We start from the raw sequence: 57,671 nt of genomic DNA, 5'->3' as shown, positions 1-57,671 counted from the left end.
CGCCTTACATACAAATAATTCCGCGTAAAATGGGAATCAATGGAAAAACGCGCATACTCTAAACCCTTGGGTCCGATTTTTTCTATTACCACACCCATGAGTTTTGCCGCCCACATGGGTAGTGTTACCCCTTTGTCGTAGGCGGGAATACTTTGTTGTACTGCTTCTTTGCGGTTCCCTTGGGATGTGACTGGCTGGGTGTTTAATTGGTCTTGCACTAAGTCAAGCATTTGTTTACCTGTATCATTTCTAACGACAATCCACTGCCAGCCAAAGGGTGCGCCCATGTAACCTACCACTAGGTCTGCTAGGGAGTTAACGTAGTCAAAGCAGGTCATGCAGGAGGGGGCAAAGACATCTTTGAGTTGATTGGTTTTTAAGCCAAAAAATGGTACTTTCTCGATGGAACCGTCTTCATGTTTGAAGTGAATGCGGAAGTCTTGCATGAATTCATAATGTACCACTGTCTCTGGTGAACGGCTGGTAGTTTCTAGGAATTTTTGTAGTCCGGCGCGGGTAACGTTATCTACGCAGGGTGTACCTAAAACATACAGTTTTTCTAACCCTAGTTGTTTTTCTACGGCTCTGAGGGCTTGAATTTGGCAACCTACACCAATTACTAATAACTTTTTCAGCCCCGATTTTTCTATTTGTTCTAAAACCGAAAGGTTGGGGGATAATGTGGGTTTATTTACCCTGGCTGCCAGTATTTCTTCTGGGGTACGGGCGATGATGGGCATGGGTTGAAAGCGGTCTTCTTTGGTGTTTTGCACACAGATAACGCCCTCTACTAAGCCGCGATTGAGCATTTCAATGGCAATGCTACTCACAATACCCGTCCATTGTGCGCCTTCTATGGGCTGCTGTTTTTGCGCTGCGATCATGTCTTGATGAACGCCAAAGTAGAGTTCGGTTTCGTTATCTAGGTCGCGCGATCGCTTATGGGTTTGTTCTTCGAGTCCCTCTATCTGTTGATTAATAAAAGCGCAGGCTTCCTTGACATAATGAATATAATATGTATCACATAGTCCGCACTCGCTACACAATTCTTTGGCGGGGCGGCGGCTGGTCGGTTTCAGGGCTTTGGCCTTTTTATGGGGAGAAACTGAGGTCATATAAATTTTTTTTGTTTTATCCAGGAATCGCTTTTATTACCATACCTCTACCAGCTAGAAACTTGTAGATGTCTGTGGAAGAGGAACCCAAACAGAGAACTGGTATTGTTTGACTATTGTTTGACCCCACCCTCACCCTCCCCTTGTCAGGGGAGGGGACTGGATTTGATTGTTTTTTGTGTGTTCCCTGTTCGGTGTGTTCCCTGTTCCCTAAGATAAAAATTACCTGTTTAATACTTTCCAAACATCCTCTTAGACCTTACTCGCAAAATTTCCCTATATTATTGGTAATTTAGGTAAAATATACACATCCCTAAAAGTATTGACATCTAAAGTTGTTTAACTTTTATATTGCATATTGTGAAAAAACATTATAAATTATGAGGTTGTAGGGGAATAATCTAATTTACTGCCTCAAAGCCCAATCTTGATTAAGTAAATATACCGTAAATATTTCAAAGCCACTTTGAATAGTAGCTAAAATTTTTTGTTGTTTGGTAAACCCAGGTTTGAGATTGACACACAGAACACAGAACAAGCTGGGACTATGTATTTTATGGCGCTTCTTAGGATTCATGACGTTGCTTGAGGTAAAAAATACCTGGCTGCGCTTCACCTAAAAGATAATGAAAGAAAAGCTAATTGTGGCTTAATTTCTAGCTCAATCAGTAGCTTAAGTAACGATTTCTAACTTATTTGCTCAAAGCAGGTTGCTATTCAAAATATGGTTTTTGTTATGCTAAAGATAATAGCATAAATAATCCATCACGGTGCATCTAGTAAACAATTACCCCCTCAATGGAGTTACTCTAGTGATGCCAATAAATGAATTAGTAACAGATGAAAATATAGAAGAACAAGCATGGCGAGCGCTAGAGAAGTCAATTCTCTATTATCAAGGTCGTCCTGTGGGAACTGTAGCGGCCTATGATGCTTCTGTGGAAGCACTTAATTATGATCAGTGTTTTATCCGCGATTTTGTCTCTTCGGCGTTAATTTTTTTGATTAAAGGTAGAACAGATATTGTTCGTAATTTCCTGGAAGAAACATTAAAGTTACAGCCTAAAGAAAGAGAACTAGATGCTTATAAGCCTGGGCGCGGTTTAATTCCAGCTAGCTTTAAAGTTGTATGCGACAATGGAGAGGAATATTTAGAAGCTGATTTTGGTGAACACGCGATCGCTAGAGTCACTCCAGTAGATTCTTGTCTATGGTGGATTATTTTATTGCGTGCTTATGTAGTGGCTACAAAGGATTATTCCATCGCCTATCAACCTGATTTCCAAAATGGTATTAGGTTAATTATGGAAATCTGCTTGGCCAATCGCTTTGATATGTACCCCACCCTGTTGGTTCCCGATGGTGCTTGTATGATTGACCGTCGCATGGGGATTTATGGTCATCCTCTGGAAATTCAGGTGTTATTTTATGGGGCTTTACGTGGAGCTCGTGAGCTGTTGATTTGTCAGGGTAATCAAGATATAATCTCAGCCATTGATAACCGCCTCCCACTGTTGTGCGCTCATATTCGCCAGCATTATTGGATAGATATTAATCGCCTCAATGCAATTTATCGTTTTAAGAGTGAAGAGTATGGCAAAGGGGCTGTGAATCTATTTAATATCTATGTAGACTCTCTTCCCTATTACGAATTAGACAAGTGGTTACCCCGTAAAGGTGGTTATTTAGCTGGTAATGTCGGTCCATCTCAGTTAGATACCCGTTTTTTTGCCCTGGGTAACTTGATGGCGATTATTTCTGACTTAGCTACAGAAGAACAGTCACAAGCTATTATGAGTTTGATTGAGGAAAGATGGGATGATTTAGTAGGAGATATGCCTATGAAAATCTGTTTCCCAGCCTTAGAGGATGAAGAATACAGAATTGTCACCGGGTGTGATCCGAAAAATATCCCTTGGTCATATCATAATGCTGGTAGTTGGCCGGTATTAATGTGGATGTTTGCCGCAGCAGCTGTCAAAACCAACAAAACTGGTTTAGCCAGAAAGACTATTGAAATTGCCAAGACTAGGTTGATTGAAGATGAATGGCCGGAATATTATGATGGTAAAAAAGGACGACTAATTGGTAAGCAAGCTAGGAAATATCAAACTTGGAGTATTGCAGGTTTTTTATTGGCAAAAGAACTGATGGATAATCCCAATTATTTACCATTGGTGAGTTTTGATGAATTACCACCTGAAGCTGTTTCTCGGGCTTGTGAGTTTGAAATTGGGAGTGTAGAACCTTATATGCCTGGATAGTCAATCTCACGAGGTTAATCAGGTGTACTTGTCCAATATAAACATAAGGTTTAAAGCCCGATGTAACTACTTTGTAGTTACATTTTGCTTTTGCTCTTCTCTAAATTGCTCTGAGTGATCATTTGGGAAATTGCGGCTATGGGACAATAAATTAAATCAGAAACCTTGGTGATCTTGGCTTAGGCTTGAATATCGCCCTAGATATCTTGTGGATCGACAAAAACCAGTTGTCTATATAGCAATGCTAAATGATTCATGAACAATTTCTGTTCGGTGTGTTCGGTGTGTTCGGTGTGTTCCCTTTCCTCACTCAATTAACAAGTATTCTAACTATAGCAGAGAATAAGCAGATTTTATCTGGTGCTAAAATACCATCTAAATGGAGTATTTCTCGGAATGGAAACAGAGAAATTAGTAATAGTTGATGATTTAGAAAAACAGGCATGGGAAATTTTAGATAAGTCGATTATTTACTACCAGGGTCGTCCTGTGGGTACTCGGACAAGCTGTGAGCAGATAAAACAAGGTTTAGAGCATGACCATTGTTTTATTAGGGATTTCGTCCCCTCCGCTTTACTTTTTTTAATTAAAGGTAAATATGATATTGTTCGTAATTTCTTAGAAGAAACTTTAAAGTTACAGCCTAAAAAGAACCAATTGGATGCTTATATACCCGGACAAGGTTTGATACCAGCCAGCTTTAAGGTTGTATCAGACAATGGTCAAGAATATTTGGAAGCGGATTTTGGGGAACATGCGATCGCTAGAGTTACACCTGTTGATTCTTGTCTGTGGTGGATAGTTATATTACACGCCTATGTCAAGGCTACCAAAGATATTAGTTTTGCCTTGCAGCCTCAATTCCAGCAAGGAATTATGCTGATTATGGAAATTTGCTTGGCGACCAGATTTGATATGTACCCCACCCTGTTGGTTCCCGATGGCGCTTGTATGATTTACCGGCGTATGGGTATCTACGGTTATCCCTTGGAAATTCAAGCCCTATTTTATGCAGCCTTACGGTGTGCGCGGAAGTTGCTGATTTGTGCTGGAGATAATAAAATTGTCATCGGTATTGATAATCGCTTACCTCTATTAAGAGATCATATTCGTCGTCACTATTGGATTGATATAAAGCGATTAAATGCGATTTACCGCTTTAAGGGTGAAGAATACGGACAGTCAGCAGTGAATCAATTTAATATTTATCCTGATTCTATTCGCTATGCTAATTTGGCTATTTGGTTACCAAAACATGGTGGTTACTTAGCGGGTAATGTCGGACCATCTCAATTAGATACGCGATTTTTTGCACTGGGAAACATGATGGCGATTCTTGCTTCTCTTACCAGTGAACAGCAATCTCAAGCAATTATGAATCTGATTGAGGAACAGTGGGATGATTTAGTCGGAGAAATGCCGATGAAAATCTGTTTCCCAGCAGTGGAAAAAGAGGAATACAGAATTTTTACCGGGTGTGACCCCAGAAATATACCCTGGTCATATCATAATGGTGGTAGTTGGCCTGTGTTATTGTGGTTTTTGATTGCTGCGGCTCAAAAAACAGGTAGGACTGATGTGAGTCAACGGGCTTGGGACATTGCTCAAGAACGTCTGAGTCAAAATCAATGGCCAGAATATTATGATGGTATTCGGGGGCTTTTAGTGGGTAAGAAAGCCAGAAGATATCAAATTTGGACAATTTCTGGTTTTCTCTTGGCTAAGGAGTTGATACGCAACCCGTCCCATTTAGCTTTAATCAGTTTTGCACAGTTGGATTTAGAGAATGCTTCCCAGTCTTGCGAGTTATGAGTTTTGCTTGGGCGTTGGTTGTGGTGCCGCAGTACAATAAAATAATTGTCAGAATATACTTAATTACCTCGAATTTCCATGACTCGGCGGGGTAGATAAATTATACAGTTAAAATTAGTTCATGATAAATGCCCGCCAAATAGCTTTTAATGCCTTGCGAGATGTTCATAAGGGGGCTTATGCTGATGTAGCTTTAAATAGGGTGCTGCAAAAGGTGAGCTTGCCTAGTCACGATCGCGGTTTGCTGACGGAATTAGTCTATGGTAGTGTGAGGAGACAACGGACTCTTGATACCCTCATTGACCAACTGGCTACTAAAAAATCTCATCAACAACCCCAAGACCTGCGCACTATCATACATCTGGGTTTATACCAATTGCGTTATCAAGAGCGTATCCCGGCTTCGGCGGCTGTGAATACTACTGTACAGTTGGCTAAGGAAAATGGTTTTTCTGGTCTGACGGGTTTTGTGAATGGTCTGTTGCGCCAGTATATTCGTCTAGGGGAGAGGTTACCGGAGCCTTTGAAGTTACCTGAAAATCCTGTGGAACGTTTGGGTATTTTATACAGCTTTCCCGATTGGATTATTCAGGTTTGGTTAGATGAATTGGGTTTGGCGCAAACAGAACAACTTTGTGACTGGATGAACCAAACACCGACAATTGATTTACGGGTTAATCCCCTACGGGCTGCTATTGAGGAAGTTGAGGGGGCTTTGGCTTCAGTTGGGATTTTAACTCGCCGGGTGCGGGATTTACCGCAGGCTTTACGATTAGTTGGGAGTACTGGCGCTATCCAAAATCTGCCGGGTTTTAGTGAGGGTTGGTGGTCTGTGCAAGATGCTAGCGCTCAACTTGTGGGTTATGTTCTCAACCCTCAAGCAGGTGAGGTGGTGATTGATGCTTGTGCCGCACCGGGGGGGAAAACAACCCATATTGCTGAATTAATGGGGGATGATGGGGAAGTTTGGGGGTGCGATCGCACTGCTTCCCGTCTGCGTAAACTCAGGGAAAATGCCCAACGGTTACATTTACAATCTATCCGTATTTGTACTGGTGATAGTCGTCATTTACCCCAGTTTAATTCTCGGGGCGATCGCGTCTTACTAGATGCACCCTGTTCTGGTTTGGGAACCCTACACCGCCACGCCGATGCACGTTGGCGACAAACACCTGAATCTGTCCAGGAACTATCGAGGTTGCAAACAGAACTCATAGCACAGACATCTAAATTTGTCAAGCCTGGGGGTGTACTAGTTTATGCCACTTGTACACTGCATCCGGCGGAAAATGAAGGGGTGATTTCTAGGTTTTTAACTGACCATCCCGATTGGGAAATTCAGCCCCCCGGGGTTGACTCGTATGAGGCTAGGTATTCCACACCCCAAGGTTGGCTGAAGGTTTGGCCTCACCGACAAAACATGGATGGCTTTTTCATGGTGCGATTAAGAAAAACCAACAATTACCAATGAATACAGTTTGGGATTGTACTATTTTCTTGAAAGCTACCAACCTAGCGGAGGAAGCAGCAATGGTTACTGATTCCCATGTCAAAAAGTTAGTGAAAATCCTAATTGCTGCGGCTTGGATTGATGGTAAAATAGAACCCGAAGAACGGCAATATCTGCGCGAGATAGCTCAAGTAAAAGGGTTAGCAGGTGATCCGGAAATTAAACCTTGGCTGTATAAGTTAGTTCCTGTGCAACCGCAAGAATATTCTAGGTGGTTGCGAGAATATTTAGGCGATCGCCCTAGCCCAAAAGGTTACCAAAATCTGATTTCGGCTATTAGTGAATTAATTTATAGTGATGATGAAGTAGGTGTAGAAGAAGTATGGCTGCTGACAAAAAACGAGTCAAGAAAGCTAAATCAATGCACTGAAGCAGACTATAGAGAGTTGCTCAAACAAATTCAAAAGCTTTATCGTCGCTGGGTGGAGGTGCAGAACTAAAGCTTTGAGTTGAGCAGACGCGATTCTTCGCGTCTAGCCATCCCCATGCAGAAGTAATACTTAAGACTTCGGTTTACCCGAACCTGGAGTTTCTTCTGGTTCTACTTTAGGTACAAAGTCGGGGCGATCTTTGCTTTCCCAACCCGGCGGACGTTTGGAGTTATACCAAGCTATAGAACCAATAGTGACAGCAGCAATAAAACCAACCACATACACTAAGGTAAAGGCTAAGGGAAAATGAGACCCCCCGGCTACTGCTTCCGCAGCCGTTTGCATGAATAAATTCATATAAATACCTGATATAGGTAAACTCAGTCACCAAAGGCGCTGAGAGGAAACTAATTATTGAAAGCATTTTAACATCAAAGGCACCTCAAGGTACACTCACCTTTGCTTAAAATAAAATCAACAGTCAATATAGTATCAAGATGCCGCACTACCAAAAACTACTCAGAATTTCTACCACAGGGAAAAACTTTCAGAACATCACCGCCAAAATTGCGGCTATAGTTACAGAATCAGGGGTGGAAACTGGACTTTGTACCTTGTTTTTGCGTCACACTTCCGCTAGTTTAGTGATACAAGAAAATGCCGACCCGGATGTTTTGCTAGATTTAGCCAACTTTATGGCTAAACTTGTGCCTGAGTCGGGTAAGTATATTCACGATGCTGAAGGTGCGGACGATATGCCAGCACATATCCGCACTGCACTGACCCATACTTGTGAACAGATTCCCATCAATGGCGGTCATTTAGTCCTGGGAACTTGGCAAGGTATTTATATTTGGGAGCATCGTCAGCGTAGTCATACCAGAGAATTAGTTGTCCACATTTCCAGCTAGGGACTGGACCTAGTAACTCTGTCCCCATCTCCCCTTGTGTCTTTATGAACCATGACCTGAAGGGAAATCACCCTTTTCAATGCCTAGATGACATTTTAGCCCAACAGTCTGTTAATCCATTAACTCTCAACCCCGACAAAACTTTCATTACTAGTTTTGTAGAACTGGGAAACTTAATTACTACCATGACCACAGATGAGGAATTTATTCTAGCCCTGGGGGATACCTTAAAATTGATAGTTTATGCTCAGTTGCAAAACTTCCCAGAAAATATCTTCTGGGATTTTGATTTTATGGTTAGTAGTATGGTCAGACAGGCTTTAGTAGCCGATGGGGGTTTTATGTCTTTTTTAGAATCCTTTGGGGATAAAATGGTCTTGCTCATTGAGCTATTCGGCATCAATAAAGAAATTCGCTTCCGCTACGTTCACGATTTTATTTATGGGTTTGATTGGGCAAGATGGGTACAAAGAGAACCACAAACGCGCTCAAATTCTGAGCCTTTTAGTTTGGTTTTTTTAGAGGAGTTATTGAGCAAGGGTGAAAAACTGATCAAACACATTAATTATGGTCAGTTGACATCTTATAATCTTTCTCATACAGGATACCGTAACCCCTTCGATTTTTCCCGGGAACCGGAAGATGAACACCTGCTACTAACTTCTTTAGCTAAAGCAAACCTCATCCCTGTGGCTACATGGGATTGGGATACCTCTCCTGTATGGGATAAACCCTTTCAAGAAATGCGCCAGCAGTTAGCATTAAAGTTAAATATTCAACCCCAGAAACACTGATGAAAGCATTTGTAGCCGGAGCAACAGGCGAAACAGGTCGCCGCATTGTCCAAGAACTTATAGCGCGCAATATCCCCGTGCGGGCTTTGGTGAGGGATATAGAGAAAGCTAGAGCGATTTTACCCAGTGAGGCACAGTTAGTTGAGGGTGATGTGTTACAACCACAAAGCCTCAATGCTGCTTTAGGAGATAGTACGGTTTTGCTGTGCGCTACGGGTGCTAAACCCAGTTTTGACCCCACTGGCCCCTATAGAGTGGATTTTGAGGGTACTAAAAATCTGGTCGCTGCGGCTAAGTCTCACGGAATTGAGCATTTTGTTTTAGTGTCTTCTTTGTGTGTTTCTCAGTTGTTTCATCCTTTAAATTTGTTCTGGCTGATTTTGGTATGGAAAAAACAGGCTGAGGAATATATTCAAAAAAGTGGTTTGACTTATACTATTGTCCGCCCTGGTGGTTTGAAAAATGAAGATAATTCTGATGGTGTGGTAATGCAAGGTGCTGATACATTGTTTGATGGTAGTATTCCCCGTCAGAAGGTGGCCCGGGTGGCGGTTGAGGCTTTGTTTGAGCCTGCTTCCCGGAATAAAATTGTTGAGGTGGTGGCTAAATCAGAGGCTCCCCAAAAAAGTTGGGGGGAGTTGTTTGCTAATGTTTAGTTAATTTCACTAAGTTTCTAGGATTGTGACACTCAAAGGTTTTAAACTCAAGGGCGTTGAGCATCTGATTGGCCCCATGGCGGCACTGCTGGGGTTTGTATATTTGTTACAGTGGTATATACATGGCTCGGTGCGATCGCCAAGGGATCTGGTATTTATGGTACCACAGCCACCTTTAGTCATGAGTGGGGGTGATCCTTACATCCGTGCTTTGATGCGCACCATCTCCGCTAGTGAAGCTAGTGGTAACCGTCCCTATTCTCTGTTATATGGTGGTCAGCAGGTCAATGACCTCAGTCGCCATCCAGAAATATGCGTTAGAATCGTCAGCGGACCGAATAAAAATAACTGCTCTACTGCGGCGGGTAGGTATCAAATTATCAATAAGACTTGGTTTGAAATCGCCCCTCGCTATCATCCCCAACCTCCCGGAGCCATGTTTTGGTCTACTTATAGTTTTGCACCGGAGTATCAAGATATAGTGGTTTACCGTTGGTTGAAGGATTCCAGAGTTTGGAGAACTGATATTCCTCAACTGTTACGACAAGGAAAAATTCACGATGTTTTGCGGCGACTATCTCCCACCTGGACAAGTTTGGGATATGGTATAGAAACTAATTCAATTAGTAGGTCTTTGCCCCAAATTTATCAAAAAATGTTACAGGAAGAATTAAGGGCCGCTAATCAACCAGCATTTATAACTACCAGTCCCCTGCGGTGATTTTGTTTGAGGATTTTATAGGTTTAATTATATAGGACTCCTATTTGATTTCTGAACAATTTCTGTTCCCTGTTCCCTGTTCCCTGTTCCCTTTCCTCACTGATAATTTCTCAACTCAAATAGGATGACTATATAAAGTTGCGGATAGTTTTGACAAATTCTGGAGTATTTTCTAAGTGAGTATTATGGCCAGCATCAGCAATAACTCTTACCTGGGCTGAACATTTTTGCGCCATTTGTGTATGAATATCTCTAAATTTATGGTCATATTCCCCGGTTAATAACAGTAAAGGTATGGTGTTTTCTGGGAGTTTATGCCATAATGAGGGTTGCTTTCCAGTTCCCATAAATTGCAATGACTTGGCTAGTTCCACTGGCTGATTTTGCAACCGACTTTCTACCATGGTGGTAAATTGTGGATGCTCTTTGAGTCTTCCAAAGATGGGTTGACTATACCAATGGAGTAAGAAGTTAGTAAACTCTTGTTTGGTAGTAGTTCTAACTAACTTTCTGGCGATTTGACCATCGGTTTTAACTCTGGTTAATTGTTCTGTTGCTGTTGCTAACCCAGGGGATGCAGATTCTAAGATGACTTTAGTAAAACGGTGGGGAAAATGTAGCGTTAGATATAAGGCTAATCTTCCACCCATAGAGTAACCGACCAAGTAGCACTGTTGAATGTTTAACTGGTCTAGTAAGTTAATCACCCCCTGGGCGACATTCTCCATTGTATAGTATTCATCCCCTCCCCATACTTGAGTTTTGCCATGTCCAGGTAAGTCAAGTGTTAAATAGGAAAATTCCTCACCCAGTAATCTAATCACTGGATCAAATTCATCAAGATTGCCAATAAAGCCATGCAAAAATAGCATAACTGGTGTGTGGGGGTGATTAATTAAATGATAGTGAATATTGTATTTTGGCAGAGTCATAAACCTATCAAAACATACTGGGAGCGTTGTTACCTTGAGTAAGATGCAAATCTCAAATATGCCAAATCAATGATGTAAACGTTCAGTTAAAAATATCTTAGTCCGGTGCGTTTTTGATATCGCAGAATCATGTCTACATTATGTTGTTCTATAGGTGTAAGCAAACGGGATGGAAATTGATTAGGCTGGTAACGTGGCTTATACCAAGGTTGACTATTGAAGTAATTTTGTAAAGTGGGATTCACAAATCGGCGACCATGAACAGCAAAAATCGCATTACGCAATAAATCCAGAGACAATGCACTGTAACCTTCTAAATCTGCTTCTTTTTTGATTTTCTTTTGAGAAAGCCAGCTATAGTCATAGAAATAGCCGGGGTAATCATAAGTAATTATGCCATTTTCATCAACTCGTGGCTCGACAGCTTTTGGTTGTCTAGCTAAGGCTGTCATCGAGATTGGTATAATTGATAAATAGACAATATAACAAGATAAATAATTGGAATTTACCCAACCTGTTAAACCATTAACCCTAGGGTTGGGAACTTGCATAACCTGAACATAAACCCAAGGACTATGATGGTCTTTCAACAACTTAACAACATTCCCATTATTCAAACCAGCACGGGCTTCACCACCAGGTGTAAAACGCAAAGCAAGTTGTCCTGTTTTAATGTTGATTACATCACAAAACACCTGTGGAGTTTGGGCTATTAGAGTATTTTTGATGCTAAGAGATGGATTAGTAGCAACGGAGAGATCTGCAACAGTTGCTAGTATTGGCATCGGACTAAAGATAGTTAATCCAACTATGCACTTCAACAGAGATATCTTTTTAAAGATATTTATTCTTATGATACTCATTATTCTAGTTCAACTATAAATAATCGTGGTTTGATCAACTTGTTTACCTGTTTTCTGGAAAGTCATCTTTTCAACTTGATAATTTTTTAAGTTGGGATTTACAACCTCCTCATTTAGTCGGTAAGGGTCGATGGTTTCATACTACCGTGCCCATCTTTCCAGTGCGGTAGTGCCTGGGGTAAGTTTAAAAGGTTAAATAAATCATATTGTAAACGTTGCGTAGCATGGGTTGGGCCTGCGTAGCAACATCAGTTTAAAATCCCCTGTGATTCCATCCAGGGGAGAAGTCAAGTAAATACCTGGTAATTCAGGGTTGAGGTTAATAACAATAAAGGATTCTACTCAGAAATTCCAGCACGCAACCAATGGCGAATTGTTTTAATTTCCGTTGTGGTGGAGCTTAAATACTGTTGCTGTAATTCCGTGGGTAAATTAGGGTGATTAAGTAAATATTCTATGCGACTTTGCACATTAGAAATCAAGGTATCTAAGTTTTCGTAAGGAATGATGTTTTCTTTCGTGTTGCTGTGGTCAGATGGGGGTAGAGGTACTGGTGTGTAATTAGTTTGGGTTTGGTGGGTGAGATATTGGGCTTTTTCTGCTTCTAGTTGGGATACTGTTTGTTGCAGTGTTTCTATGACTCCATGCATCTCTAGGGGGTCAAATATACGTAATAAGCTGGTTTGAGTAACTATACCTAACTTTGCGCCCCAATCCCAGGATACAACTAATCGCTGTACTCGCCGGCGTTGCATTTCTTGATGGGCAGACCACAGGGAATCTTCGGGACTGAGTAAGAATAAGGGTGTACTCATGACTGTTTTTGCGGAAATTTTCGCCAAATTTAATCCTAATGCCTGAAATTGCACGATATCCCTTTCTGTGACAATACCCACGGGTTGAAAGGTGTAGAGAATATCATTCCAGGAATCGGTGTTAGTGATGACAATGCAACTAACTTGATGTTGCGCCATCATCTGCGCTAGGGTGAGTACTGAGCTTGTGGGTGGTGCATGAATCACCTGGGTGGTCATGACTTCTGATACCCGCCGCATTTTCAGCAAGTTGGTGGGACGTAAGACCTGTCTGAGACTTTCTGGGGAAACGATTCCTACTAGTTGTTGGTTGTCATCTACGATGACTAAGTGACGAATCCGATACCGCCGAAATAAAAATAGGGCTGCAAATATATCCTGGAATGCAGCGCGGGAGAGGGTAATTACTGGATGTACCATGACTTGAGATATTTTTACCTTAGCAAAGTCCTCACCTGCTGCGGTGAGTCTGACAATATCTCGCTCTGTAAAAATACCTAATAAATGCCCACCATCCATGACTAAAACACTACTTGAACGAACCCCAAGCAGGGAATAATAACCAATTGCTGAATCATATTCAGGCAATGAGCAGGTATTACCTCTGGTTCGACTCATTAAATTAATCACGTCAGTTAGAGATGTATCCGGGGTGACAAGTAGTGGCTGCCGATCTATGGCATCTTCTACACTGGGAACGCCAATCAATGGGTCATCAAGCATACTTTAGAGTTGATGTTAATTTATGAATTTTTGTAAAGATATTCGTCAGACATATATTACACATGGGACAATTGAGATACAATCCGAGGGATGTAAAGGTTAAAGCTGCTCAAAGTATTAGATGCTAAAGCTTTGAGTTATAAAGAGGTAAATATAATGTCTTAAAATAAGGTGAGTGAAAAAGGGGTTAATGGAGGGAATCTTGCCATTAGGTTGCGTCCATACCGGAAATTCTGGGAGTTTTACCATAAAGCCTGTCTAAAACCCTTTTGACTGTCACAGGTCGCCACTGACTACCTCGCTTGGTTGTATATCCTTGCTGGTTTAACCAGGTAGCAATTTGTGGAAGGGATTTTCCTGACTTGTGATGGCGGCGAATTAAGTCAATAATCTGTTGTTCGGCGGGATTGTCTACTAATTCGCCATGTACTGATTGTTGACCAAAAGCGGGAGAACCATAGCCAGCATAGCCACCGCGAGCAGCTTTCGCGCTCCGGGCCTGTTCTAGCTTGTGCCATAGGTAATAGTCTTTTGATTGTTCAGCAGTCATTGGTTTTACAAATGAAATCACCTCTGATGACATAGTATCTCAAGTTATGACAGATGCTAATCAATCAGTGGGGTTTTTGAGGTAATTCTTTACCAATCAGTGAGCGGGTGGAAATGGGAAGATTGCAACAACGGGGTTACTTAGGCGATTGTCCTGAAGTTATTTAGAGGTAAACAGAGTTGTTTGTGCATTAGGTGGGATTTTTGACTATAAATCCCAAATTCCCAGGGGGACAGGAATCTACACCTTAAATTATGTTCATACCAAGGAAAAGGTAGGGTATTGTATGCGTAATCCTCGAAAAATCAAATTACTAAAACTTATATGGCACAAGGGCTGTAGTAATTTTGAAACCTTGACATCAAGGGAAAACTTCGCTCATTATGATTCTATCATATCCTTTACCATTGCCCGCACAACTACTGAGCGTTGATGGTACTTGGGGGGAGAATCAAGTATTAGCAATAACAAAGAGGTTCACGTGACAACTACAGTTGAATATATTCAAGAAACAGAATTTGATACCTGTTTAAGCAATAACCCATTGGTGGTGTTAGATTGCACTGCGACTTGGTGCGGTCCGTGTAAGATGGTGAGCCATTTTATGGATAAACTCGCCCAGGAATACCAAGACAGAGCCAAGATAGTGAAATTAGATGTGGGGGATAACCCCGGTATGGCTGAAAAACTGGGTATCCGTAGTCTACCGACAGTGATATTTTTTAAGGATGGTCAGCCATCAGAAACCATTGTTGGGGTAGTGGGCTATGAAAAATTTACCGCAGCTGTAGAAAAGATACTTTAAACATTTTTGAGGGATTTATCCATGCACATCAGTGTAAATATGGTAATATTCAAGTAAACACAGCATTAATTCATACTCATTAATGGGGGGAAATTTAGCGATGATGAAAGCAGAAGAAATCATGACCACGGAAGTGGTAACAATTAGTGGTTCTGCAACTGTTGCAGAAGCAGTAAAACTGATGAAGGATCGTAAACTACGCTCTTTGGTGGTGGAACCGCGGACGGAAAATGACCCCTATGGGATGGTGACTGAAACGGATATTGTCTATAAAGTGGGTGCTTACGGTAATGACCCTAAACAGGTGCGAGTTTATCAGATTATGACTAAGCCCTGTGTTGTGGTTAATCCTGAGCTAGGGGTGGAATATGTGGCTCGGTTGTTTGCTAATACCCGGGTTCGTCGCGCTCCGGTAATTAAGGGTAAGTTGTTAGGAATTATCTCTATTACTGATATTCTCAGAAAAGGTGACTTTGTGGAGAATCCCAAAAGTAATTTTGCTATGTACTGCGAAGAATTTCCCAATGCTCCAGAGGCGAGAATCTACGAAGATTAATCAAGATTGTTCAACCTAAATATTAACAGGGAGTTGTCAACATATGATGAAAGCTGAAGACATCATGACCACGGATGTGGTGACAATTAGTGGTTCTGCTACTGTTGCTGATGCAGTGGATTTGATGAAGTATAAAGGGTTACGTGCTTTGATTGTGGAACCGCGCACGGAAAATGACCCCTATGGGATGGTGACTGAAACTGATATTATTTATAAAGTTGCGGCTTACGGTCAAGACCCGAAACAGGTGCGGGTTTATCAGATTATGACTAAGCCTTGTATTGTGGTCAATCCTGAGCTAGGGGTGGAGTATGTGGCTCGGTTGTTTGCTAATACCCGGATTCGTCGCGCTCCGGTAATTAAGGGTAAGTTGTTGGGAATTATCTCTATTACTGATATTCTCAGAAAAAGTGATTTATTTGATAATCCCAAACCCATTTTTATTGAAGATGAAATAGAAGTTGCACGGGAAGAAGCTAGACGCATTTGTGCAAGTAAGGGCGATTCTTCGCGGGAATGTGCCGCAGCTTGGGATGTTGTCGAGGAACTACTCGCATCAGCTTCTCACCTGCGATCGCAAAAGCAACAGATGGAAACACAAGAACCAGTTGATTGAGGATATCGCCAAAACAAGAACTTGATTAAGTTTCCCGTGGGGAAACTTAATCACTCAAATATTCATCCCAATCAGTTGAAAGGCTTGTTGAATATCTGCGGCCAATGAATGTTGCTGCTGTTGTGTATAGAGTTGAACAGCTTGACGATAAGCTGACAACATTTCCCGGAAGTGTTCTACTTGATTATCTTGGGCGCGAATGTTGAGTAAAACCCAGCCTAGGTTATGATGAGCTTGGGGATAATCAGGTTTAATTTGAATTGCTTGTTGTAGATAAAGGCGGGCTTTGTTCCATTCATTTAGTTTACCATGTAATGTACCTAACCGGAATAAAACAAAGGCATCACCAGGGAACTTGTGCTGGTGAGTTTCGTAAATTCGGATAGCATCGGCGCAATTATGCAGATTTTCCTGGGTAATGGCGTAATTAATTAACACCCAACTGGGGACTTGTGATTTACTGCTAGCTGGTGTAAGATTAGATAGGGCTGGAGACCATAACCCCTGTAGGGCTTGTTTCCAACCTTGAAACCCTAGGGCGAAAGCACTATCAGGGACTTGAGTAATAAATTCTTGTATCCGTCGTTCTACATCCCTGGCTTGCTGGGTAACAGTGGCGTGGTCTAGGGAGATAATCAAATAAGGATATACCCACTGTTGTAATAGTTGACTATCACTAGATGGGGTGCTGTGAGACTGTAAATTAGACTGTAAATTAGATTTAAAAATTGCTTGGGTAGCAGCCTTTACTCCTGCTTTCCACTCCTTTTGATTAACTGCAATCCAAGCTTGGAGTCCTAAAGCAAAAGTAGAGTCAGGGGCTAACTGTAACGCTCTATTCACAGCTATTTCTGCTTGAGACCAATCACCACACTTACCTAAGCCCCAACCTAGATTAGCCTGTATCCACGCTTCCTGGGGGCTGAGTTTGGCTGCTTGTTGTAAATATTTAATGGCTTCTGACCATTTAGACTGACGACAACTCACCAGACCTAAAACCCCATAACCTCTACCATCTTGTGGTTGTAATTGTATGGCTTTTTCGGCGGCAATTTTGGCTTGATTGTCGTTGAGATAGCATTGTACTAATGCGAGTTCAACTGCTGATTCACCATGGTTGGGTTCAGTTTTAAGATATTTTTCATATGCTTGTACAGCTGCTGTTAACTCCCCCTTTGCTACTAGTTCCCGGGCGCGTTTTTGGCTAGGTGAAACAAACCTCCCATTTAAAGCGTCTATTAATTCATCTGCTGTTTGAAACCGGTCTTCAACTCTAAATTGCATCCCGGTTAAAATCACTTTTTCGATTAAGGGACTCAGATGGGGGGAAAGTTGACGGGGGGGGATGAGTGTATCTGCGCTAGCTCTTTCGGGAGCGGGTGCGGGTAATTGAGCAGTTAATAACTCATACATGGACGCACACAAGGCGTAGAAATCTGTGGCTGGCCAACGTTGACTGCGGTAGCTATACTGTTCTAGGGGAGCATAACCCTGGGATAGGGTGACGCTCATTTCCCGGGTTTGTCCGGCGATAAATTCTTTAGTAGCGCCAAAGTCAATTAAGACGGCTCTGTTTTGCTGGTCAATGAGGATATTATCTGGTTTAATATCTCTATGTAATAGTTGGTTTTGATGTACTACCTTCAGGGCTTCGGCTATTTGAATAAAATAATCTGTGATTTGATTTTCTGGTAGTTTACCTTGTTCTTGGAACATTTGATATAGTGTTTTACCAGCGACAAATTCCATCACTAGGTAAACTGTATTGTTCTCCTGGAACCAATCATAGATTTTGACAATGTTTCTATGAGAGCATCGTGATAAATAACTGGCTTCGGTTTGAAAGCTGTCTAGTTGTTTTTGGCGTTCTGCTGGGGTGATGGAATGAGGCCAGCAGACTGTATTACCTGTTCTGGCGGCTTTTTCTGGCCACAGTTCTTTAATGGCTACCTTGGCGGAGTTTTGCAGGTAAACCCCTTGATAGGTAATCCCAAAACCACCTTCTCCTAAGACTTTTTCAATTTGATATTTTCCCTGTCCTAGGATGGTACCACTCGGTAGGTGGTATATTGATGATGTTTGGGTGGGAGTGAGGGGAAAACCACAAGCAATGCAGATTGTAGCATTGTCTGGGTTTTCTGTCAAGCAGGTAGGACACTGAATAGTCATTGGGGTGGTAAGTCAAGATTAGTAGACAGCGGTTTGACTACCAGTGGTTTAACCACTGGCTACGTTTTTTTGGATGGTACACTTTAAAGCCACAAGGGTGGCGTTATCTGATGCGCCTTTTTGTAATACTTGTGTAATAGTCTTGTCAACAGCTAGTTGTAAATCTGAGTCTGGGTGATGACAATTATTAAAGATATCTGCAAGGTCTGAGGGGGGGACTAAATCCCATACTCCGTCAGAGCAGAGGATGATAATATCTGCATCCTCTAGGGTGAGGGATAATTCCGGGGTGGTGCGTCGGAGGTCTTGGACGTAACCATCACTTAATCTGGATTTGGAACCCATGGATTTAATTAAAACGTTGCGATCGGGATGGTCTATACTTTCTTCTAGTGTGATTTGACCACTAGCTACTAACATGGCAACTAGTGAATGGTCTTCGCTTAATTGGCGAATTTCCCCTTGGCGTAACAGATAAATGCGACTGTCTCCCACATGGGCGATGATTAATTGTTGGGCGATCGCCAAAATCATGCTCAGAGTGGTTCCACCATCCTTAACTTGGTCATTAATAGCTTCATTAGCTGTGTGGAACAGTGAAGTTAACCATTGCTGATATTGTTCTAGGGTTTTACAGTCGGGAGGGATGGCGGTTTGTAGGGGAATTTCCACAGCTATTTTACTAGCTAATTCTCCGTGAGACATTCCCCCCATACCATCAGCCACAACTGCTAAAATCATGGTTTGAGAATTGCTGAGTTGTTCTTGTCTGACTCCATAGTTATCTTCATTGTGTAAGCGATGGGGAGAAAGTCCCACGGTGGAACCAGTCGCCACCTGCCATTGAGTTTTAATTGTGCTATATAATTTACGAGTTTCTACTAATACGTTAAGGAGTTGAGATAGGTTAAATCTTTGCTCTGCAACGGGAGCCAGAGAAATTTTGAGGATTTGGTAAATTTGGGGGATGGGTTTGATTTGGAACTCAAGGGATAGTTCTTGAGGCAAAGGGTGTTGATGGATGATATGATATAACAATGCCCCCACAGTATAGGTACTCATAGATTCCTGAATGGGATTTTGACTATAACCCAGTTCCGGGGCTAAATAATCTCCTAATAATCCTGAAGGGAGGGTTACACCCAGGGGGTAAGCTGTGGTTAAATCAAAGAATTTGATAGGGGTTCCCATTTGCACCCATGGGGGGAGAAGGGAAATCAAACACCAGTTTCTTTGATGTATATAGCGGAAAAATTGACAGACCTGGGTAGTGAGAAACAAAGACTCTTCTAGGGTATGTTCTGCTGTTAACCAAGTTTCTATGGTTTGACTTTGATCGGGGAAATCCGTGAGGAGCAGAATTTTCTCGGTAGATGAGGTAATTTCTACTTCGGGGTAATATTCTTCTTCTAAATAATTAGATGAGGTGGTTTCTGCTGGTGACTCCCCTTCTAGTTCTTGAGTATCTGTGATCAGACTCCCCTCATCAACAGTGTCTGTTTCCTGGGGTGGGGGGGGAGTTGTCTCTAGGTTAATAGTTACAGATGCAGCTTGACTGTGGGCGAGTAACTGTGCAATTAGTTTATAGTCCCCTAGGATTTCTCTAAGTTGCAATTCTCGGCTCAGTCCACTGTCCAAAGACCCCACCCGCAGTAAACCTAATTTCATAGGTTCACATGGGGTAGTACTATCATCTGGGGGTAAAATATTCACCTGGAAGTAATAAACATCGGCGGTTTGACCCAAATATGATATAATTTCCACTGGGATATCACCAATGGTCAATTTACTATGGGTCTGAATAACTAAACTATTGCTGGTATCAATGGTGGGTGAAGACATGGTAAGTAAGCATGGTAATTAAACTAATTAAAGATTTTGAAACACAAGCCGAACCTTACCAAAGGCAATTTCATCACCGGGGTTGAGGGTTTCTGGGGTGGTGATTCTAGCGCCAAAGCGAGTTTGTCCCACGGGTTTGATAAATATACCGTTGGTAGACCCTAGGTCTTTGACAAACCAAGTACCGTTACTTTGGTATATTTCCCCATGGTTGCGAGAAACCGTTTCACCACCCATAAAGGCTTCTAGGTCAATATCTACTGGTCCCATATCGGGGTCAAAGACTCCCACGATCGCATTACCATCTAAGGTAAATTCTAGAACCGGGGAACCGCTTTGTTTAGGAATTAATTTGGCGATCGCACTGGGGAAGGTTTGGGGTGCGGGTGTAGGTATGGGTGTGGGTATGGGTGTGGGTATGGGTGCGGGTGTGGGTATGAATGGTTCTGGTATGGGTTTTAATAATTCTTGTCTAATGCGATCTAAATCGTTCATAGCTTGGGTTGCGGTTTGCAGTTCAGAACCACAAACAACGCAAAATTCAGAGTTAGGTGGGTTCTGGTCGTGTCCACAAGCGGCGCAGGTAATCATAATTTTGTGTGTCCTTGTATTCAAAAAGATATGTGATCAGTGCTTTTAAAACAGTCAACAGTCAACCGTCAACCGTCAACCATCAACCGTCAACCGTCAACCGTCAACTTAGGGGTTTAGGTTCCAGTAATTTGACGTATTTTGTCCTGTGATATCTGCTCGTTAATGTCGTCACCCATTTTCACAGTTTTACCTTTAGCTCCTGTTTTTATGGTTTTGCGGGTTCCGGCGGATATCTTCTGAGTTTTGCGTAATTCTTGTTGAGCGCCGTTGATAGAGTCGGTTATAGCTTGGTTACCAATCTTGACTGTTATTCTGCGGGCGTTTTCTAGGATTTGTTCGGCTTTTCCGGGGTCTTTATCGGCGATTCTTGTGGCTTCCCCAATCATTTGGGAAATATTACACTGTTGTAAGTAACCCATCACTTCTTGGTCAACTTGTGCTGCGCCCCCTTGACCAGAGACAAATTGTACCACCACGTTTTGGGGGGGTAGTTCACTGCGGATTTTTTGACCGGGGACTTCGTAGGTTAAGCCAATTTGAGCAAGGCGCGCCCGGGATGGGGGGCGACTATCCATGCTAAATTCTAAAATAAAAATGGTTTCGTCGTTGGCGGCGGCGTTTCCTATGGGGTGGGGGTCTTGATGTAGGGGAAATTCCGCCTGGGTGGGATAGGCGCGAATAATACGACACAGTTCTACGCCTTTAAGAGTTTTCACTGTTAAGGCCAGGTTGGTAATCACTTCTTGCTGGGCAAGTGTGTATTGTTCTATGATTTGGTTGGGTAGGTCTAAGATGGAAACTTGTGTACCAATGGCGTTACCCGGAACCACATAAAATAAGCTCCCCCCGGTGGAGTCGCTCAGGTGGGTAAGTAGGTCTTCGTTAAATTCTTCTCCTACACCCAGAGCAGTGATGGGGATGTTATGGGTGGCAAAATCTGAGGCTATGTTACGACATTGATCATCGTCAAAGGTTTGACCGTCGGTAAATACTAGAGCGCGCCGTACGGACATTTCTTGACCTTTCAAGACATCTAGGGCGCGACGTAACCCTAAACCCATGCGTGTCCCACCGGAAAAGGTGCGTAGTTTGCTGATGGCGGTTTCTAAGTTGCTGATTTGGGTGGCGCTGGTTAAGCCGATGATTTGAGAGGCTGAGTCATCAAATTGTACTATACTAATGCGATCGCTCGCCCCCAATCTACCAGAATTGACTAGGGCTGACAAGGATTCAATGACAATATCTATTTTTGTTTTCCCCCCGGTGACCTGTGTATATTCTTTGCCATCCATGACATAGCTTTTACCCGTGGGTCTGGTCTCCCCAGCGACAATTTCATACATTGAGCCACTGGTATCAATCACGAAAGTAAAAGCTGTGGGGGGACGGGTTGCAGCTACTTCTTTTGTGGGTCGCAGTTTCAGCATCACAAATAGTTTTTGTCCTGCTTGTTCTGCTGGTAGAAATTCCCGATGGGGGGTAATAGTAATGTTGAGTAGATTTGACATGGTTTTTTATCTAAAGGGAACAGGGAACAGGGAACAGGGAACAGGGAGAGGGTGGGGTAAAACAATATTTGATACATTCATCATAAGTTTTCAAACATCCTCTAAGCAAACACTAGGGGGGGTAGCATTCCCAGTAGTGGTTCTATCCCCGATAGATCCGGGGTCACTAGGGCGGGAATTTCTTGATTACCTGGTTCAGATAGTTGTTCTAAATTGGCTTGACTGAGTAAGGGTAAGTTAAGTGTGATGTTACTGGCCCGGAAACCTTCTTTAATATCTTCTGACCAGGTTTTAATTATTTGCTGGAGGTGATGATCTTTGATGGCGCATAGGCTTTGATTTTGCAAGGAAGCGCGGATGTCTTCTTGGCGTTGGGGGGTAAATGCTTTTTCCGGTGTGTTTTCTTCATGGGGTTGTAGGTCTAGTTCATATCTGTATTCTTCTGGTGAACCTTTGACTTGTAGGTAAAAGACGTATTTAATCATGGGTGACGGTGGTCGGTGAGCGGAGTCGATAGCGATAGCGTGGCGTTAGCCATACCGTTGACGGTGGTCGGTGAGCGGAGTCGATAGCGATAGCGTGGCGTTAGCCATACCGTTGACGGTGAGCGATCGCTATGAACACCCGAAGATGGGGGTAAAACAATAAACAATATTTGAGAGATTAATCATAGGTTTTCCAAGATGGTTTTAGGATAGTTGTCTCATTTCCTCTTGTACGTTCACCCCTATTTGTAAGGCTTGATCTAATATTTGACTATATTCACTCGCTGTCGCACTTACTTGTAATGCTTGTAAACCTGTGAGGTCAACAGCAAAGGATTCTGGGTTAAATCCGGGATTCTCTCTTAATATTTTGTCGGTTTGTATGGCTAGTAGTAAATCTTTTTTGGTGATTTTGATGGCTTCAATCACTTTTTCTCTGTTGCTTAAATCAATGGCGTTACCTACTGATTTTAATTGATCTAGAGTGTCAATATTTTTAATTATTTGGTTATGTCTATCTACCTCTTCTAGTAATTTGCAAAGTAGCAGCATGGGGGAATGTGTACCGGAAAGCTGCATATATTTTTGCAGAGTTTCATAAACCGGAACTGCGGTACTGACTGACACCAGTAGGGCAAAGCCTCCTATAATATAGTCAAAAAAGCCTTTATATTCTTTGAAAATAAATAATATCGACATCCAAGCAGATATGGCAAACAGAATATATAATCCTTGTTTACCCTGCTGTTGTTTGATAAATACAAAACTTAACATCTTGATTGGGTCTTGCACAACAGAGAGTTTGGGAACTGTGTTGATATCTAATCCGGTTAAGTTATTTAACTCTGTACGGCTGATTTCTAGGTCTTGTAAATCAGTTTGCATAATAGTTACCCGGTAGTTGGTACTGGATTTCACTCAACCATTTTGACATGAATTTAACATAACTTAACATATGACTCTAATTTTCTATGGGGGTTGACATGATTTCTAGGGTGATGTTTCCTAGTTTACGGGTGTCTCCTGGTTGTAGTTGTTGAAGAGGTTTTTTCATGTTTTTTCGTTCTGCATATTCGGGGTGAAATTCCATGAGAATGTTTTCTCCTTGTTTGTAGAATTTCGCAGTGATGGGGGTGAAACCTTCCGAGGCGTTCAGGGGTATTTGTGCATCTACGGAACTACCTATAATAATCGGTGTTGCACCTAATAAGTAGGTCGTTTTTTCCGTGGGGGTCCAACGGACTAAAAGATAGGGTTCTTGACTCAGTTGTTTTTGTTCAACCCACGCAATCATTAAACCAATACAAAAACCTAGAATCACCGCACCTGATAACCGACCAGAAACATCTCCCAGGGCGATCGCAGTAATTAAAAAGGCTATGGCTCCCATGGCTCCCCCTAGAGTACCACCTAATAAGGCGTTTTTTAGCTTCAGGTTAGGTACAAAAAAGTGGGTTCCTCCTCCTAGTAAGGTTCCGAGTATTACCCAAGCAATAATTCTGCTGGCAGTTTGTAGTATGGTAATTTCTGGGAGGGAGAAAAATAAAAACTGACTCACCCCACCTGCTATCATACCCGCGCTGAGACTTCCTAGGGTGCTGATGATTCCTTTTTTGGCTGTCAATAGGGGACGGTGCATATATTGGTTTTGTCCTATAATTAAAGATAGGCAAATACCCATGGCCAAAAATGCAGTCCAACCACCTATACGCAGCATGGAATATTCTAAGCTGAGGTAACCTGTGGGTGCAGATTCTACTAACTCTTTACCGATGATGGCTTCGGCTTCGCGAAAGGCTTGATCAATGTCCCCTGAGTCGGCGTAGAATACTAGGGAGCGATCGCCTGTGAGTTGGGCTAAATAGTGAATGTCAGCGTCACCAGTACCTACGGCAATCAGGTTAACGTTATTATTTCTCACATCTTGGGCGGTTTTTAGAGCTTCTTCTGCACTGTCCGGTTGTCCGTCGGTAAATAAGAGGATGTTCGGGGTAAGGTTGCTATATCTTAATTGGTCGTAGGCTTTTCTTATCCCATCAGCCATGTTAGTACTACCGTCAATGTTCCGCAGTTCCTGGATGGCTGTTTGTAGTTTATCCTTTTCTGTGGGGTTGGTGAGTCCAATGATGGGGGAAGCGTTACTATCAAATTTGACGATGGACAGGCGATCGTTTCCTCCCAGTTTGGTAGTATTTACCAGTTTTAACAGGGATTCCATGACGACATCTATTTTAGATTTCCCCCCGGTGACTATTCTATATTCTTTCCCATCTACGGTTTGAGTTTGTCCTGTGGGGGTAACATCCCCTGAGACTATTTCCCCCATGGAACCGCTGGTATCTATTAACAAAACTACTGCTGTTCCCGTTGCTGTGGGTGCGATTCTGGTTAGGGCTAAAAATGGTTCCCCTAGTATTATCGCTGCTATCAGGCAACCGACCGCGGCATATATGCCAAATAGTAGGGGTTTATTTCTTCTTAGGTTTCTCAATATATTTGGCATTTTATGCTTAACCTCACTAGTAACTTGTAGTCATGTCATCGTAAACTTTACGTGATATTTCAGGGAGAATTTTTTTATCTTTATAAAAGCTGGGATGATCTCCAAAAACTACCAATATATATTTAGCTTTACCATCTGGACTAACTATAATAGCTGCATCATTGCGGGTCTGAAAGTTCCACCCCATTTTAGAGAACAGTTGAGCATCTTCTGGTAAACCTTCACCAAAAAAACCTGCAATGTGATTAAATTCTATCTTTTCCCATTCTTCCTTTTTTAAGCTTCTTTCTAAGAGATTTTTCATGTCACGACTATATTTTTTATCAACTGATTCCCCTGTTTCTATTTGAAATAGTAGTCGCGCAACATTATAAGTCGTGGTGTAATTTCTTATAGGTAAAGGATCAGAATCTGGTTTGCGGATTTGTAAGTCTCTCCCCGCAGGTCCATTAACTTTACTATAAGGATATAACTTTTGACTAATATTTATGTTTTGGTAACCAGCTTCTTTAAAAAAGTGATTCATACTCAAACGTTTCTTATACCATTCTTGAAATTTCTCTGTAGTTAATTCATCTCCTGATTGAGTTATAGTAGTCTTATCTATGATTAGACTAGCTGATTCATTATCAGAGTCTTCAATCATCTTATTTAAAGCTTTTTGAATTTCCGGTTTTTCAAGTAACTTTGGTTTTGTACCATATAAATATACCATCCAAAACAATTTAGTTACACTAGCGGGAAATCTTGTTACTTCGTCTTGATATCCAGCATAAGTTTGACTATTTAAATCCACTAAGCTGATAGATAAATGCTCTGTTGAAGCACCTTTAGAAGTCACATAATTTACAATGTCATTAACTATGTTTTGTAATTTTTGATCGTGATTTCTAGGAAATTGTGTTAGGTCTTCTCGATAGATTGATGTTAATCCAACTTCTGTATAATCAGTTTCTGGGATTATCCTCATGTTTGAGGAAATGTTGACTGTTGCACCTAGATTATTATTTGTTCTATTGGTTGTTACAAGGTTAGGAGTCGAAGAAGTGTACACTTGAGGATTAAACTGAGGAGTGTACACTTGAGGATTAAACTGAGGAGTGTACACTTGAGGATTAGGCTGAGGAGTGTACACTTGAGGATTAGGCTGAGGAGTGTACACTTGAGGATTAGGCTGAGGAGTGTACACTTGAAGATTAGGGGCAGAATTAGTATTTTTAGCTTGATAACTTGGCTTACTAAGAATTTGCTTTATTAATAAGCTAAAAATGATTACTGTGGATATAGAAACCAGATAAAACAAGATCAATCTCTTAAAGTTAATAGAGAGTCTTTTTCTAACAATTCTCCGGCGAAGCTTGGTATTATTGCTCATTAATTAGCGTACCTTTTTGTAGTCATAGATTTTCCAAACACCGTTTTCCTGTTCAAATACGTAAGTAAATGTACCTCTATAAGGACCTGAGTTTTTTTTATCAATACCTCGTCTCCCGTGGAGATATAAATCCTCAAAAATTCTCACTTTTATATATGGTCGTGTACCAGAGTTAGAAAATTCTTCAACATCTGTAATTTCAGATGTCGTATATGTATAGTAAGCATCGTTATTGCGTAACCAAGCAACTGAACCATCATCTTTTGTGGTGTTATAATAAAGATTCCCTGTTGCTAATTGGTCTACTAAGTCTAAATCGTAAGGTGGTCCAAAAATTTGCGGTTTCGCCTCATACCAACTTTGAACTATTTGTAATGCTTCATCTTCAGAAATATTATGTACTGGTTGACTTACCCTCCGGGGTGAAACCCTGGGGGGTTGGGGTCTTGGTTGTTGAGTCTGTACAGGGGTAGGTGTGGGAGTCGGGGGAGGATTGACAGGGGTAGGTGTGGGAGTCGGGGGAGGATTGACAGCAATAGGTTCCTCATTTACCGGTTCAGGAGTGGTTAAGGACATTGATAGGTTAAATGCTCTTATCCCCTGGGGTGCGGAAACTTCCAGAATATATTTTCCGCTGGTGGTTAATTCCCCACTGTCAATAATTTGATTATCTGGAGTATAAATCACAATACACACATCATCATTAGTGCTGTAGCTGAGTGTTTGACCCGATTCTGCACTAAATCTATAACCCACAGATTCAGTAGTAGTCACCCGACCCGATTTAACTAATGATTGATCTAGGTTAATCTCTTCTACGTTTTGCTGGTCTAGCTTGAGTGTGGGTTTCTCTGGACAACCAGCGGGTGAGTCCACAGGTGCGATCGCAGATCCAGAATTTAATATTGGTTGACTACAGCCGTAGGTGAGTAATAATGTTAAGCCCAAGGTAAGTTTATTCATGGTGTTGGATGAGTAAATAGTGATTGAAAGATGGTTTTGATAATTAGGGAGATGATTTACGGACAAATAACCAGCTGTTAGCCTCATCACTCCACATCAGAGAAATTCTGGTTTTCTTATCTTCCGCAACTCTACCATTATTCATTTCATACCATAGTTGAGCATCAACTACAGCGCGATCGCTATTTTGACTAATTAGCTCCACATTACCAATTCTGATTTCTGCTACACTATCCCACCACTCTTGATATTTAGAAAAATCTCCCGATATACCTTTAAACTGGGGAGATAACCTAGTCCATGTTTGATCATATTGACGGTTATTCAGTGCTGTATAGTGGTTTCTGACAAAATCATCAGCTGGTGGCCGTGATGGGGAACTAACCGACTGAGATACTAAAGCGGGGTTTGAAGGTACTGGGATGGGTATAGACTTACGTGTTTCAGTGGTTGGGGTATCGTTGACAGTAGTTTGGTCCGTGGTTGAACTACTAGCAGTGTCTACAGTTGTCGGTTCTGGTGTTTCAGCGCTGGGAGTATCGTTGACAGTGGTTTGGTCCGTGGTTGAACTACTAGCAGTGTCTACAGTTGTAGGTTCTGGTGTTTCAGTGGTTGGGGTATCGTTGACAGTGGTTTGGTTAGTGGTTGGGGAACTCCTAGCAGTTTTTACAGGTCTAGGTCTTCGTGTTTTAGTCCTCCTGGGAGTATTTTTGACGGTAGTTTGGTTAGTGGTTGGGGAATTACTAGCAGTATTTACAGTTGTCGGTTCTGGTGTGGGAGTCTCTGGAATATCTTCCACAACAGGACTGGTTAAAGACATTCCTAAACCAAATGCTCTATCATTTTGGGGTGAGGAAACCTGAAGAATATATTTTCCCCTGGTCGGTAATTCCCCACTGGTAATGATTTGATTATCTGGGGTATAAACCACAATACAAATATCATCATTAGTATTGTAGGTGAATGTTTGACCTGGTTGTGCATCAAACCTATAACCCACAGCTTCCGTAGCAGTCACACGACCAGATTTAACTAACATCTGTTCATCTAGTACAACTTCGGTGATATTTTGTTGATTCAGGTTAACTTTAGATGTCTGTGAACAATCGGAGGGTGAGGTAACAGGTGCGATCGCCGAGCGAGAATTGAATAGGGGTTGACTACAGCCGTAACTCATTAATAATATCAGGCTTAAGGTGAGTTTATTCATGTCTCTAAAGCCTGCTCTTTTAAATACTTACCCCAAAAGTAAAATGGTACCACACCAGCCACACCAATCCCCCCCAATGTCAGTATAAATATAGTTAGGCGCACTACTCCAGGGAGCGATCGCCCAAATACAGTGATTCTGTAATCTTTAGTATCAGACTCCGCTGGTTTTTCACTTCCGGGGACATTCACCACCACTTGGACTTGATGCTTTTTCCCCCGTTCTGCATTTGGTTGGGTGTAGGTAATTTCATATTCACCTAATAAAGCATTGAGAAATAGTTGTAAGTTTTCAGCGATACTTGTAGCGTTTCCCGAAAATTCCGCAATTCCCCCCGTTAAATCAGCAATTTCCTTTAACCGTTGTTGGTCTACAAACTCATCTTCTGGAACCTTACCCGCACCAGTCCCAATATCAGCACGGGTCGCAGCTCTACCCAGGTTATATTTCTTACCCAACTCTGCGGGAGTCAAACCATAACCCAAAGTATGGACATTAATATGACTATGGCGGTTAAACAAACCCTTTAAAGCATCAAAATCTTGTTGTTCATTCCCCTGGTTGTGAAACCCATCCGATAACAGAATAATTGATAATCTCGGTTGTGGTTGATTAAACTTTTGCGAAATCTCAAAACGCGGGTCTTTCTCATTTCCCAAAAACTTCACCGCCTCCTTAATCGGTTCATAAAGGTTAGTAGCAGCGCAGGGTTTGACCGTTCCTAAATAGTCTAGATAGTTTTTTAGTTGAATATGACTTGCTGGGTAAAACTTATCCAAGGTTGTAGGATTCACAGGTAAATCTTGACACTTACTCCCACCCACCCCAAAGGGAACAATAGATATTTGTGTATTACCCCCCCGTTGACTAGACCTATCCACAAACTGACCCACAGCACTAATTGCACCAGCAAACCTAGTTTTACCAGTACTGTCTAACCGGTTCATACTCCCACTGTAATCTAACAGCACAACTACCCAAGCTGGAGGGGGTGAACTTTCTTCTGGACTTTTCCAGTCTCTGGGGAGAAAATTAAATTCTTTGTTGTCTACAAGTAACTTAAAATTATTCTCCTGTAGACCCATAATTGGCCGCCTATTTTCTGCGTTAGTTACCTGAACGCGAACAGTAACCCGGTCATCGTTAACTTGAGGATTACCAACAATTTCCGCTTGATTTTGCTCTCCCCAACTGGGAGCAGCTAAGGAAGCTACCACCAACACCGACAAACTAAGCTTGTGGGTCAAGGAACCGATTATAGTAGACAAAACGATAAAATTTTTCTTCATGTTGGCCATCTATTTTGACTGTGTGAAAAGTCAAAACGTGATTATGCTTTAAAGGTATTTGTTTTGAGGAATCTAACCGGGAACCGTTAACTTCTATGTAATTGTGAAACTGTTTCTGAGGAACTAAAACCACCTCACGCTGTTTCACTATTAAATCTGCCACGTGTGGAGCTACTCCAGGCAGATAAATATGTGCTTTATCTTCCCCAGAGCCAATGGTTACCTTACCATTGCTGGGTAGTTGAATTGATAAACCTTCTTCAATATTCTCAACTTCACCGTCGCTGACAAATCTTAATAGAGATTTATCTATATATGCTGATGTTTTTTGCGAATTTTCTAATACTAGTTCACCATCCTCATCATGACTATACTCATCTTTTTTAAACCCCGTATACTCAAAACCTGTACCAGCCCTTAAAGCCGCCATATAGCTCGGAGAATTAGTAATACTAAAAACTGTCCCCAGCACTAACCCCAGAACCGCAAAACCCAAAGGGTCTTCAACACTTCTAAATTCCGCCGTTACCGTTCCCGAAGCAGCACGGATGACCTCAAAAAGCGCCGCCGCCAATAAACTGGCCGCCATCGCCCCAACACAGCTAGTATTTAAGCGTTTGCGGAACCGTTTCGGGTCCCCCGCTTCCATACTGTGCCAACGCCAGCTTAAACCCTCAGCAATACCCACCGCAGCACCAATTACCAACCATCCCAAAGTTCTCACAAAAGCACTGGGAACCCCCAGCACCGGTAAAAACAGAACCTGGGAAATTACACCACCAATCAACCCGGCTAAACCACCCAAACCCAGAGCAATTAATAAAGGTCTCTTGACAATGCGAAAGTTGAGTTTATACCTGGTGGGGTTGCTGATAAATATTTCATTCATCACCATACCCGCAGCCAAAGATATAGCTACACAGGGAAATAACACAATTTCGGGAAACTGTCTTAATATCCCCAAGTCGGTGAGGAAGAATTGACCCAAATTCCAGCCAATTAAAGCTGATGTGAGTCCAGCCAAAATGTACAGGTAGATTCTCACTTTATCTTACACTCCCATAGGGGTAAATTTTTATGTGTACGGACACTTTCTGATTAAGTACTAAACACAGGGAACACCAAAATCAAGTTCCCTCCCCTTACAAGGGGAGGGTTAGGGTGGGGTGAAACAATTTTGATCCGCTAATCATCAGATTTCAAACCTCATCTTCACCCCAATTTAGTATAAAAGTGTATGTAATAGTGCATAAAATACCCCCGACTCCTTAGAGAAGTCCTGTATCTAAACTGGTGAGGCGACTGTGTTAAGTTGACTGGGTGGTATACTATGTAAATCTTGGTACATTGCTGCAAGCAGATCGCACTTAGGACTTACCCAACTGGTACAGGCGATCCCCTACACTGCTACCCGTTCCTTTTCCCAATTCTTGATCCTTCTATAAATTACAGCAGCATGATTACCCTTGAAACCCTTGAAAAATGGCTAAATACACCAGCAGAAACAGAGAATCTTGAATTTAAAGAAGCCAAAAACCAATTTGATTCAACTAAACTTCTGAGATATTGTGTAGCACTGGCAAATGAAAAAGGTGGTTGTCTTGTTTTGGGCGTTACCAATAAACCACCCCGCCAAGTAGTAGGTACTCTGGCTTGGTTAACAGTCGATCGTTTAAATGAGATTAAAGCATCTATAGTTCAAAAGCTCAGATTTCGGGTAGACGTTACAGAATTACAGCATCCTGATGGAAGAGTGCTGGTTTTTGAAGTACCAACCCGTCCCGTTGGACAACCATTAGCATTTGATGGGGCTAATCAAAGCAGATCAATCTGAAACCAATTCTACGCGCTATGCCAGATATCTGCCTTTTTGGGCGTAGATAGTGTTTTAGAGCAAATCGAGATTAGTAACTCTCAAATCCTGAAACCCTTACAAAATCAACAAAAAAGTGTTTTAGAGCAAATCGAGATCAGCGAAATATGAACGAAGCCCAAACCCGCGCCGAATTAATTGACCCCGCCTTAACTGCTGCTGGTTGGGGAGTAGTTGAACATAGTCGCATCCGTAGAGAAGTCATCGCCCCTGGTCGTTAATTTTCTTCCTCTTGATCAAAAACCGGGGGCCATAATTCAGCAATCGGTAACTCCCAACCGGGAAACAGTTCTGGTATAGTTAGGGTGTCCCCCGTGGTAAAAATTATCGGCTGATTTTCCCCACGGTAAACAGTGACTGTGGCTGTATCAGGGTCAATTAAAATACCAACAACCGCCCCTAATTTAATTAAATTGAGGATCTTATCCACTAAGGGCTTGACTCTATCACTTTGGGATTTAATTTCTACTACTAAATCAGGGACAATTTCGCCAAAATAACGGGGGCTTTGACGCAGACGTGCAGCGCGCACAAAAGATACATCTGGGGCTGTGAGGTTGCTATCTGGTAAAATGAAACCCCCAGCAGAGTCAAATATCCTACCCCAGCGCCGGGGATTCACCCAAGCAAATAGAAACGCAATTAAACGGCTACTAATTTCACTAGAAACAATATCTGATGGACCCACAAGGGAGATTTTTCCGTTTTCTAATTCAACATCGTAATCTAAACCAGCTTGACTCAAGGCTGTTTGTACCTGTTCTACATCTTTGAGTGTCATTTTTGACATAAAAACCTGCTGTTGATGTGGAGTAAAATCAGCTAATCAGTCTAATTTTATTAATTTCCCATTTTTCATTTCATACCATATAGGACTCCTATTTGATTTTTGAACAAGACTCAGTACACATGGCAATTCTTCTTACCTCTTCCGGTGTTCCCTACTTAGACCAATCAATTCAGAAACAAAACCGGATTTCTATAGTTGAGCATCAACTACAGCGCGATCGCTATTTTGACTAATTAACTCCACATTACCAATTCTCAGAGGTTGTTTAATAAGTTGTCAGCCGTAATTTTCATCACATCTTTACCCCCTTTAATTGATTAAATCCAGTCCCCTCCCCTTACAAGCTATCCATTACCGGGATTTTTCTTAACATTCGTGAGAGCGATCGCCAACCCCCAAACCTTAATCCTCAGTTGATGATTCTCAATAAAATCAGGGTTTTATCAACAAGAATTAAGCATGAGAGTTTTCTTTATAAAAATGACTTAATTTATTGCTAAATTAATAATGATATCGGCAAGAAATAATAGTTACATAGACATCATCAACAGCATAAACTAAACGATTTATATCATCAATTCGCCGTGACCAAAATCCCGCTAAATTTTCCTTGAGAGGCTCCGGCTTACCAATACCCTCAAAAGGCATCTGCATCGTCTCCTCAATCAACTTATTGATTCTTATGAGAGTCTTTTTATCTTGCCCTTGCCAGTAAAGATAATTACCCCAAGCCTCATCAGTCCAAGCTAACATTCTACTCATTTAACAAATCTCGCTGTACCACCTTCCCCCGCTTAAATTGAGTAATAGAACGTTCTAAATGGGCTGCATTTGCCGGAGACTTCAATAAATACACAGTCTCCATGAGACTATTAAAAAACTCCAGGGACATCACCACCGCATCATCAGCATCCCGTCTGGTGATAATTGTATAGTCAGCATCTTCTGTCACCTGGTCTAAAACCGTTTTTAGACTATTTCTAGCCTCGCTAAAAGAGATAATTTTCATTTGGGGAGAACCTGTACTGTTTATTGTACAAGTATAGCCGGTTTGGGCAAATTGTACAATCCCCAGACTAACCAGCGTAGTCGAAGGGAACATCAAGGGCGATCGCCGTTCCCATCACCGTAGTCGAAGGGAACATCAAGGGGAACGATCGCCGTTCCCATCAGCGTAGTCGAAGGGAACATCAAGGGGCGATCGCCGTTCCCATCAGCGTAGTCGAAGGGAACATCAAGGGGAACGATCGCCGTTCCCACCAGCGTAGTCGAAGGGAACATCAGGGGGAGGAAGTGAGGTTGACAAAAGTGAATTAGTAGATTTTCTAATGGCTGTCTGGGTCAAATGGCAACAAGATGAAAATATAGATTTACTAATTGATGAATTTACGCCTGGAGATTTTACCAACCCCAACAAGCGACGCAAAGAAGAAGCCATTAAAGTTGCTCAACTCAGGAGCAACTACGGTAATACAGTCCGTTTTGTTCTATTTCTTTGTGGTTATTTTGACAGCGGCTATTTAGGCTATGAAGCAGCCGAAGGAATTGACTGGTTATGGGAACATCGCATTGATGACCTAGCATTATTTGGCGTTTGACTTTCCCTCTGGCTGAAGCTGTATCGCTTCAAACATCCTCTGACGTGAAACGAGTTTTTTATGAATGTAACTACAACTACTGAGCAAGCACGGGTGTTCCGTCAATTACAACTAGATGCAGTCAAAACCCAAGCCGAACGCAATAAATTGGGACAATTTGCCACACCCACAGATTTGGCATTCGACATTGTGCAATATGCAAAAGAGTTATTAACACCACATTCCCAAATCCGGTTTCTTGACCCCGCTTTTGGTACAGGTGCTTTTTATTCCGCATTATTACAGCTATTTTCACCCATACAAGTAAAAGAAGCTGTAGGTTATGAAATTGATTCACACTACGGTTTGGAGGCAATTTCATTTTGGCGCGACACACCACTACAATTACATTTAGCTGACTTTACCCAAGCTATACCACCTAGCTGTGATGATAAAAAAGCTAACTTACTCATTTGTAATCCTCCTTATGTACGACATCATCATTTAAGCCGAATTGAAAAGCAGCGATTACAAAATCAAACTTTTCAGATCACAGGAATAAAACTCAGTCAGTTAGCTAGTCTTTACTGCTATTTCTTGTGCATGGCTGATGCTTGGATGGCGGATAATTGTATTGCTGGGTGGCTCATTCCTAGTGGATTTATGGACGTAAATTATGCACAACAAATTAGGGAGTATCTGTTAAGCAGTGTTACCTTGTTGCGTGTTCATTTGTTTCATCCAAATAATGTCCAGTTTGCAGATGCTTTAGTTACCAGTGCAGTTGTTTGGTTCAAGAAGACTGTACCACCAGCAAACCATCATATTCAATTTAGCTATGGTAAAAGTTTAGCAACACCCAACAAAAGCAAATTGGTGTCTGTAGAGACGCTCCGCTTAACAGCCAAATGGACAAAGATTGGATTTACCCCAAATAATACTCAGTCTAATTTAAAGCAACTTCAGTTAAAAGATTTATTTACTATTAAACGTGGTTTAGCAACAGGGGCTAACAATTTCTTTGTGCTTACAAAAGAACAAGTAATAGCATATCAACTGCCGATTGAATTCTTAAAACCTATTCTGCCCAGTCCCCGTTATTTATTAGTTGATGAAATTGAAGCTAATATAAAAGGTAATCCTATTTTGACACAGCAACTATTTTTGCTGGACTGTGCATTGCCTATATCTGAGGTGCAAGCCAACTATCCAATCCTGTGGCAATATTTGCAGATGGGAGTAGACAATGGAATTAGCGATCGCTATTTGTGCAGACATCGTTCTCCCTGGTATTCCCAGGAGAATCGTCCACCCTCCCCATTCCTCTGTACCTATATGGGTCGTCAAGATACCAAAAGAGGTAGACCCTTCCGCTTTATTCTCAATCACTCCCAAGCAACAGCTACTAACGTTTACTTGATGTTGTATCCCCTCCCTGTTTTGGCTCAAGCATTTTCACAAAATTCCGAATTACTTAAGCAGGTATGGCAGGCTTTAAATGGGATTTCTGATCAAATGCTCATGGGTGAAGGTCGGGTGTATGGAGGTGGACTATATAAACTGGAACCAAAAGAATTGGGTAATGCTATTGTTTCAATTCCAATATTGTTTTAAGGTGAAACAAAACCAGAAAAATTGCTGCTTTGGAAGCTATTGCAACAGATTCTTAGACAGTTCCACCCTAGGGTTTAGCCCCTACCGCTGCAAGCAGATCAACTCGGGGATAACGTCCACCTAAATCAATGCTCCTATAATACACAACCGCATTAATAACTGGAGCGGTTTCGACTTCCCTCAACCACCGAGATCAGTTCCCACCAGCGTAGTCGAAGGGAACATCAAGGGCGATCGCCGTTCCCTGAGCGTAGTCGAAGGGAACATCAAGGACAATCTCCGTTCCCTAAGCGTAGTCGAAGGGAACATCAAGGACAATCGCCGTTCCCTAAGCGTAGTCGAAGGGAACATCAAGGGCGATCGCGATTTCGACTTCGCTCAACCACCGAGATCAGTTCCCATCAGCGTAGTCGAAGGGAACATCAAGGGCGATCGCGGTTTCGACTTCCCTCAACCACCAACATCAATCCCTTCCCTGAGCATCTTGTTTTAATCGGTTATATGTTGCGCCCCCATTATCTATAATGCCATTGGGTGTTAGGTTCTGATTATGTTGATATTTGTATATAGCTGTGACTAATTGAATTTTAGTTACTACTCTTTTTGTTTCATCTGTAGAGTCTATATCTGATAAACTCCAATCAGAGGGTAAGTTAAGAGCCTCTTGTAATACCTGGGTTTTTTCCTGCGGGTTAAATATTCTTAGTTCCGCCATGAGATTATTTAACGCCGTCATTGTTCTATTATTAAAGTTGGCATTTGCCAGCGCTGTTGTGATAATTAGACTAGTTAGATGTGTTGCTGATTGAGTGCTAGATTCTGAGTTATAATTAACAAAAATAGCGTTATATCCTCTTAACCAACCAAGTGTAATAAATGCTAATAACAACAAAACAGGTAATAAAATTTCATTCTTGATCTTAAACTTTACTAATCTGGTAATTGTGTCTACTGGGTTAATTTTTCTTTTAAAAGTTAAACCTAAAATAGTGAGTGAATATGGTTCATTGCTAGGGTTAGGACAAGCCCCTAAAAATACATTTTTAGAAACTATAGCATCACTTACCTGATAGAAGTAGGCAGATAAATCATATTCTTGTAGTAACTCGAATAATTGCGCCAAAGGCTTGTAGTAAGATAACTTGTAGGAATCATAAATAATAAATTGCCGACACATAATTAACTCTTGCCAAATCTTTTGAGGGAAATTCAAATTATCAAAGTGTTTGGCATCAGTATCTGATTGTTGATGAATTAATTCCAAATCATAGCGCACATCATTAATAAACCGATGACGAAAAACAGCCCAAGCACTACCTTTAAGCAGTAACCAATTTATAGACTCCGGGGAAATCTGCTTTTGGAGTAACTTAGGTAAAAGTAATTTAATTCCCTTGGTTAGTTGCTCTTGGGGAAAATAATCACCGATCGCACCTTGAAACTGTAAAGAAATATTGTGATATTCACTCGGCTGTTTACCAGGCTGAATATTTAACCACCCTAGAAACTCTGGTAAATTTTCTGGGATGACTATAGCACGCAGTGTCATTAGTCGCACTAAGGGAGGGCTATGGATTTTTTCAGTAATGGCGGTGGTTGCACCTTCAGCATCAAATAAGCTGTACCATTCTTCTAAAGTCAGTTGCTGATTTTCTAAGGTGTCAATAATCGTCTCTACAGCTGGGGGTTTGACTTGTGAGAAATTGATTAAGCTTTGCAGTGCGGCTTTAATGGCTTTTTTAGTCGATGCTTTATCAATAATCTCCCTTTCTAAATTCTCATAAGCTTGTGGGGAACCGGGTTGGATAATCTGAAAGCTGCGGGGTTTTTCCACTGCTTCTACATTAAACGCCCAGGAAATGGGCCGGGTTTTATCTAGATTATGTTTCCTAATGGCTAGGGTGTTGACAGTTGTTAAGTTATACTGGTGTGGTTCTAGTAATGTGGGTTTTGTAGGTACTAGTTCTATATAGTTGGCTGTGGGGTCATAGTCGGATGAAGGAGCCAAAGCTGGGTCAAAATATGCACATTCCCCTATGTATTTACCATCAAAGGGGTTAAATGTGGGTTTTCCCTGAGTTTCCCACCAAGCTATGAGACAGCGCAGGTTATTTGCTCCGGGGGTGAAAAAAAAACGATAGAAAGTGAATTTGTAGCCACCTTCACCCCTTGCTTGTGTGACCACAGCCATCACAACCCAGGAGTCTTCCCCTGTCCCCACCACTCGGCCAATAATGGCGGGTTGCTCGTCGGAAGCTCCTCCTATGGTGGCAAATTCTTGGTTAGCAATGGAACGCTCTATAACCGAGGGAATGGGGTCCAGGGTGGAGTTGATATATTTACCCATAACCCCTAAAGATACCCAAGCACCGTTAGGGTTTTTTTCTAGTTCAATACCTTTGCTAAATTCATACACTGAAATCATGGTTATTATGTATTTGTATTTACACCACTTGTCAAGTAAATAAAGCACACACATTAAGATTATAAATCTTGTGGGGTGGACATCTTCTCACAGGAGGGCGATCGCCGTTCCCATCACCGTAGTCGAAGGGAACATCAAGGGGCGATCGCGGTTTCGACTTCGCCCACCGACCACAGCATATAAAGGGGAGGAAACAGCAGCATGAATGATGATTTAACACAAACCAATGATCTGTTAGAAGACATTCGGCAATTAATTGACACAGCCAAACAACGCGCCGCCGTTGCCATCAATGCAGAAATAACCCTGTTATATTGGCAAGTTGGTAAACGCATACACACCGAAATTTTACAAGGTAAACGCGCTGAATATGGCAAACAAATTATTGTTTCTTTATCTCAGCAGCTAACTCAAACCTATGGTAAAGGTTGGGGTGAAAGACAACTGCGACATTGCCTCCAGTTTGCCGAGACATTTCCAAATATTGAGATTGTGAACACACTGTGTTCTAAATTGAGTTTGTCCCAAAACTTAAACGCCTTGTAGCCATTGATACCTTACCTGAACATCTTGTTTTAATCGGTTATATATTGCGCCCCCATTATCTATAATGCCATCGGGTGTTAGTCCTTTAATTTTTTTTTGATACTTATATATAGCTTCGACTAATTGAATTTTAGTTGCTGCTCTTTTGTTATCCTCTTGAGAGGTTATATCTGAGAAATTCCAATCTGAGCGTAAGTTGAGAACCTGTTGTAATACCTGGCTTTTTTCCTGATCGTCAGATATTTTTAGTTCTTTCATAAGATTATTTAACGCCGTTGTTGTTTTATTAAAGTTGGCATCTTCAAGCGCTTTTTTAATATTTGGTGGTAGAGTATTAATATTATTTGACTCGTCAGGTGTTGGTGGTGTTTTCTTAGCAACCGGTTTAGTTTTTTCTTCTGTAGTAACACGGTCATTTGCTTGTGTTGTAGTATCACTATTATTTAACTTAGCATCTGTTGTTTTTTGTGTATTACCCCGACCTTGTAACCATGTGATTTTTGGAAAATTTGGATAGAATTGATATAATGTAAAACCCAACAGGATCAAGATTAAAAAACAAAATATCAAAAAATCATTTATTGCATTTGCTGAATCTACTGATTTTTCAAGAATATTTTTTTTCTTATCAATTTTTATCCCCAATAAACTTATTTTTTTATCGGGATGGTTTTTCTTAACTTCTGAAAAGACGTTAACAGGAACCTGACCAACACTTACCTGATAAAAGTAGGCAGATAATTCATATTCTCTCAGTAACTCAAATAATTTTGCCAGAGGTTTGTAAGTAGGTACTATGTAGTAAGAGTCTGAATGAGAATGTAAAGAACTAATTAACTCTTGCCATATCTCCTGGGGAAAATTTAAACCCTCAGATTTTGATTGCTCAAAATTTGATTTTTGCCTAATTAATTCTAAATCATTGACAACATCATGAAGAAACTGAATACGACAAATATCCCATACCCTATCTTTAATAAATAACCAGTGTATGGACTCTGGGGAAATTTCCTCTTTGAGTAACTGCGGAATAAGTGATTTAATTCCCGCTGTTAATTTGTCTTTGTGGAAATACTGACGGATAGCACCTTGAAACTGTAAAGAGGTACTTTCAGCCTCACTGGGTTGTTTACCTGATTTGATATTTAACCATTTGAGAAACTCTGGTAAAGTCTCAGGGATGACTATGGCGCGCAGGGTCATAAGTCTCGCTAAGGGAGGGCTATAAATTTTTTCAGTGATGGCGGTGCTTGCGCCTTCAGCATCAAATAAGCTGTACCATTCTTCTAAAGTCAGTTGCTGATTTTCTAAGGTGTCAATAATCGTCTCTACAGCTGGGGGTTTGACTTGTGAGAAATTGATTAAGCTTTGTAGTGCGGCTTTAATAGCTTTTTTAGTCGATGCTTTATCAAGAGTCTTTTTTGGTGCTATGTCATCAGCGCTTGCGTCTGTAGGTGACGGGGGTAGTTTACTAATCTCCCTTTTTAAATTCTCATAAGCTCTTAAAAAAGCGGGTTGGATAATCTGAAAGCTGCGGGGTTTTTTCAGTGATTTTACGTTAAAAGCCCAGGAAATGGGCTGGGTGGGATCTAGATTATGTTTCTTAATGGCTAGGGTGTTGACAGTTGTTAAGTTATACTGCTGTGGTTGTAATAATGTGGGTTTTGTAGGTACTAGTTCTATATAGTTGGCTGTGGGGTCATAGTCAGATGAAGGAGCCGAGGCTGGGTCAAAATAGGCACATTCTCCTATATTCTTGCTATCCAAGGGGTTAAATGTCGGTCTTCCCTGACTTTCCCACCAAGCCATGAGATAGCGCAGGTTATTGGCTCCGGGGGTGAAGAAATAACGATATAAAGATAAACTGCGCCCTTTTTCATCCTTTGCTCGTGTAACTACAGCCATCACCGCCCAGGAGTCCTCCCCTGTCCCCACTACTCGCCCAATAATGGCGGTTTCTTTGCTAAAAGCCGCTATTATCAGGGCAAATTCTAGGTTAGCAATGGAACGCTCTACAACCAGGGGGATGGGGTCTAGGGTGCTGTTCATATATTTACCGGTAAATCCTACGGATACCCAACCACCGTTAGGGGTTCTTTCTACTTTAATTCCGGTGCTAAATTCGTGAATTGGAATCATTGGCCGCTGGGTAGATTTTTCCTTAATTGTTCTTGTATTTCCGGTTTTAATTGCTTATATGTTGCGCCCCCATTATCTATAATGCCATCGGCTGTTAGTCCTTCTTCACTTTTTTGATACTGATATATAGCTTCGACTAATTGGGTTTTAGTTGGGTTTCTTTTGTTATCATCTTTAGAGGTTATATCTGAGAAATTCCAATCTGAGGGTAAGCCAAGAGCCTGTTGTAATACCTGGCTTTTTTGCTCAGGGTCAGATATGTTTAGTTCTTTCATAAGATTATCTAACGCCTTCTTAGTTCTATTATTAAAGTTGGCATTTTTAAGCGCTTCTTCTTTAATATTTTCTGGTAGAGTATTAATATTATTTGACTCGTCAGGTGTTGGTAGTGTTGTGTTAGCACCCGGGTTAGTTTTTTGTTCTGTAGTAACAGGGTTATTTGCTTGTGTTGTAGGATTACTATTATTTAACTTAGCATCTGTTGTTTTTTGTGTATTACCCCGACCTTGTAACCATGGGATTTTTGGAAAATTTGGATAGAATTGATATAATGTAAAACCCAACAGGATCAAGATTAAAGCCACAGGTATCAAAAGTACAAGACGATCGCTTATCAAATCATTTATTGCATTTGCTGAATCTACTGATTTTTCAAGAATATTTTTTTTCTTATCAATTTTTATCCCCAATAAACTTATTTTTTTACCGTGATGGTTTTTCTTAACTTCTGAAAAGACGTTAACAGGAACCTGACCAACACTTACCTGATAAAAGTAGGCAGATAATTCATATTCTCTCAGTAACTCAAATAATTTTGCCAGAGGTCTGTAAGTAGGTACTATGTAGTAAGAGTCTGGACGAGAATGTAAAGAACTAATTAACTCTTGCCACATCTCCTGGGGAAAATTTAAACCCTCAGATTTTGATTGCTCAAAATTTGATTTTTGCCTAATTAATTCTAAATCATTGACAACATCATGAAGAAACTGAATACGACAAATATCCCATACCCTATCTTTAATAAATAACCACTGTATAGACTCTGGGGAAATTTCCTCTTTGAGTAACTGCGGAATAAGTAATTTAATTCCCGCTGTTAATTTCTCTTTAAAATCCGCGCTTAATTGTTCTTTAACAGATGTGTTTAACTTATCTGGAACATCCGCGCCTGATTTCTCCTTGGGGAAATACCCACGGATACCAGATTGAAACTGCAAAGAAATACTTTCAGCCTCACTGGGTTGTTTACCCGACTGGATATTTAACCACTTGAGAAACTCTGGTAAAGTCTCTGGGATGACTATGGCGCGCAGGGTGATGAGTCGGACTAAGGGAGGGCTATAGTTTCTTTGAGTAATGGCGGTACTTGCGCCTTGACCATCAAATAAAGCCGCCCAATATTGGGGGGTAATCTGTTTATTATTCAGTTCCTTGACAATAACTTGCACAGCATCGGCTTTAACTTGGGAATTGTTGATTAAAGCTCGAATGGCTGACTTCAGCGCCGCTTCATCTATAAATACTGCTGGTAATGACCGGGGTGGTTTACTAATCTCTCTTTCTAAGGTCTCATAGGCTCTGGGGGAAGCGGGTTGGATCACCTGAAAGCTGTGGGGTTTTTCCACTGCTTCTACATTAAAAGCCCAGGAAATAGGCTGGGTGGGATCTAGATTATGTTTCTTAATCGCCAGAGTGTGGATAGTTGTTAAGTTATACTGGTATGGTTCTAGTAATGTGGGTTTTGTAGGTACTAGTTCTATATAGTTGGCTGTGGGGTCATAGTCAGATGAAGGAGCCGAGGCTGGGTCAAAATAGGCATATGTCCCTATATATTTACCATCAAAGGGGTTAAATGTCGGTCTTCCCTGACTTTCCCACCAAGCTAAGAGATAGCGCAGGTTATTGGCTCCGGGAGTCAAGAAATAACGATATACAGATAAACTGCGCCGTTTTTCATCCCTAGCTCGTGTAACTACAGCTATCACCGCCCAGGAGTCCTCCCCAGTCCCCACTACTCGCCCAATAATGGCGGGTTGGTCTGTAGAAGCTCCTTCGGTGAGGGCAAATTCTTGGTTAGCAATGGAACGCTCTACAGGGTAGGGGATGGGTTCTAGGGTGCAGTTGATATATTTACCCAGAAATCCTAGGGATACCCAACCACCGTTAGGGGTTCTTTCTGCCTTAATACCAGTGCTAAATTCGTGAATTGGAATCATGATTTCACCCTTTATCTAATTCTTGATGTCTGTCACCTGTACACAACCAATAAATGGGAGCCACTAAACCAAAGGGTCGCCACAGTTTGGGATTTTTAATCACTGCGGTTACCCCATCCCGACCACGTTTTAAAACTTGTACATTAGGTTCGGGGTATTTACTCCCCAACATCCCAAAAGCGGAAGCCGTGAAGTAATCTACTTTACCCCCTCCTATTTGTTCCCAGGTTTTCAACTTGCGGCAGGTTTGGGGAAACCGGGCTTGGGCTAAAAATCCCGGTTTATGCCGGTTTACCCACAGTTCCGACTGTTCACACTTGTTTAAAACTAGGGCTATTCTGCGGGTAGTTGCGTTGATATCTGTGCGGTCTAGGCAGGTTAAAAATTTATCTAAGCCGTTGGCGTATTCACTATCTTTAGCCCGGCTATTCCCATCCACTAAAAAGATAATCCCCGTAGCTTGGGAACAGTCCTCTAAATACTGTTCTAGTAGGGGGTCACCGCTGCGCTGGAGCAGGTCACTAAAAAACTCTCCCGAATAGTCTTTACAACTGATGTTGAGAGTTACTAGGTTAGAACCGCTAGTTTGAGGGTTACGGCGGGAAAATTGCTTTTTGAGGGTAATACTTAGGGTGTAGTCTAGTAGCTCCGTTGCATCACCTTTTAAATCCGTAGCTTCTAGTTCTAACCCCTGTTCCAGTATGTTCTGAGCTTGATTGATCAGTTCTTCCCCAGACTCCCCAATGGCGGTGACCACTTGTACCGGACTGCCGGGGTCTGCATTGGGCCATCTTGCTAATGATGCCATATAGCCGGTTTTACCCGAACCGCGATCGCCTATCACCCGAATCACCGCGTTACTTTGTTGGGGTTCTGAGTTAGCTTTAGCAAACCAATTACGCATCATTTCCTAATTTCCTCCCTGTACTTAACCAATAGAGAGGAGCCACTAGGTTATAAGGTCGCCATTTTTGAGCATCTCTTAAAACAGCCAGTTTACCCTCGGTTCCCCATTCTAGGGTGCGATTGGGTCGGGGGTCTTTACGTCCTAACACCCCAAAGGTAGATATGGCATAAAATCCCAGATTCTGGGCGGGGATATTCTGTTGTAATATGTGCGTGGTTCTGGGTAAATGCACATTAAATAAATCAGTTTCGGGGTCAAGACGACCAGGCCATAATTCCCCCCGTTCACATTTACTCATGGCTATTGCTAACCGTAAATTACTAGTCCGTTCGTATTTATCCATTAATTCCAGAAACCGTTGTACAATGCGACCGTAAGAACTATCAGTTCCCGATTGCCAATGAGTGAGTAAGATTAAACAACCATTAACATCGGGGGTCAAACATTCCTCAATAAATTCTTGATGTAAAGGGTTGGATGAGCCAAACTCTAAATCCTCAAAAATTTCTCCAGGGTAGTCCCTGGCGACTAAATTTATTTGTTCCTGTTGTTTCTGAAACCGCCGTTTAATTTCTATATTAAAGGAGTAGGAAGGTAAATCATAGATAGTGTTGACTTCAGAACTTGTAGGCTCCACAGATGCGCCTTGACTAATGATATTTTCTGCTTTACCTGCTAGGTTTCTGGTGTCGTCATTGACCGCTTGCACCTTCAAGTTTTGATATTCCTTGAGCGCCTTTAATGGTTGGTAAGCTAAGGCGGCTAAATAAGTGGTTTTCCCTGACCCTCTAGGGCCAATTACCCGAATGTTTCCCATATTAATATTTGTACTACAGGACTCGTATTTAATTTGTGAACAAAACCAAGAAATAATACCATAAATGATTCATGAACAATTTCTGTTCCCCGCTCCCTGTTCCCCGTTCCCTGTTCCCTTTCCTCACTGATAATTTCTCAACTCAATTTCTGTTCCCCGTTCCCTGTTCCCTGTTCCCTGTTCCCTTTCCTCACTATGATTTAGCTAAAAAACTACCCATATAAATCCACGGTAGTTCTAGGACTGACCGATTATGGATGGAGGTAATAAAGCAACGGACTGATACCCGGTCTAGACTTTGATTAATCTGCTGGAGTTGGGTTTGAATAGGTCGGAAATACCGCTGGACAACGTGCATATGGCGTTGTTGCCAATTCATTTGCGTTCCATTGGGGCTGTATTTGAGTTGTTTAGCCTCCTGTGGCAAATTACAAAACAGGTCAGCCTTATTTAAGCAAATCACTAAATGTCTGAGTTTAGGACATTCATAGCGAAAAAAGTCTACCCAGCGGTCAAAGCGGTTACACCACTGCTCTTGAGTCATAAATTCATCTGCATTTACCCCCATGTTGAAGGTCATCCCCCGATGTGGTGGCAGAATCAGGAAAATTCCCTCACTTTCACTGATTGTGTCTAAAATTTTCTGCCATTCCATTTGATTATCACATTGCCAGCTTTTTCGCCATACCTCTCCAGGCGTATCTATCCAGTCTACTGATACTGATTTATTACCAGTAGGTAACCTGACTTCCACATCTAAGGGGCGGTTGTATATGGGTTGTTGTAGGTCTGTGGGTCTGGTTCCTCCTTGTTCATCCATTAAAATAGTTTGCAAAGTTTGATAATCCTGACTGGTGACTTTCACATATTCAGTTTTGGGGTTAGATAACTCCAAAGCTAAATGTGTCTTCCCCGCAGCGCGATCGCCTATATATACTACTCCCACATTGATGGCCTTATACTGATAAAAATAAGTGTATACTATCTGGTAATAGTTGCGATCGCCCCAGTGCTGCTACCAGCAGATCCCTGGAAATATCTTCATTATTTGTTTGCGGTTATGGGTTTTACCCATCCTCACCCTCCCCTGAGCAAAGCTACAGGACCGGGACACAATATTACTTTCTTCCTCACAACCGTACTTTTGTGCAAACAAAACCGTTGCATAGACTGTAAGGTGGTTAAGGGGTGTATAAGTAATTTACTTATCAGGAAACCAAACTATGGATAAGAAAGAAAATTCAATTTTACTATTTCTCCTCATCAACGGTATAGTAGTTACGGGGATAGCCTACGGGTGGAAGCAAATCACATCCCTGCCTAGCTGGTACACTCACGGCAGTGGTGAGTCGGTTAATCTGAATCGGGATGACCAGAATGTGCTGGAAGTGAAACTGACTCAATGGGAAGGGGAAAATAACCGGGTGGATATTTCCCTCAATGAAACAGAATTAACTGTGTTAATGAGTCAAAGACTAGCCAAAAACCCCAAAACATCGCAAGTATTACAAAGTACCAAGGGTATTAAAGCCAGTATTCAAGAAAATCAGGTAACAGGAGGACTGGTAGTTCAACCATCCCAGTTACCACACCGGGCGCGGCGGATGGTGCAGCAGGTATTACCCATGGCGGGCGATCGCCCTTTGTATATAGGTGTTACTAGTAGTCCAATAGTCCAAGATGGACAGATATCTTTAAGTGATAATACGCAATTAAGTTTGGGAAGTGTAAGCCTGTCTTTGGCAGATATTACCAAGGTAACAGGGCTGAGTAAGTCAGAAATTAATCAGCAACTCAACTTAGCTATGTCTGATGTGGGGTTGAGTGTAGACAGTATTGAGGTTGTCAATGGTGAGCTGGTGGTGCGAGGAACCAAGACGGAATTAACCGCCCAAGATATTAATAACCAGGTTGATAGATAGTTAAATCCCTTAGAGGTTGTTTGTCAAGTATTAAACAGGTAATTTTTATCTTAGGGAACAGGGAACGGGGAACAGGGAACAGGGAATAGGGAATAGGGAATAGGGAATAGGGAATGGGGGACCGAAACAATCAAATCCAGTCCCCTCCCCTTGTCAGGGGAGGGTTAGGGAGGGGTCAAACAATAGTTGATACACTAATTAAATCCCGTGACTTTTGCCAATTACCCAACTACGCCGGAAAAATCGAGCTAAAGCAGGTTCATCTAAAGATAAATAAATCGGGCGACCGTGGGGACAGGTGCGGGGGTTACGGGTTTGTTGCCATTGGTCTAGTAATCCTTGCATTTGTTCTAAACTCATCGGTGTACCATTGCGAATCGCAGTGCGACAGGCGATCGCTACTTGGGCTGTTTTCAGGTCACCCCCCCAACTTAATTCTAAAATTGCTTCTGCACAGTCTTCACGCTGTTGTAACAGTGCGGGTATGCTGCGAATTGCCCAAAGTTGTTCACCAAAGGGTTCTATATCTAAACCAATGGTTTGCAGTTGTGATACTTGAGCGGAAGAAAGTTGATACATAATGATGGCGGGTTCAATGGGAACTAGTTCCCAGCGATCGCAAATTTGCTCATACAATACTCGCTCATGGGCAATGTGTTGTTCTACTAACCACATACCATGGGGATGTTCTACCACAATATAGGTGTTGCTAAGTTGAGCGATCGCTTTTAAAGGTATTGGTGTACAATGGTGTATATGGGTAGTTTGGGGGTTAGTCTTATAACCCCCTTTACTTTCCGCTGCTTTGACTAATTGACTCACCCGTGTATGATGAAAAGACTCTGGCATCTGGGCGGAACTGATGCGCAGGGCTTGGTTAATTCCCTGGGTAATTTGTTCTTGCCAATAACCCATCTCATGCAAGTATATTTCATGTTTAGCAGGGTGACGATTCCAGTTAACTTGCTCTGGGGGAACAGTCAGATTTAATAAACAAACAGGATAGCGATCGCGTGGTAATGTCCTGTGAAATGCGGATAAAATGCTTTGCTCTAGCTCTGGAGATTTGACCATACGCCCGTTAATTCCCACCCGCACCCAATCAGGACGACGGCGGTGACATCTGTCTGGTAAACCTACGACTAAAGCTAATGCACAGTTGGGGGGGTTGGGTAATTGTAGGTTAAATTCTTGGAGGTCACTATATTGCAGCTGGGGGACAATTTGCGGTAATAGTTGTCCCGTAGTGGCGGCAGCAGAAATAGTAAACCATTGGCGGTCATTTTGCCAAACTTGCCAAGTCACACGGGGATGACACAGGGCGATTTGTTGAATTGCTAGTTGTACCCCTCTGGTTTGCTGGGCAGATGTGGGTAAACCCTGGCGGCGCAGGGTACAATTACCGAACAGGTCAGACACTGTGACCACCGTACCAGGGGCGATGGCCGTGGCGGCAAATTCCACAGGTTGGCCACCATGACCATAAACAACCCGCCAGCCAACATTTGCTCCTGGTGGACGGCTGAGAATTTCTAAATCTGCTAGGGTGGTTAAACTGTGTAAGGCTTCACCCCTAAACCCTAAACTGTTGATTTTCCATAAATCATCAGCAGAGCGAATTTTACTGGTACTGTGTGCTAGGGCGGCTTGTTGCAAATTATCTGCGTCCATTCCGCAACCGTTATCTGCCACCTGTACCCGCCACTGCTGTGGCCATAGGGAAATTATAATCCTTGTTGCCCCTGCGTCTAGGGAATTTTCGACTAATTCCCGCACTACAGCAGCTAAGGAGTCGATCACCTCTCCGGCGGTAATGAGAGATACAATTTCTGTGGATAGGGTTTGAATAGTAGATGCCATGAGTTACAGTTTAGGGCAAGAACCGACCACTGTATAGAGTAGGCATTTTTATTGACATTTCTACAGAATTTTTGATTCTTTGTAAAGAAACTCAGGTTTTCTCAATATTCTTGATAGATTGCTGGTGAGACAAGACAGCGAGAAATGCTTATGAACAGTGACTTAACGAGTGAGGTTCATGATCTCAAGTTTCGTTTGCAATGGGGACAACCAGGGTTTACCATCATAGATGTGCGCGATCGCCACACTTACAATCAAAGTCGCATCACCGGTGCGATCGCCATTCCCCTAAACGAACTGGTAGAACGAGCTACATCTACACTTCACAAAGAGCGCCATATTTATATCTATGGCAATGAAGATACCCAGGCTGGCTATGCAGTACAATTATTGCGCGCAGCTGGGTTTACTAATGTGATTCATATTCATGGCGGTTTATCAGCCTGGAGAACCGTAGGGGGCGCTACAGAGGGGATAGCTGCTTAAGATTGAGTCTTTTGATATTTGTCTAAATCTCTGCGTATTTCCTGCTATATAAATCCTAGACAAGTCTAGACATTTATTTCTTACTTCGATGGGAGCATGGGAGCGGTTATCCCTCAGTAAGCTTTCAAGGTTTAGCCAACCTCGATAAGTTGATTGCTGCGTTTAAATCTCTATCCACCGAATGACCACAACTTCCACAGTTGTAAGTTCTTTCTTTTAGTCTGTTAGTTCAAACCTTGGCGGCGGAAGTCAACCCCACCCTATTTTCAGAGGGTTTTAAGACTTTATCCAGTAGCAATGTCGGCGGGTGATTGTAAGGCCAAGCAAAAGCATGGCGGAAAGCCGCATTTTGGCAGCTTTGCAACTGCTCAAAGTCGATTATATCATATGTTAGCAAGTTTTCATACTCAAAGGGTAAGCGCATATTATGTAACCCCGCGTTATCGGTACAGATGGCGATATCTACCCCCGCAGCAAAACAACGGTCAAACACTAATTTGAGTTGACGTATATCCTCTAATGTCCCAGTTTTCAGGTAAGTTGTGGGACATACTTCTAAACACTGTCCCCGTTGAGCTATATCCTTTAATAGTTCGGGAAATAATAGGGGAATTTGGATACCGTGACCTATGCGCATGAGGTAGGGTAGTAGTTCCGGGTGACAACCGTCTCTAGTTTCATAGAGGTGTCCGGTGGTGTTTAAGCCCTGCGATCGCCCATAATCATATAAACTCACCCATTCTGCCATCCGTTCATGATAGTAGCGATCGCCCCCAGCGACATCAATAGCACAAACATATTGTTTATTTTGCACTGCTAGGTCAACAATTGCCTGATTCACCTCATAGGGTAAGCGGGTGTGCATACAGAGGATTTGGCTAGTGACAATGGGATACTCTGGTAAATGGCTGGCTTTTCCCACCACTTCCACAATTTCCGCCATTTTATCAATTCTGGCGGTTTGGCTCAGGTGTTCTGGTGTACGTAAATATGGGGTATAGCGCAGTTCTAAATAAGCTAAATTCTCAAAGATATAAGCCCCCCGCAGTAGACGATAAATAAAGTAGGGTAAGGTTTCTACTGTTTGCACACTTTCTACTAAGGTGTGTAATTCTAGATATTCATCTAAGGTGTTCCGGGGACGGGTGTAAAATTCTTCAAATTCCCCATACTCAGCAAACTGAGCAATCGAATCTTGACCATGGCGCTCAAAGTACCGCCATAAGACACGGGGAACAACCGAACCGCCCAGGTGTCTATGTAATTCAGCATATAAGGCCATAAGAGCTTTTTTGTAAATATGAATTTTACTAATTGTAACAAAAGCTCCAAAAAAAAAGTGAGGAAAGGGAACACACCCAACACACCAAAACAATCAAATCCAGTCCCCTCCCCTTACAAGGGGAAGGTTAGGGAGGGGTCAAATAATACTTGACAAACATCCTCTAAAAGCGATCGCTGTTGAATCCTCTTGCTCGCGGAAGATAGCCAATATTTTTGTTCTTAACCTAAAAGAACTCAATTATTAACCCAAACTTTAAATAAAAGCAATAACCTGTCGTTATTAAAGTGGGGTTTTGATTAAATTCTCAAATCAAATGCTTGTGGATCGTATAGGATAGGGGATTTTCCTAAGATGATAATTCAGATGGATCGCTTGAGTTTAACTTATCCTGGGGGAGTTCAAGCCCTCCAGTCAGTTTCTTTAAACTTTAAGCCTGGAGAATTTACAGTCATCTTGGGAGCTTCTGGTTCAGGTAAATCAACGTTGTTAAGGTGTTTAAATGGACTAATCAAACCAACAGCAGGGTCTATCACAGTGGAAGGTTGGGGCCAACTCAATGAACCCAAGGTACTGCATCAGCATCGCCAGCGCACAGGGATGATTTTTCAGCAGCACCAATTAATTGGTAGACAAACTGCACTGCAAAATGTGCTAACCGGTCGTTTAGCCTATCACTCAACTCTCAGGAGCTTTTTCCCATTACCCAAAGCTGATAAATATATAGCCTTGGAGTGTTTAGAGAGGGTAGGACTGTTAAATAAAGCTTTAACACGGGTAGATAATCTCAGTGGTGGTCAACAGCAACGGGTAGGTATTGCACGTGCTTTGGCGCAACAACCGCGGTTAATTCTGGCAGATGAGCCAGTTGCAAGCCTTGACCCTGCTAGTTCCCACAAGGTAATTTCTTTCCTATGTCAAATTTGTCAAGAAGACGGCATCGCGGCAATTATGAGTTTACACCAAGTAGATTTAGCTAAAACCTATGCAGACAGGATAATTGGAATATCTCAAGGTCATATAGTTTTTGATGGTAATGCCGCAGACATTGAAGAGTACGAACTTAATCGTATTTATGGCAAAACCGAAAATATTCACCTAGATATCGAGGAGCAATTTGGCAAAGCCCCTCATACACAAAGCAGAGGATAACATACTTATTCACCTCACTCAATCCCTCAAGAGTTTACACACTAATACCATTTGATATATCAGGAGAACTTCTACCATGATCGCCATTCAAAAAAAAATACTCACATCTGTTGCTGTAGTCGTGTTAGCCTTGGTTGGCTGTCAAGCACCTAACAACACTGCTACGAATACTGAGGTTGACCCTAGTGTATCTGACCCCGATACTTTAAGGGTAGCTCTTTTACCAGATGAAAACGCTTCAACTGTCATCAAAAATAATCAGGGTTTAGAAAAATATTTAGAAGAAAAGTTAGGGAAAGATATTGAATTGGTTGTAACAACTGACTATTCTTCAATGATTGAAGCCGCAAGTAATCGACGTTTAGAACTAGCTTACTTTGGGCCACTTTCCTATGTTTTAGCTAAAACTAAAAGTAATATTGAACCCTTCGCAGCTTTAAAGAAGGATGGTGAAACTACCTATAAATCAGTGATTATTGCTAGTGTAAAAAGTGGTGTAAATTCTCTTGATCAAGCGTCAGGAAAAACAGTAGCCTATGGTGATCAAGCTTCTACTTCTAGTCATTTAATTCCCAAATCAATGATGCTTGACAAGGGGTTACAACCGAAAAAAGATTATGAAGAAGTATTTGTTGGTTCTCATGATGCAGTTGCTGTCGCAGTTCAAAATAACAATGCTCAAATAGGGGGATTGAGTAAACCTATTTTTGAATCTTTAATCGAGCGCAAGGTTATTGATAGTAATCAAGTCAAAGTGTTGGCAGAATCAGAACCATTTCCTCAATATCCTTGGACAATGCGCTCAGATTTGAAGCCAGAGCTAAAGACACAAATTAGTTCCGCATTTATTGAACTCAAGGATGAAGAAATTCTCAAAGCTTTTAAAGCAGATGGTTTTGGGGCAATTACAGATCAAGAATATGATGTAGTTAGAAATTTAGGTAAAACCTTAAATCTAGATTTTCAAAAGTTAAATTAATAGGGACTTATTTTAAACCAGATTATAAATTTCTGGGTGGAAAAATATCACTGTCAAATAATATCTTGCTTTTGCGGGGTTACTGCTAACCATTTGACGGAGTTTTATGGCAACCAATAGTTATCAAAGATTTGAACCTCTGTTAAAACAACAAAGACAACACAGATATAAGCATTTACTGCAAGTAGCTACTGTTGTAGTGATTGTGATCATATCTTGCTTATTAGTTGGTCTTTTTGATTGGGAAAGATTGGCTGAAGGTGTTCCCAGTGGGATAAATTTAGTTAGCCAAATGCTACCGCCAGATTTTAGTTTGGCTATCAACTGGATTAAGCCCCTGTTTGACACCTTGGCGATGAGTGTTGCGGGAACTGCGATCGCAGTTGCTTTTTCTCTACCATTATCACTATTAGCAGCTGGTAATACTACACCCCATCCACTTGTGTTTCAGGTGGCGCGTCTGATTCTCAATGGTTTACGGGCTATACCAGAACTGATTATGGGGATTATTTTAGTAGCTGCGGTGGGGTTTGGTGCATTACCAGGAGCATTAGCAGTTGGGTTTCATTCAATTGGGATGGTGGGTAAGTTTTTTGCTGAGTACATCGAACACGTAAACTCAGCACCAATCGAAGCAGCACAGGCAGCTGGTGCAAACAAGATCCAGGTAATATATCACAGCATTTTACCCCAAGTTTTGCCGCAAATCCTGGATGTAACCTTATATCGTTGGGAATATAACTTTCGCGCTTCTACTATTATGGGTGCAGTGGGTGCTGGCGGTATAGGGTTTGAATTAATTGGCTCTTTACGTATACTTAGGTATACAGAAGTATCAGCAATCCTACTCGTCATTTTGATGATGGTGATATTGGTAGATAGTTTCAGTGGCTATTTGCGCAGACGGTTAGCTTGAGGAGATACTATGAAACCAAAGGTTGTGATTACAAACTGGGTACATCCAGAAGTGATTGAACTTCTTGAACCTAATTGTGAGGTGATTGCTAATCCCCATCAAGAATCTTTATCTCGTGAGGAAATTCTCCAAAGGGCTAAAAATGCCGACGGATTGATGGTATTTATGCCGGACAGCATTGATGAAGCTTTTTTGCGGGAGTGTCCCCAGCTAAAAGTAATTGCAGCAGCTCTGAAAGGCTACGATAATTTTGATGTTGATGCCTGCACCCGTTGTGGTGTATGGTTTACAATTGTGCCTTCTTTGTTGTCGGCACCTACTGCGGAAATTGCTATTGGGTTATTAATTGGCTTATCACGACAGATGCTAGTAGGCGATCGCCTCATGCGCACGGGTAAATTTGCTGGTTGGCGACCCCAACTTTACAGCCTAGGTCTAGCAAATCGTACCTTGGGAATTGTTGGTATGGGTGCATTAGGCAAAGCCATCGCTCAACGTCTAGCAGGTTTTGAGATGCGGTTACTGTACAGCGATCCGGTGGCTCTCACACCGGAACAAGAGGAAATGGCGCAGTTAGCCAGAGTATCTTTTGAGACTTTAATAGAGGTAAGTGATTTTGTTTTGTTGGTAGTACCTCTGCAACCAGGAACCTTTCATTTAATCAACGCCAAAACCTTAGCTAAAATGAAACCAGGGAGCTTTTTAATTAACCCCGGTCGTGGTTCCGTAGTGGATGAGCAGGCCGTGTGTCAAGCTTTGGAATCTGGACACTTAGCGGGTTACGCTGCCGATGTGTTTGAAATGGAAGACTGGCATCGTAGCGATCGACCCCACAACATACCCCAGTCATTATTAGAAAACACCAGTCAAACTTTTCTCACTCCCCATATTGGATCTGCGGTTGACGAGCTACGGCGGGACATCGCCCTAGAAGCCGCTCAAAATATTCTGCAAGCCCTGCAAGGTGAAAAGCCACAGGGGGCAGTTAATTGTCTTAGAGGCTAGTACCGCAGTAAACTCCAAAATCAAAAAGCTGATTGTAAAGGAATTATTTCTGATCTAGGGCAGTAGCTTATCTTTTAATAGTCCAGTCCACCAATTTACTCAAATGTTGTTGAATAAATCAACCTGAACTTGTACCAACAATATTGATATAGCCTTTTTCAGGCTCATGAAGTACACACCAATTCCCTATTCCCTATTCCCTATTCCCTATTCCCTGTTCCCTGTTCCCTCAAGCTAAAAAAAATTGTACCTCACGAGCATGGGAAATGCTATATTCACCATCTCACAAAAAATACCTATGAGTGAAACACTAATTCGCCAACAATATGACCAGATAGCAGATTTATATGACCGGCGTTGGAATACTTACATTACCAAGACATTATCTGTTTTAAAAAATTGGGCAGACATTGCACCAGAAGCAACAGTCCTTGATGTGGGCTGCGGAACCGGAGAGTTTGAGCAATTATTACTAACCGAAAATCCACAGCAAATAATTACTGCAGTAGACATTTCCCCAGCAATGCTCCTAGTCGCTAAACAGAAATGTCGTACTTATTCTCATGTTTCATTTCAGAATGCAAATGTGTCAAATTTACCATTCCTAAATAACAGTTTTGATGTAATCATATCCGCCAGTGCATTTCATTATTTTGATGATCCTCATGGGGCGTTATTGGAAATAAGACGGGTTTTAAAACCAGAAGGTAAACTACTTATTTTAGATTGGTGTAAAGATTATTTATCCTGTCAAATATGTGATTTTATATTGAAGTTTGTTGACCCTGCTTACAAGGGGTGTTACACCCAAAAACAGTTTCATAGTTTACTAACTTCAGCACAGTTTAATATAGAGCGTACAACTAAATTTCATTTTAGTTTGGTTTGGGGAATCATGATTGCTGAAGCTAAACCACAAAATTATGTAACTCAGCCCATAACTCCATAAGAGCTTTTTTGTAAATATAAACTTTACTAATTGTAACAAAACCTACGTCACTTTCCTAAACCCAAAGCAGCTTAGGTAACCCACCAGTCCACTTTTAGTGGACTTCAGCTATCAGACAGGGAATTGATTCCCTGGCTAGCATGAAAAATGCTGTAAACCCATATCCCACCACCGCACCACCAGAATTACCATCTGTGAGGGCGATCGCCCTAATTAATCAACTAAGAGCGATCGCATAGGTTACGATTTAAAGGATAAAGTCAGCAGTAGTTAAAGTAAAGGTACCATTGATTTTCAGAAGTAAATCATCCTCAAAGGTAGTCGTTTGATTAGTACCCTGAATATAAGTGTTACCTCCCAAAACAAAAGCGCCAAATCTATCTTGACCGATGGCGGCGGCGGTAGCATTGAGAAGGGTAGAATTGATGGTGGTTTGCCCAGAATTATTGGCTGCTGTCTGTACCACAGTCTGACTGGCGTACTGGCCGGCGGTAGCCAATGCAGCAAAGTTAATTCTATCGACTCCCTGGGTGAAGTCGGTGATAGTATCAAAACTCGCTACAGATAAGTTGGTTCTATTAGATTCATTGGGGGAGTTATATAGGAATACATCACTACCCGCCCCACCTGTGAGGGTATCACTACCCGCCCCACCGTTGAGGATATCATTACCTGCCCCACCGTTGAGAATATCATTACCCGCCCCACCGTTGAGGATATCATTACCAGTTTCACCGGTGAGGGTATCATTACCTGCCCCACCGTTGAGAATATCATTACCCGCCCCTCCGTTGAGAATATCATTACCCGCCCCTCCGTTGAGGGTATCATTACCAGCACTACCGGTTAAAGTTCGATCTGTGACTACATTAAGGGTAGTCAACTGGGATAAATATTCTTGAATTTCCGTGAGACCACGGGTAGCATTAGCGGCTATGGCTCCATCTATCAATTTATCCCCAGAAAAGGCTGTACCAAAGAGAAAACGTACCACCATAATCCCGTCAGATAGGGCATTGATTTGACCGTTACCGTCAATATCTAAGTACTTATTCTCTACCGCTTCCTGTAAATATTCTCGAATTTCCGTGAGATTACGGGTAGCATTAGCGGCTATGGCTCCATCTGTCAATTTATCCCCAGGAAAGGCTGTACCAAAGAGAAAACGTACCACCATAATCCCGTCAGATAGGGCATTGATTTGACCGTTACCGTCAATATCAAGATTCCATTGCCGCTCGTCTACCATAATGGGGCTGGTAGCTAGTCGATAATTAGCCGCTAAAGAACTAGCTGTAACCTGCAATTGTGTACCTTCAAAGTTGGCTCCGGCGGTAAAATTGAAGTCTCCTAATTTCAACGGTAGGGGTTGGTTAGGCCAGTCACCTTGAATACTAGAGTAAGGTATTTCTAGGTAAGTGTCTGTATTGGGGTTATTATCCAAGTCGTTGTTATCGAGAGAGGTAACGATATCACCAAATAAGCCAGTATCCCAAAGGTTATTGACGCCGGTGTAACTTAGGTGACTAGAGTTGTAATGTAAACGTAAACCAATACCAGTTAAGGTATTGTCACCTGTGGAAGTACTGTAAAATAGGGGGATACTAACAGTATTACCAGAGGATGCCGCCAGGTTTTCCGCTGAAGAGATTTGTTGAAAGCGATCATCTTCTAAAATAGTTCCCCTCGCACTACCCGTTGTAATAACAGCATTATTGGTGGGGTTGGATAAAATGACGCTGAAGGTTTCATCTCCCTCAAAGATATTGTCACCAGTGACGTTAATGGTAATATCTTTCGAGAGTTCTCCCGGATTGAAGGTAACAGTGCCTGATGGTAAGATGTTCCCAAAGTCCAACTCATCTGCATTGTCAGTACCTGGTATTATTACTACATTCCAGTTAACACTATTTGTGGTCGTGGAATTACCAGAACGGCTAATGGTGAAGGTAAAGGGGGTAGTATTCTCGTCGCCTTCAATTTTGCTCGCACTTTTAGCAGCAATTCCCAGACCAGTGGTCTGCTGAATTATAATTGGTGGCGCTTCGAGTGTATAACTAGTGGCTGTTTCTGCTGAAGTCACATTGATTTGAGTGCCATCAAAGTTCTCAGTAGTAATAAACTTGAAGTCCCCTAATTTTAACGGTAGGGTTTGGTTAGGCCAGTTACCGAAAAAGTCAAGATAGGCAAATTGGATATACCGATCGCTTTGGGGGTCGTTGTCAAAGTCGTTATTATCAGCTTGGTCGACTACCGGAGAGAAT

At 41.9% G+C, this 57,671-nt stretch carries 55 protein-coding genes and 1 pseudogene (1 of these 56 running past the window's edge); 23 read left to right on the top strand and 33 right to left on the bottom strand.

Features of this window, described 5'->3' with window-relative positions:
* A protein-coding gene (locus tag NWP21_RS16505; RefSeq protein WP_271760556.1) for a Coenzyme F420 hydrogenase/dehydrogenase, beta subunit C-terminal domain crosses the window boundary here: on the bottom strand, window positions 1–1,115 show its 5' portion. Its footprint begins 79 nt before the window's first position; the window shows 1,115 of its 1,194 coding nt (coding positions 1–1,115); it begins with the start codon at window positions 1,113–1,115; its stop codon lies beyond the left edge, outside the window.
* A gap of 815 nt (window positions 1,116–1,930) precedes the next feature.
* Here NWP21_RS16505 and NWP21_RS16500 point away from each other — a divergent pair.
* The 4 genes from NWP21_RS16500 (at window position 1,931) to NWP21_RS16485 (ending at window position 7,141) form a co-directional block, all read left to right on the top strand.
* On the top strand, window positions 1,931–3,379 hold the full coding sequence (locus NWP21_RS16500) for a glycoside hydrolase 100 family protein (RefSeq protein ID WP_280793514.1): 1,449 nt from the start codon (window positions 1,931–1,933) through the stop codon (window positions 3,377–3,379).
* Window positions 3,380–3,775: 396 nt separating this feature from the next.
* Complete coding sequence (locus tag NWP21_RS16495; protein WP_280793513.1) at window positions 3,776–5,191, top strand: glycoside hydrolase 100 family protein; 1,416 nt, start codon at window positions 3,776–3,778, stop codon at window positions 5,189–5,191.
* Between the two features lie 121 nt (window positions 5,192–5,312).
* Window positions 5,313–6,662 carry a 16S rRNA (cytosine(967)-C(5))-methyltransferase gene (locus tag NWP21_RS16490; protein WP_280793512.1) on the top strand — a complete coding sequence of 450 codons (1,350 nt, stop codon included), beginning with the start codon at window positions 5,313–5,315 and terminating at the stop codon, window positions 6,660–6,662.
* 59 nt (window positions 6,663–6,721) lie between these two features.
* Window positions 6,722–7,141 carry a TerB family tellurite resistance protein gene (locus tag NWP21_RS16485; protein WP_271730767.1) on the top strand — a complete coding sequence of 140 codons (420 nt, stop codon included), beginning with the start codon at window positions 6,722–6,724 and terminating at the stop codon, window positions 7,139–7,141.
* Between the two features lie 60 nt (window positions 7,142–7,201).
* On the opposite strand, the gene NWP21_RS16480 is transcribed toward NWP21_RS16485, so the two are convergent.
* Window positions 7,202–7,429: a hypothetical protein gene (locus tag NWP21_RS16480; protein ID WP_271730761.1), complete on the bottom strand. Its 228-nt coding sequence runs from the start codon at window positions 7,427–7,429 to the stop codon at window positions 7,202–7,204.
* A 140-nt stretch (window positions 7,430–7,569) separates the two neighbouring features.
* Between NWP21_RS16480 and NWP21_RS16475 the strand changes: the two genes are divergently transcribed.
* From NWP21_RS16475 to NWP21_RS16460, 4 genes are all read left to right on the top strand, one after another.
* On the top strand, window positions 7,570–7,983 hold the full coding sequence (locus NWP21_RS16475) for a secondary thiamine-phosphate synthase enzyme YjbQ (RefSeq protein ID WP_280793511.1): 414 nt from the start codon (window positions 7,570–7,572) through the stop codon (window positions 7,981–7,983).
* Window positions 7,984–8,027: 44 nt separating this feature from the next.
* Window positions 8,028–8,777: a hypothetical protein gene (locus NWP21_RS16470; RefSeq protein WP_280793510.1), complete on the top strand. Its 750-nt coding sequence runs from the start codon at window positions 8,028–8,030 to the stop codon at window positions 8,775–8,777.
* Window positions 8,777–9,433: an NAD(P)H-binding protein gene (locus NWP21_RS16465; RefSeq protein ID WP_280793509.1), complete on the top strand. Its 657-nt coding sequence runs from the start codon at window positions 8,777–8,779 to the stop codon at window positions 9,431–9,433. Before NWP21_RS16470 ends, NWP21_RS16465 begins: the two co-directional genes overlap by 1 nt.
* 76 nt (window positions 9,434–9,509) lie before the next feature.
* Window positions 9,510–10,154, top strand: a complete 645-nt coding sequence (locus NWP21_RS16460) for a glycoside hydrolase family protein (protein ID WP_271730766.1) — start codon at window positions 9,510–9,512, stop codon at window positions 10,152–10,154.
* A 128-nt stretch (window positions 10,155–10,282) separates the two neighbouring features.
* On the opposite strand, the gene menH is transcribed toward NWP21_RS16460, so the two are convergent.
* The 4 genes from menH to NWP21_RS16440 all read right to left on the bottom strand — a co-directional run bounded on the left by menH (window position 10,283) and on the right by NWP21_RS16440 (window position 14,037).
* Complete coding sequence (gene menH, locus NWP21_RS16455) at window positions 10,283–11,086, bottom strand: 2-succinyl-6-hydroxy-2,4-cyclohexadiene-1-carboxylate synthase (RefSeq protein WP_280793508.1); 804 nt, start codon at window positions 11,084–11,086, stop codon at window positions 10,283–10,285.
* 86 nt (window positions 11,087–11,172) lie between these two features.
* Window positions 11,173–11,871, bottom strand: coding sequence for a YARHG domain-containing protein (locus NWP21_RS16450; RefSeq protein WP_280793506.1), 699 nt, complete (start codon window positions 11,869–11,871; stop codon window positions 11,173–11,175).
* Window positions 11,872–12,287: 416 nt separating this feature from the next.
* Complete coding sequence (locus tag NWP21_RS16445; protein ID WP_280793505.1) at window positions 12,288–13,487, bottom strand: CBS domain-containing protein; 1,200 nt, start codon at window positions 13,485–13,487, stop codon at window positions 12,288–12,290.
* 208 nt (window positions 13,488–13,695) lie between these two features.
* On the bottom strand, window positions 13,696–14,037 hold the full coding sequence (locus NWP21_RS16440) for a recombinase family protein (RefSeq protein WP_280793504.1): 342 nt from the start codon (window positions 14,035–14,037) through the stop codon (window positions 13,696–13,698).
* A 481-nt stretch (window positions 14,038–14,518) separates the two neighbouring features.
* Between NWP21_RS16440 and trxA the strand changes: the two genes are divergently transcribed.
* The 3 genes from trxA to NWP21_RS16425 all read left to right on the top strand — a co-directional run bounded on the left by trxA (window position 14,519) and on the right by NWP21_RS16425 (window position 16,014).
* Window positions 14,519–14,842, top strand: a complete 324-nt coding sequence (trxA, locus tag NWP21_RS16435) for a thioredoxin (protein WP_271730752.1) — start codon at window positions 14,519–14,521, stop codon at window positions 14,840–14,842.
* Window positions 14,843–14,942: 100 nt separating this feature from the next.
* The gene (locus NWP21_RS16430) at window positions 14,943–15,398 is read left to right on the top strand and encodes a CBS domain-containing protein (RefSeq protein ID WP_280793503.1); all 456 of its coding nucleotides are present in this window, start codon (window positions 14,943–14,945) and stop codon (window positions 15,396–15,398) included.
* Window positions 15,399–15,441: 43 nt separating this feature from the next.
* Window positions 15,442–16,014 carry a CBS domain-containing protein gene (locus tag NWP21_RS16425; RefSeq protein ID WP_280793502.1) on the top strand — a complete coding sequence of 191 codons (573 nt, stop codon included), beginning with the start codon at window positions 15,442–15,444 and terminating at the stop codon, window positions 16,012–16,014.
* Between the two features lie 54 nt (window positions 16,015–16,068).
* Here NWP21_RS16425 and NWP21_RS16420 read toward each other — a convergent pair whose 3' ends face one another.
* From NWP21_RS16420 to NWP21_RS16360, 13 genes are all read right to left on the bottom strand, one after another.
* Window positions 16,069–18,183 (bottom strand): serine/threonine-protein kinase, encoded by a 2,115-nt coding sequence (locus NWP21_RS16420; protein WP_280793501.1) that lies wholly within the window; start codon window positions 18,181–18,183, stop codon window positions 16,069–16,071.
* A gap of 48 nt (window positions 18,184–18,231) precedes the next feature.
* Complete coding sequence (locus NWP21_RS16415; protein ID WP_280793500.1) at window positions 18,232–20,025, bottom strand: protein phosphatase 2C domain-containing protein; 1,794 nt, start codon at window positions 20,023–20,025, stop codon at window positions 18,232–18,234.
* Between the two features lie 27 nt (window positions 20,026–20,052).
* Window positions 20,053–20,616 (bottom strand): FHA domain-containing protein, encoded by a 564-nt coding sequence (locus NWP21_RS16410; protein WP_280793499.1) that lies wholly within the window; start codon window positions 20,614–20,616, stop codon window positions 20,053–20,055.
* Between the two features lie 116 nt (window positions 20,617–20,732).
* On the bottom strand, window positions 20,733–22,127 hold the full coding sequence (locus NWP21_RS16405; RefSeq protein WP_280793498.1) for a VWA domain-containing protein: 1,395 nt from the start codon (window positions 22,125–22,127) through the stop codon (window positions 20,733–20,735).
* A gap of 101 nt (window positions 22,128–22,228) precedes the next feature.
* Window positions 22,229–22,612, bottom strand: a complete 384-nt coding sequence (locus NWP21_RS16400) for a hypothetical protein (protein WP_280793497.1) — start codon at window positions 22,610–22,612, stop codon at window positions 22,229–22,231.
* Window positions 22,609–22,779: a hypothetical protein gene (locus NWP21_RS16395; protein WP_280793496.1), complete on the bottom strand. Its 171-nt coding sequence runs from the start codon at window positions 22,777–22,779 to the stop codon at window positions 22,609–22,611. Before NWP21_RS16395 ends, NWP21_RS16400 begins: the two co-directional genes overlap by 4 nt.
* Before the next feature lie 37 nt (window positions 22,780–22,816).
* Entirely contained in the window at window positions 22,817–23,497 is a 681-nt protein-coding gene (locus tag NWP21_RS16390) for a hypothetical protein (protein ID WP_280793495.1), read from the bottom strand.
* 76 nt (window positions 23,498–23,573) lie between these two features.
* On the bottom strand, window positions 23,574–25,115 hold the full coding sequence (locus tag NWP21_RS16385; RefSeq protein ID WP_280793494.1) for a VWA domain-containing protein: 1,542 nt from the start codon (window positions 25,113–25,115) through the stop codon (window positions 23,574–23,576).
* 16 nt (window positions 25,116–25,131) lie between these two features.
* Window positions 25,132–26,490, bottom strand: coding sequence for a serine hydrolase (locus NWP21_RS16380; RefSeq protein ID WP_280793493.1), 1,359 nt, complete (start codon window positions 26,488–26,490; stop codon window positions 25,132–25,134).
* Window positions 26,491–26,493: 3 nt separating this feature from the next.
* Window positions 26,494–27,453, bottom strand: coding sequence for an ARC6/PARC6 family protein (locus NWP21_RS16375; RefSeq protein WP_280793492.1), 960 nt, complete (start codon window positions 27,451–27,453; stop codon window positions 26,494–26,496).
* 43 nt (window positions 27,454–27,496) lie between these two features.
* Window positions 27,497–28,663: a hypothetical protein gene (locus tag NWP21_RS16370; protein WP_280793491.1), complete on the bottom strand. Its 1,167-nt coding sequence runs from the start codon at window positions 28,661–28,663 to the stop codon at window positions 27,497–27,499.
* On the bottom strand, window positions 28,660–29,910 hold the full coding sequence (locus NWP21_RS16365; protein WP_280793490.1) for a vWA domain-containing protein: 1,251 nt from the start codon (window positions 29,908–29,910) through the stop codon (window positions 28,660–28,662). The genes NWP21_RS16370 and NWP21_RS16365 overlap by 4 nt, the downstream gene beginning before the upstream one ends.
* On the bottom strand, window positions 29,894–30,997 hold the full coding sequence (locus tag NWP21_RS16360) for a hypothetical protein (RefSeq protein ID WP_280793489.1): 1,104 nt from the start codon (window positions 30,995–30,997) through the stop codon (window positions 29,894–29,896). Before NWP21_RS16360 ends, NWP21_RS16365 begins: the two co-directional genes overlap by 17 nt.
* Before the next feature lie 411 nt (window positions 30,998–31,408).
* Between NWP21_RS16360 and NWP21_RS16355 the strand changes: the two genes are divergently transcribed.
* Window positions 31,409–31,786 carry an ATP-binding protein gene (locus NWP21_RS16355; RefSeq protein ID WP_280793488.1) on the top strand — a complete coding sequence of 126 codons (378 nt, stop codon included), beginning with the start codon at window positions 31,409–31,411 and terminating at the stop codon, window positions 31,784–31,786.
* A 256-nt stretch (window positions 31,787–32,042) separates the two neighbouring features.
* Here the strand turns inward: NWP21_RS16355 and NWP21_RS16350 are convergent, their stop codons facing one another.
* From NWP21_RS16350 to NWP21_RS16335, 4 genes are all read right to left on the bottom strand, one after another.
* Window positions 32,043–32,615 carry a Uma2 family endonuclease gene (locus NWP21_RS16350; RefSeq protein WP_280793487.1) on the bottom strand — a complete coding sequence of 191 codons (573 nt, stop codon included), beginning with the start codon at window positions 32,613–32,615 and terminating at the stop codon, window positions 32,043–32,045.
* Between the two features lie 501 nt (window positions 32,616–33,116).
* On the bottom strand, window positions 33,117–33,377 hold the full coding sequence (locus tag NWP21_RS16345) for a Txe/YoeB family addiction module toxin (protein ID WP_280793486.1): 261 nt from the start codon (window positions 33,375–33,377) through the stop codon (window positions 33,117–33,119).
* Window positions 33,370–33,624, bottom strand: coding sequence for a type II toxin-antitoxin system prevent-host-death family antitoxin (locus NWP21_RS16340; protein WP_280793485.1), 255 nt, complete (start codon window positions 33,622–33,624; stop codon window positions 33,370–33,372). Before NWP21_RS16340 ends, NWP21_RS16345 begins: the two co-directional genes overlap by 8 nt.
* Window positions 33,625–33,716: 92 nt before the next feature.
* Entirely contained in the window at window positions 33,717–33,896 is a 180-nt protein-coding gene (locus tag NWP21_RS16335) for a hypothetical protein (RefSeq protein WP_280793484.1), read from the bottom strand.
* Between the two features lie 47 nt (window positions 33,897–33,943).
* Between NWP21_RS16335 and NWP21_RS16330 the strand changes: the two genes are divergently transcribed.
* Together NWP21_RS16330 and NWP21_RS16325 are read left to right on the top strand one after the other, a co-directional pair.
* Entirely contained in the window at window positions 33,944–34,213 is a 270-nt protein-coding gene (locus NWP21_RS16330) for a XamI family restriction endonuclease (protein WP_280793483.1), read from the top strand.
* Window positions 34,214–34,273: 60 nt separating this feature from the next.
* Window positions 34,274–35,806 (top strand): N-6 DNA methylase, encoded by a 1,533-nt coding sequence (locus NWP21_RS16325; protein ID WP_280793482.1) that lies wholly within the window; start codon window positions 34,274–34,276, stop codon window positions 35,804–35,806.
* A gap of 463 nt (window positions 35,807–36,269) precedes the next feature.
* Here NWP21_RS16325 and NWP21_RS16320 read toward each other — a convergent pair whose 3' ends face one another.
* On the bottom strand, window positions 36,270–38,231 hold the full coding sequence (locus tag NWP21_RS16320) for a hypothetical protein (RefSeq protein ID WP_280793481.1): 1,962 nt from the start codon (window positions 38,229–38,231) through the stop codon (window positions 36,270–36,272).
* Between the two features lie 70 nt (window positions 38,232–38,301).
* Here NWP21_RS16320 and NWP21_RS16315 point away from each other — a divergent pair, with 70 nt between their 5' ends.
* Both NWP21_RS16315 and NWP21_RS16310 read left to right on the top strand, forming a co-directional pair.
* Window positions 38,302–38,436 (top strand): hypothetical protein, encoded by a 135-nt coding sequence (locus NWP21_RS16315; RefSeq protein ID WP_280793480.1) that lies wholly within the window; start codon window positions 38,302–38,304, stop codon window positions 38,434–38,436.
* Window positions 38,433–38,777: a DUF1016 N-terminal domain-containing protein gene (locus tag NWP21_RS16310; RefSeq protein WP_280793479.1), complete on the top strand. Its 345-nt coding sequence runs from the start codon at window positions 38,433–38,435 to the stop codon at window positions 38,775–38,777. Before NWP21_RS16315 ends, NWP21_RS16310 begins: the two co-directional genes overlap by 4 nt.
* Here NWP21_RS16310 and NWP21_RS16305 read toward each other — a convergent pair.
* From NWP21_RS16305 to NWP21_RS16285, 5 genes are all read right to left on the bottom strand, one after another.
* Window positions 38,763–40,916, bottom strand: a complete 2,154-nt coding sequence (locus tag NWP21_RS16305; RefSeq protein WP_280793478.1) for a hypothetical protein — start codon at window positions 40,914–40,916, stop codon at window positions 38,763–38,765. The two genes, NWP21_RS16310 and NWP21_RS16305, sit on opposite strands and share 15 nt — an antisense overlap.
* Window positions 40,913–43,132 (bottom strand): hypothetical protein, encoded by a 2,220-nt coding sequence (locus tag NWP21_RS16300; protein ID WP_280793477.1) that lies wholly within the window; start codon window positions 43,130–43,132, stop codon window positions 40,913–40,915. Before NWP21_RS16300 ends, NWP21_RS16305 begins: the two co-directional genes overlap by 4 nt.
* 4 nt (window positions 43,133–43,136) lie before the next feature.
* Window positions 43,137–44,039, bottom strand: coding sequence for a hypothetical protein (locus NWP21_RS16295; protein WP_280793476.1), 903 nt, complete (start codon window positions 44,037–44,039; stop codon window positions 43,137–43,139).
* The gene (locus NWP21_RS16290; RefSeq protein ID WP_280793475.1) at window positions 44,029–44,856 is read right to left on the bottom strand and encodes a hypothetical protein; all 828 of its coding nucleotides are present in this window, start codon (window positions 44,854–44,856) and stop codon (window positions 44,029–44,031) included. The genes NWP21_RS16295 and NWP21_RS16290 overlap by 11 nt, the downstream gene beginning before the upstream one ends.
* A gap of 193 nt (window positions 44,857–45,049) precedes the next feature.
* Complete coding sequence (locus NWP21_RS16285) at window positions 45,050–45,802, bottom strand: hypothetical protein (protein WP_280793474.1); 753 nt, start codon at window positions 45,800–45,802, stop codon at window positions 45,050–45,052.
* A 277-nt stretch (window positions 45,803–46,079) separates the two neighbouring features.
* On the opposite strand from NWP21_RS16285, the gene NWP21_RS16280 reads away from it, so the two are divergent.
* On the top strand, window positions 46,080–46,778 hold the full coding sequence (locus NWP21_RS16280; RefSeq protein ID WP_280793473.1) for a hypothetical protein: 699 nt from the start codon (window positions 46,080–46,082) through the stop codon (window positions 46,776–46,778).
* Between the two features lie 198 nt (window positions 46,779–46,976).
* On the opposite strand, the gene mutL is transcribed toward NWP21_RS16280, so the two are convergent.
* Complete coding sequence (gene mutL / locus NWP21_RS16275) at window positions 46,977–48,638, bottom strand: DNA mismatch repair endonuclease MutL (protein ID WP_280793472.1); 1,662 nt, start codon at window positions 48,636–48,638, stop codon at window positions 46,977–46,979.
* Window positions 48,639–48,788: 150 nt separating this feature from the next.
* Here mutL and NWP21_RS16270 point away from each other — a divergent pair, with 150 nt between their 5' ends.
* The gene (locus tag NWP21_RS16270) at window positions 48,789–49,124 is read left to right on the top strand and encodes a rhodanese-like domain-containing protein (protein WP_280793471.1); all 336 of its coding nucleotides are present in this window, start codon (window positions 48,789–48,791) and stop codon (window positions 49,122–49,124) included.
* Between the two features lie 124 nt (window positions 49,125–49,248).
* Here the strand turns inward: NWP21_RS16270 and NWP21_RS16265 are convergent.
* Both NWP21_RS16265 and NWP21_RS16260 read right to left on the bottom strand, forming a co-directional pair.
* Window positions 49,249–49,335, bottom strand: a pseudogene (locus NWP21_RS16265) (zinc ribbon domain-containing protein); the annotation flags it as partial.
* Between the two features lie 18 nt (window positions 49,336–49,353).
* Window positions 49,354–50,406, bottom strand: coding sequence for an adenosine deaminase (locus tag NWP21_RS16260; RefSeq protein WP_280793470.1), 1,053 nt, complete (start codon window positions 50,404–50,406; stop codon window positions 49,354–49,356).
* Window positions 50,407–50,760: 354 nt separating this feature from the next.
* Between NWP21_RS16260 and phnC the strand changes: the two genes are divergently transcribed.
* The 5 genes from phnC to NWP21_RS16235 all read left to right on the top strand — a co-directional run bounded on the left by phnC (window position 50,761) and on the right by NWP21_RS16235 (window position 55,407).
* Window positions 50,761–51,558, top strand: a complete 798-nt coding sequence (gene phnC / locus NWP21_RS16255; protein ID WP_280793469.1) for a phosphonate ABC transporter ATP-binding protein — start codon at window positions 50,761–50,763, stop codon at window positions 51,556–51,558.
* Window positions 51,559–51,634: 76 nt separating this feature from the next.
* The gene (phnD, locus tag NWP21_RS16250; RefSeq protein ID WP_280793467.1) at window positions 51,635–52,537 is read left to right on the top strand and encodes a phosphate/phosphite/phosphonate ABC transporter substrate-binding protein; all 903 of its coding nucleotides are present in this window, start codon (window positions 51,635–51,637) and stop codon (window positions 52,535–52,537) included.
* 106 nt (window positions 52,538–52,643) lie between these two features.
* The gene (gene phnE, locus NWP21_RS16245; RefSeq protein ID WP_280793465.1) at window positions 52,644–53,453 is read left to right on the top strand and encodes a phosphonate ABC transporter, permease protein PhnE; all 810 of its coding nucleotides are present in this window, start codon (window positions 52,644–52,646) and stop codon (window positions 53,451–53,453) included.
* A gap of 9 nt (window positions 53,454–53,462) precedes the next feature.
* Window positions 53,463–54,458 carry a phosphonate dehydrogenase gene (locus NWP21_RS16240; protein WP_280793464.1) on the top strand — a complete coding sequence of 332 codons (996 nt, stop codon included), beginning with the start codon at window positions 53,463–53,465 and terminating at the stop codon, window positions 54,456–54,458.
* 298 nt (window positions 54,459–54,756) lie between these two features.
* Entirely contained in the window at window positions 54,757–55,407 is a 651-nt protein-coding gene (locus NWP21_RS16235) for a methyltransferase domain-containing protein (RefSeq protein WP_280793463.1), read from the top strand.
* 247 nt (window positions 55,408–55,654) lie between these two features.
* Here NWP21_RS16235 and NWP21_RS16230 read toward each other — a convergent pair.
* The coding region (locus NWP21_RS16230) for a Calx-beta domain-containing protein (RefSeq protein ID WP_280793462.1) at window positions 55,655–57,671 on the bottom strand (2,017 nt) is incomplete at its 5' end.

Origin of the sequence: Anabaenopsis sp. FSS-46 (assembly GCF_029891665.1) — a bacterium.
GTDB lineage: Bacteria > Cyanobacteriota > Cyanobacteriia > Cyanobacteriales > Nostocaceae > Anabaenopsis > Anabaenopsis arnoldii.
Note: the sequence above shows the minus strand (reverse complement) of the source record. Positions and strands in the feature narration are given on the sequence as shown.

Excerpts from the sequence above, each read along its gene's own strand:
- NWP21_RS16500 (WP_280793514.1), top strand. The coding sequence starts at position 1,931 with ATGCCAATAAATGAATTAGTAACAGATGAAAATATAGAAGAACAAGCA.
- NWP21_RS16495 (WP_280793513.1), top strand. The coding sequence starts at position 3,776 with ATGGAAACAGAGAAATTAGTAATAGTTGATGATTTAGAAAAACAGGCA.
- NWP21_RS16490 (WP_280793512.1), top strand. The coding sequence starts at position 5,313 with ATGATAAATGCCCGCCAAATAGCTTTTAATGCCTTGCGAGATGTTCAT.
- NWP21_RS16485 (WP_271730767.1), top strand. The coding sequence starts at position 6,722 with ATGGTTACTGATTCCCATGTCAAAAAGTTAGTGAAAATCCTAATTGCT.
- NWP21_RS16480 (WP_271730761.1), bottom strand. The coding sequence starts at position 7,429 with ATGAATTTATTCATGCAAACGGCTGCGGAAGCAGTAGCCGGGGGGTCT.
- NWP21_RS16475 (WP_280793511.1), top strand. The coding sequence starts at position 7,570 with ATGCCGCACTACCAAAAACTACTCAGAATTTCTACCACAGGGAAAAAC.
- NWP21_RS16470 (WP_280793510.1), top strand. The coding sequence starts at position 8,028 with ATGAACCATGACCTGAAGGGAAATCACCCTTTTCAATGCCTAGATGAC.
- NWP21_RS16465 (WP_280793509.1), top strand. The coding sequence starts at position 8,777 with ATGAAAGCATTTGTAGCCGGAGCAACAGGCGAAACAGGTCGCCGCATT.
- NWP21_RS16460 (WP_271730766.1), top strand. The coding sequence starts at position 9,510 with ATGGCGGCACTGCTGGGGTTTGTATATTTGTTACAGTGGTATATACAT.
- menH (WP_280793508.1), bottom strand. The coding sequence starts at position 11,086 with ATGACTCTGCCAAAATACAATATTCACTATCATTTAATTAATCACCCC.
- NWP21_RS16450 (WP_280793506.1), bottom strand. The coding sequence starts at position 11,871 with ATGCCAATACTAGCAACTGTTGCAGATCTCTCCGTTGCTACTAATCCA.
- NWP21_RS16445 (WP_280793505.1), bottom strand. The coding sequence starts at position 13,487 with ATGCTTGATGACCCATTGATTGGCGTTCCCAGTGTAGAAGATGCCATA.
- NWP21_RS16440 (WP_280793504.1), bottom strand. The coding sequence starts at position 14,037 with ATGACTGCTGAACAATCAAAAGACTATTACCTATGGCACAAGCTAGAA.
- NWP21_RS16430 (WP_280793503.1), top strand. The coding sequence starts at position 14,943 with ATGATGAAAGCAGAAGAAATCATGACCACGGAAGTGGTAACAATTAGT.
- NWP21_RS16425 (WP_280793502.1), top strand. The coding sequence starts at position 15,442 with ATGATGAAAGCTGAAGACATCATGACCACGGATGTGGTGACAATTAGT.
- NWP21_RS16420 (WP_280793501.1), bottom strand. The coding sequence starts at position 18,183 with ATGACTATTCAGTGTCCTACCTGCTTGACAGAAAACCCAGACAATGCT.
- NWP21_RS16415 (WP_280793500.1), bottom strand. The coding sequence starts at position 20,025 with ATGTCTTCACCCACCATTGATACCAGCAATAGTTTAGTTATTCAGACC.
- NWP21_RS16410 (WP_280793499.1), bottom strand. The coding sequence starts at position 20,616 with ATGATTACCTGCGCCGCTTGTGGACACGACCAGAACCCACCTAACTCT.
- NWP21_RS16405 (WP_280793498.1), bottom strand. The coding sequence starts at position 22,127 with ATGTCAAATCTACTCAACATTACTATTACCCCCCATCGGGAATTTCTA.
- NWP21_RS16400 (WP_280793497.1), bottom strand. The coding sequence starts at position 22,612 with ATGATTAAATACGTCTTTTACCTACAAGTCAAAGGTTCACCAGAAGAA.
- NWP21_RS16390 (WP_280793495.1), bottom strand. The coding sequence starts at position 23,497 with ATGCAAACTGATTTACAAGACCTAGAAATCAGCCGTACAGAGTTAAAT.
- NWP21_RS16385 (WP_280793494.1), bottom strand. The coding sequence starts at position 25,115 with ATGCCAAATATATTGAGAAACCTAAGAAGAAATAAACCCCTACTATTT.
- NWP21_RS16380 (WP_280793493.1), bottom strand. The coding sequence starts at position 26,490 with ATGAGCAATAATACCAAGCTTCGCCGGAGAATTGTTAGAAAAAGACTC.
- NWP21_RS16375 (WP_280793492.1), bottom strand. The coding sequence starts at position 27,453 with ATGAATAAACTTACCTTGGGCTTAACATTATTACTCACCTACGGCTGT.
- NWP21_RS16370 (WP_280793491.1), bottom strand. The coding sequence starts at position 28,663 with ATGAATAAACTCACCTTAAGCCTGATATTATTAATGAGTTACGGCTGT.
- NWP21_RS16355 (WP_280793488.1), top strand. The coding sequence starts at position 31,409 with ATGATTACCCTTGAAACCCTTGAAAAATGGCTAAATACACCAGCAGAA.
- NWP21_RS16350 (WP_280793487.1), bottom strand. The coding sequence starts at position 32,615 with ATGTCAAAAATGACACTCAAAGATGTAGAACAGGTACAAACAGCCTTG.
- NWP21_RS16345 (WP_280793486.1), bottom strand. The coding sequence starts at position 33,377 with ATGAGTAGAATGTTAGCTTGGACTGATGAGGCTTGGGGTAATTATCTT.
- NWP21_RS16340 (WP_280793485.1), bottom strand. The coding sequence starts at position 33,624 with ATGAAAATTATCTCTTTTAGCGAGGCTAGAAATAGTCTAAAAACGGTT.
- NWP21_RS16335 (WP_280793484.1), bottom strand. The coding sequence starts at position 33,896 with ATGTTCCCTTCGACTACGCTGGTGGGAACGGCGATCGTTCCCCTTGAT.
- NWP21_RS16330 (WP_280793483.1), top strand. The coding sequence starts at position 33,944 with ATGGCTGTCTGGGTCAAATGGCAACAAGATGAAAATATAGATTTACTA.
- NWP21_RS16325 (WP_280793482.1), top strand. The coding sequence starts at position 34,274 with ATGAATGTAACTACAACTACTGAGCAAGCACGGGTGTTCCGTCAATTA.
- NWP21_RS16320 (WP_280793481.1), bottom strand. The coding sequence starts at position 38,231 with ATGATTTCAGTGTATGAATTTAGCAAAGGTATTGAACTAGAAAAAAAC.
- NWP21_RS16310 (WP_280793479.1), top strand. The coding sequence starts at position 38,433 with ATGAATGATGATTTAACACAAACCAATGATCTGTTAGAAGACATTCGG.
- NWP21_RS16305 (WP_280793478.1), bottom strand. The coding sequence starts at position 40,916 with ATGATTCCAATTCACGAATTTAGCACCGGAATTAAAGTAGAAAGAACC.
- NWP21_RS16300 (WP_280793477.1), bottom strand. The coding sequence starts at position 43,132 with ATGATTCCAATTCACGAATTTAGCACTGGTATTAAGGCAGAAAGAACC.
- NWP21_RS16295 (WP_280793476.1), bottom strand. The coding sequence starts at position 44,039 with ATGATGCGTAATTGGTTTGCTAAAGCTAACTCAGAACCCCAACAAAGT.
- NWP21_RS16290 (WP_280793475.1), bottom strand. The coding sequence starts at position 44,856 with ATGGGAAACATTCGGGTAATTGGCCCTAGAGGGTCAGGGAAAACCACT.
- NWP21_RS16280 (WP_280793473.1), top strand. The coding sequence starts at position 46,080 with ATGGATAAGAAAGAAAATTCAATTTTACTATTTCTCCTCATCAACGGT.
- mutL (WP_280793472.1), bottom strand. The coding sequence starts at position 48,638 with ATGGCATCTACTATTCAAACCCTATCCACAGAAATTGTATCTCTCATT.
- NWP21_RS16270 (WP_280793471.1), top strand. The coding sequence starts at position 48,789 with ATGAACAGTGACTTAACGAGTGAGGTTCATGATCTCAAGTTTCGTTTG.
- NWP21_RS16260 (WP_280793470.1), bottom strand. The coding sequence starts at position 50,406 with ATGGCCTTATATGCTGAATTACATAGACACCTGGGCGGTTCGGTTGTT.
- phnC (WP_280793469.1), top strand. The coding sequence starts at position 50,761 with ATGATAATTCAGATGGATCGCTTGAGTTTAACTTATCCTGGGGGAGTT.
- phnD (WP_280793467.1), top strand. The coding sequence starts at position 51,635 with ATGATCGCCATTCAAAAAAAAATACTCACATCTGTTGCTGTAGTCGTG.
- phnE (WP_280793465.1), top strand. The coding sequence starts at position 52,644 with ATGGCAACCAATAGTTATCAAAGATTTGAACCTCTGTTAAAACAACAA.
- NWP21_RS16240 (WP_280793464.1), top strand. The coding sequence starts at position 53,463 with ATGAAACCAAAGGTTGTGATTACAAACTGGGTACATCCAGAAGTGATT.
- NWP21_RS16235 (WP_280793463.1), top strand. The coding sequence starts at position 54,757 with ATGAGTGAAACACTAATTCGCCAACAATATGACCAGATAGCAGATTTA.